53 protein-coding genes and 2 tRNA genes (2 of these 55 cut by a window edge) are annotated in these 57,671 nt (G+C 38.4%); 33 read left to right on the forward strand and 22 right to left on the reverse strand.

All coding sequences use genetic code 11. The features are described 5' to 3' along the window. The 11 genes from NF867_RS05165 to NF867_RS05215 form a co-directional block, all read right to left on the reverse strand. Window positions 1–458, reverse strand: the start of a protein-coding gene (locus NF867_RS05165) for a M20/M25/M40 family metallo-hydrolase (RefSeq protein ID WP_252586534.1). It extends 1,051 nt beyond the left edge of the window; only the first 458 of its 1,509 coding nucleotides appear in the window; the start codon lies at window positions 456–458; its stop codon lies beyond the left edge, outside the window. 219 nt (window positions 459–677) lie between these two features. After that, the gene (locus NF867_RS05170) at window positions 678–1,433 is read right to left on the reverse strand and encodes a helix-turn-helix domain-containing protein (protein ID WP_252586535.1); all 756 of its coding nucleotides are present in this window, start codon (window positions 1,431–1,433) and stop codon (window positions 678–680) included. Between the two features lie 131 nt (window positions 1,434–1,564). Continuing rightward, window positions 1,565–2,650, reverse strand: a complete 1,086-nt coding sequence (locus NF867_RS05175) for an acyltransferase family protein (RefSeq protein WP_252586536.1) — start codon at window positions 2,648–2,650, stop codon at window positions 1,565–1,567. A 788-nt stretch (window positions 2,651–3,438) separates the two neighbouring features. After that, the gene (locus NF867_RS05180; protein ID WP_252586537.1) at window positions 3,439–4,524 is read right to left on the reverse strand and encodes a serine hydrolase domain-containing protein; all 1,086 of its coding nucleotides are present in this window, start codon (window positions 4,522–4,524) and stop codon (window positions 3,439–3,441) included. A gap of 309 nt (window positions 4,525–4,833) precedes the next feature. Then, window positions 4,834–5,673 (reverse strand): DUF4846 domain-containing protein, encoded by an 840-nt coding sequence (locus tag NF867_RS05185; protein WP_252586538.1) that lies wholly within the window; start codon window positions 5,671–5,673, stop codon window positions 4,834–4,836. A gap of 179 nt (window positions 5,674–5,852) precedes the next feature. Then, window positions 5,853–6,365 carry a hypothetical protein gene (locus NF867_RS05190; RefSeq protein ID WP_252586539.1) on the reverse strand — a complete coding sequence of 171 codons (513 nt, stop codon included), beginning with the start codon at window positions 6,363–6,365 and terminating at the stop codon, window positions 5,853–5,855. After that, window positions 6,355–7,140 (reverse strand): DUF695 domain-containing protein, encoded by a 786-nt coding sequence (locus NF867_RS05195; protein WP_252586540.1) that lies wholly within the window; start codon window positions 7,138–7,140, stop codon window positions 6,355–6,357. The genes NF867_RS05190 and NF867_RS05195 overlap by 11 nt, the downstream gene beginning before the upstream one ends. A 233-nt stretch (window positions 7,141–7,373) precedes the next feature. Further along, the gene (locus NF867_RS05200; protein ID WP_252586541.1) at window positions 7,374–7,883 is read right to left on the reverse strand and encodes a hypothetical protein; all 510 of its coding nucleotides are present in this window, start codon (window positions 7,881–7,883) and stop codon (window positions 7,374–7,376) included. A 114-nt stretch (window positions 7,884–7,997) separates the two neighbouring features. Then, window positions 7,998–8,375: a hypothetical protein gene (locus tag NF867_RS05205; protein ID WP_252586542.1), complete on the reverse strand. Its 378-nt coding sequence runs from the start codon at window positions 8,373–8,375 to the stop codon at window positions 7,998–8,000. Between the two features lie 321 nt (window positions 8,376–8,696). Beyond that, window positions 8,697–10,808 carry a DNA topoisomerase 3 gene (locus NF867_RS05210; RefSeq protein WP_252586543.1) on the reverse strand — a complete coding sequence of 704 codons (2,112 nt, stop codon included), beginning with the start codon at window positions 10,806–10,808 and terminating at the stop codon, window positions 8,697–8,699. 500 nt (window positions 10,809–11,308) lie between these two features. Next, window positions 11,309–13,771, reverse strand: coding sequence for a DUF5723 family protein (locus tag NF867_RS05215; protein ID WP_252586544.1), 2,463 nt, complete (start codon window positions 13,769–13,771; stop codon window positions 11,309–11,311). Between the two features lie 290 nt (window positions 13,772–14,061). Here NF867_RS05215 and NF867_RS05220 point away from each other — a divergent pair, with 290 nt between their 5' ends. From NF867_RS05220 to NF867_RS05245, 6 genes are all read left to right on the forward strand, one after another. Further along, on the forward strand, window positions 14,062–14,814 hold the full coding sequence (locus tag NF867_RS05220) for a hypothetical protein (RefSeq protein WP_252586545.1): 753 nt from the start codon (window positions 14,062–14,064) through the stop codon (window positions 14,812–14,814). 156 nt (window positions 14,815–14,970) lie between these two features. Next, complete coding sequence (gene scpB / locus NF867_RS05225; protein WP_341870028.1) at window positions 14,971–15,531, forward strand: SMC-Scp complex subunit ScpB; 561 nt, start codon at window positions 14,971–14,973, stop codon at window positions 15,529–15,531. A gap of 145 nt (window positions 15,532–15,676) precedes the next feature. Continuing rightward, entirely contained in the window at window positions 15,677–15,889 is a 213-nt protein-coding gene (locus tag NF867_RS05230; protein WP_252586546.1) for a hypothetical protein, read from the forward strand. Between the two features lie 236 nt (window positions 15,890–16,125). Next, complete coding sequence (locus NF867_RS05235) at window positions 16,126–18,015, forward strand: hypothetical protein (protein WP_252586547.1); 1,890 nt, start codon at window positions 16,126–16,128, stop codon at window positions 18,013–18,015. 189 nt (window positions 18,016–18,204) lie between these two features. Then, window positions 18,205–20,088, forward strand: coding sequence for a hypothetical protein (locus tag NF867_RS05240; RefSeq protein ID WP_252586548.1), 1,884 nt, complete (start codon window positions 18,205–18,207; stop codon window positions 20,086–20,088). 185 nt (window positions 20,089–20,273) lie between these two features. Beyond that, entirely contained in the window at window positions 20,274–21,968 is a 1,695-nt protein-coding gene (locus NF867_RS05245; RefSeq protein WP_252586549.1) for a lipocalin-like domain-containing protein, read from the forward strand. A 490-nt stretch (window positions 21,969–22,458) separates the two neighbouring features. Here the strand turns inward: NF867_RS05245 and NF867_RS05255 are convergent. The 3 genes from NF867_RS05255 to NF867_RS05265 form a co-directional block, all read right to left on the reverse strand. After that, window positions 22,459–22,531 (reverse strand) — tRNA-Lys (locus NF867_RS05255). 40 nt (window positions 22,532–22,571) lie between these two features. Further along, window positions 22,572–22,644: transfer RNA gene (locus NF867_RS05260), tRNA-Lys, on the reverse strand. Window positions 22,645–22,760: 116 nt separating this feature from the next. Further along, window positions 22,761–23,882, reverse strand: coding sequence for a GNAT family N-acetyltransferase (locus tag NF867_RS05265; protein WP_252586550.1), 1,122 nt, complete (start codon window positions 23,880–23,882; stop codon window positions 22,761–22,763). Window positions 23,883–23,970: 88 nt separating this feature from the next. On the opposite strand from NF867_RS05265, the gene NF867_RS05270 reads away from it, so the two are divergent. Then, the gene (locus NF867_RS05270) at window positions 23,971–24,492 is read left to right on the forward strand and encodes a redoxin domain-containing protein (protein ID WP_252586551.1); all 522 of its coding nucleotides are present in this window, start codon (window positions 23,971–23,973) and stop codon (window positions 24,490–24,492) included. A 144-nt stretch (window positions 24,493–24,636) separates the two neighbouring features. Here NF867_RS05270 and NF867_RS05275 read toward each other — a convergent pair whose 3' ends face one another. Then, complete coding sequence (locus tag NF867_RS05275) at window positions 24,637–25,173, reverse strand: GNAT family N-acetyltransferase (RefSeq protein WP_252586553.1); 537 nt, start codon at window positions 25,171–25,173, stop codon at window positions 24,637–24,639. A 153-nt stretch (window positions 25,174–25,326) separates the two neighbouring features. On the opposite strand from NF867_RS05275, the gene NF867_RS05280 reads away from it, so the two are divergent. Beyond that, entirely contained in the window at window positions 25,327–26,904 is a 1,578-nt protein-coding gene (locus NF867_RS05280) for a Na+/H+ antiporter (protein ID WP_252586555.1), read from the forward strand. A gap of 78 nt (window positions 26,905–26,982) precedes the next feature. After that, entirely contained in the window at window positions 26,983–27,777 is a 795-nt protein-coding gene (gene xth, locus NF867_RS05285) for an exodeoxyribonuclease III (RefSeq protein WP_252586557.1), read from the forward strand. 31 nt (window positions 27,778–27,808) lie between these two features. Here the strand turns inward: xth and NF867_RS05290 are convergent, their stop codons facing one another. Beyond that, entirely contained in the window at window positions 27,809–30,025 is a 2,217-nt protein-coding gene (locus NF867_RS05290; protein ID WP_252586559.1) for a helix-turn-helix domain-containing protein, read from the reverse strand. A 190-nt stretch (window positions 30,026–30,215) separates the two neighbouring features. On the opposite strand from NF867_RS05290, the gene NF867_RS05295 reads away from it, so the two are divergent. From NF867_RS05295 to NF867_RS05305, 3 genes are all read left to right on the forward strand, one after another. Next, entirely contained in the window at window positions 30,216–30,788 is a 573-nt protein-coding gene (locus tag NF867_RS05295) for a hypothetical protein (RefSeq protein ID WP_252586561.1), read from the forward strand. 375 nt (window positions 30,789–31,163) lie between these two features. Then, the gene (locus NF867_RS05300) at window positions 31,164–31,652 is read left to right on the forward strand and encodes an Lrp/AsnC family transcriptional regulator (protein WP_252586563.1); all 489 of its coding nucleotides are present in this window, start codon (window positions 31,164–31,166) and stop codon (window positions 31,650–31,652) included. Beyond that, on the forward strand, window positions 31,630–32,652 hold the full coding sequence (locus tag NF867_RS05305; RefSeq protein WP_252586565.1) for an EamA family transporter: 1,023 nt from the start codon (window positions 31,630–31,632) through the stop codon (window positions 32,650–32,652). The genes NF867_RS05300 and NF867_RS05305 overlap by 23 nt, the downstream gene beginning before the upstream one ends. Window positions 32,653–32,691: 39 nt before the next feature. Here NF867_RS05305 and NF867_RS05310 read toward each other — a convergent pair whose 3' ends face one another. After that, window positions 32,692–34,608, reverse strand: a complete 1,917-nt coding sequence (locus NF867_RS05310) for a M1 family metallopeptidase (protein WP_252586566.1) — start codon at window positions 34,606–34,608, stop codon at window positions 32,692–32,694. Window positions 34,609–34,770: 162 nt separating this feature from the next. Between NF867_RS05310 and NF867_RS05315 the strand changes: the two genes are divergently transcribed. The 18 genes from NF867_RS05315 to NF867_RS05400 all read left to right on the forward strand — a co-directional run bounded on the left by NF867_RS05315 (window position 34,771) and on the right by NF867_RS05400 (window position 53,041). Then, window positions 34,771–35,346, forward strand: coding sequence for an AraC family transcriptional regulator (locus NF867_RS05315; protein WP_252586568.1), 576 nt, complete (start codon window positions 34,771–34,773; stop codon window positions 35,344–35,346). Window positions 35,347–35,615: 269 nt separating this feature from the next. Beyond that, entirely contained in the window at window positions 35,616–37,844 is a 2,229-nt protein-coding gene (locus NF867_RS05320; protein WP_252586570.1) for a heavy metal translocating P-type ATPase, read from the forward strand. A gap of 103 nt (window positions 37,845–37,947) precedes the next feature. After that, a complete protein-coding gene (locus tag NF867_RS05325; protein ID WP_252586572.1) occupies window positions 37,948–38,157 on the forward strand; it encodes a heavy-metal-associated domain-containing protein in 210 nt (69 codons plus the stop codon). Window positions 38,158–38,246: 89 nt separating this feature from the next. Further along, the gene (locus NF867_RS05330) at window positions 38,247–38,633 is read left to right on the forward strand and encodes an HYC_CC_PP family protein (RefSeq protein ID WP_252586574.1); all 387 of its coding nucleotides are present in this window, start codon (window positions 38,247–38,249) and stop codon (window positions 38,631–38,633) included. A gap of 107 nt (window positions 38,634–38,740) precedes the next feature. Continuing rightward, entirely contained in the window at window positions 38,741–40,015 is a 1,275-nt protein-coding gene (locus tag NF867_RS05335; protein WP_252586576.1) for an efflux RND transporter permease subunit, read from the forward strand. Next, a complete protein-coding gene (locus tag NF867_RS05340; RefSeq protein ID WP_252587119.1) occupies window positions 40,002–41,900 on the forward strand; it encodes an efflux RND transporter permease subunit in 1,899 nt (632 codons plus the stop codon). The genes NF867_RS05335 and NF867_RS05340 overlap by 14 nt, the downstream gene beginning before the upstream one ends. Further along, window positions 41,890–43,194, forward strand: coding sequence for a TolC family protein (locus NF867_RS05345; RefSeq protein WP_252586578.1), 1,305 nt, complete (start codon window positions 41,890–41,892; stop codon window positions 43,192–43,194). Before NF867_RS05340 ends, NF867_RS05345 begins: the two co-directional genes overlap by 11 nt. Continuing rightward, window positions 43,172–44,515, forward strand: a complete 1,344-nt coding sequence (locus tag NF867_RS05350; RefSeq protein WP_252586579.1) for a heavy metal-binding domain-containing protein — start codon at window positions 43,172–43,174, stop codon at window positions 44,513–44,515. The genes NF867_RS05345 and NF867_RS05350 overlap by 23 nt, the downstream gene beginning before the upstream one ends. 41 nt (window positions 44,516–44,556) lie before the next feature. Next, on the forward strand, window positions 44,557–45,798 hold the full coding sequence (locus NF867_RS05355) for an efflux RND transporter periplasmic adaptor subunit (protein WP_256471361.1): 1,242 nt from the start codon (window positions 44,557–44,559) through the stop codon (window positions 45,796–45,798). A 20-nt stretch (window positions 45,799–45,818) separates the two neighbouring features. Next, window positions 45,819–46,373 carry a DUF3347 domain-containing protein gene (locus NF867_RS05360; protein WP_252586582.1) on the forward strand — a complete coding sequence of 185 codons (555 nt, stop codon included), beginning with the start codon at window positions 45,819–45,821 and terminating at the stop codon, window positions 46,371–46,373. Window positions 46,374–46,483: 110 nt separating this feature from the next. Beyond that, window positions 46,484–46,789: a type II toxin-antitoxin system HigB family toxin gene (locus NF867_RS05365; RefSeq protein WP_252586584.1), complete on the forward strand. Its 306-nt coding sequence runs from the start codon at window positions 46,484–46,486 to the stop codon at window positions 46,787–46,789. A 1-nt stretch (window position 46,790) separates the two neighbouring features. After that, entirely contained in the window at window positions 46,791–47,150 is a 360-nt protein-coding gene (locus NF867_RS05370) for a helix-turn-helix domain-containing protein (RefSeq protein WP_252586586.1), read from the forward strand. A gap of 230 nt (window positions 47,151–47,380) precedes the next feature. After that, a complete protein-coding gene (locus NF867_RS05375) occupies window positions 47,381–48,025 on the forward strand; it encodes a TetR/AcrR family transcriptional regulator (RefSeq protein WP_252586587.1) in 645 nt (214 codons plus the stop codon). A gap of 17 nt (window positions 48,026–48,042) precedes the next feature. After that, entirely contained in the window at window positions 48,043–48,978 is a 936-nt protein-coding gene (locus tag NF867_RS05380) for an HlyD family secretion protein (protein ID WP_252586588.1), read from the forward strand. Window positions 48,979–49,058: 80 nt separating this feature from the next. Next, window positions 49,059–49,979, forward strand: a complete 921-nt coding sequence (locus NF867_RS05385) for an ABC transporter ATP-binding protein (protein WP_252586589.1) — start codon at window positions 49,059–49,061, stop codon at window positions 49,977–49,979. A 10-nt stretch (window positions 49,980–49,989) separates the two neighbouring features. Continuing rightward, a complete protein-coding gene (locus NF867_RS05390) occupies window positions 49,990–50,727 on the forward strand; it encodes an ABC transporter ATP-binding protein (RefSeq protein ID WP_252586591.1) in 738 nt (245 codons plus the stop codon). 92 nt (window positions 50,728–50,819) lie between these two features. Then, window positions 50,820–51,926 (forward strand): ABC transporter permease, encoded by a 1,107-nt coding sequence (locus NF867_RS05395; protein ID WP_252586593.1) that lies wholly within the window; start codon window positions 50,820–50,822, stop codon window positions 51,924–51,926. Further along, complete coding sequence (locus tag NF867_RS05400) at window positions 51,923–53,041, forward strand: ABC transporter permease (RefSeq protein ID WP_252586595.1); 1,119 nt, start codon at window positions 51,923–51,925, stop codon at window positions 53,039–53,041. Before NF867_RS05395 ends, NF867_RS05400 begins: the two co-directional genes overlap by 4 nt. A 29-nt stretch (window positions 53,042–53,070) precedes the next feature. On the opposite strand, the gene NF867_RS05405 is transcribed toward NF867_RS05400, so the two are convergent. The 4 genes from NF867_RS05405 to NF867_RS05420 form a co-directional block, all read right to left on the reverse strand. Next, entirely contained in the window at window positions 53,071–53,475 is a 405-nt protein-coding gene (locus tag NF867_RS05405; RefSeq protein ID WP_252586596.1) for a hypothetical protein, read from the reverse strand. 141 nt (window positions 53,476–53,616) lie between these two features. Next, window positions 53,617–54,633 carry a cyanophycinase gene (locus tag NF867_RS05410; RefSeq protein ID WP_252586598.1) on the reverse strand — a complete coding sequence of 339 codons (1,017 nt, stop codon included), beginning with the start codon at window positions 54,631–54,633 and terminating at the stop codon, window positions 53,617–53,619. A 409-nt stretch (window positions 54,634–55,042) separates the two neighbouring features. After that, window positions 55,043–55,471, reverse strand: coding sequence for a (4Fe-4S)-binding protein (locus NF867_RS05415; protein ID WP_252586600.1), 429 nt, complete (start codon window positions 55,469–55,471; stop codon window positions 55,043–55,045). Further along, on the reverse strand, window positions 55,458–55,895 hold the full coding sequence (locus NF867_RS05420) for an OsmC family protein (RefSeq protein WP_252586602.1): 438 nt from the start codon (window positions 55,893–55,895) through the stop codon (window positions 55,458–55,460). Before NF867_RS05420 ends, NF867_RS05415 begins: the two co-directional genes overlap by 14 nt. Window positions 55,896–56,007: 112 nt before the next feature. On the opposite strand from NF867_RS05420, the gene NF867_RS05425 reads away from it, so the two are divergent. The 3 genes from NF867_RS05425 (at window position 56,008) to NF867_RS05435 (ending at window position 57,308) form a co-directional block, all read left to right on the forward strand. Continuing rightward, window positions 56,008–56,193, forward strand: a complete 186-nt coding sequence (locus NF867_RS05425; RefSeq protein ID WP_252586604.1) for a GNAT family N-acetyltransferase — start codon at window positions 56,008–56,010, stop codon at window positions 56,191–56,193. Between the two features lie 24 nt (window positions 56,194–56,217). Further along, window positions 56,218–56,439 (forward strand): GNAT family N-acetyltransferase, encoded by a 222-nt coding sequence (locus NF867_RS05430; protein ID WP_252586606.1) that lies wholly within the window; start codon window positions 56,218–56,220, stop codon window positions 56,437–56,439. A gap of 167 nt (window positions 56,440–56,606) precedes the next feature. Beyond that, the gene (locus NF867_RS05435; RefSeq protein ID WP_252586608.1) at window positions 56,607–57,308 is read left to right on the forward strand and encodes a type 1 glutamine amidotransferase; all 702 of its coding nucleotides are present in this window, start codon (window positions 56,607–56,609) and stop codon (window positions 57,306–57,308) included. Window positions 57,309–57,381: 73 nt separating this feature from the next. Here the strand turns inward: NF867_RS05435 and NF867_RS05440 are convergent, their stop codons facing one another. After that, window positions 57,382–57,671: the 3' portion of a DUF5686 and carboxypeptidase-like regulatory domain-containing protein gene (locus tag NF867_RS05440; protein WP_252586610.1), read on the reverse strand. It continues 2,278 nt past the right edge of the window; the window shows 290 of its 2,568 coding nt (coding positions 2,279–2,568); the start codon falls outside the window, past its right edge; the stop codon is at window positions 57,382–57,384.

Consider the following 57,671-nt stretch of genomic DNA (forward strand, 5'->3'; position numbering starts at 1 on the left):
ACTATTTTACCATCTGTTACTTTTGGTGCAAAGGGCGGATTATCCCATTCCGATTCCTTTACAGGTTGCACATCGTAATGAGCATAAATTAGCACAGTGGGTTTACCTGGCGCTTTATCCCAACAGCCATATACAATAGGACTCCCATCTGTCGGTATTGTTTGCGCCCTTGTCATTCCAATAGCCTTTAATTTATTTACGATCCATGCAGCTGCCTTGTCAATATCTAATTTATTTGCAGGAAGAGAAGATATGCTTGGAATAGCTATCAGCTCCATAAATTCTTTTAAGTGTACGTCATTATTGTCGTCAATGTATTTTTCATAAGACGTCAGGGAGCCTTTTACTTGGTTCTTTTTTGAGGTTTTAGAATTAGTAGTCTGAGCTATCAAATTCGTGCTCGCTAAAAGATTCAAGCTAACAATGATCGACAAGGCTAAAGATTTTGAAATTGTCATTATGATTATTTTTTAGGCGCAAAGTTTAACTATTAAATCTCCTCGACGTTTTTGGTTTGCAGCTAACTGTAATGGTTGTTGATGTTGCGTACTCCGTTGAAGGCCCAGCACGACATAAATGAATATAAACAAAAAGTGCGGCACTTAAAACGCCGCACTATAGAAATGAATATTGATCTATTATAAATTTCACTTAACCTAATATAAGATCAGTAGTTCTTAGGAAGGAAGCTTTTTTATTGCAGTGATATTTACGAACCTTTCGTCTTTGTTTTTGCTCAACACTTTTGGTGTTACACCTGCATACTTTTTGATTTCTTTAATAAAATGATTTTGGTCGGTGAAACTTTGTTCAGGATAAAGTTTGCCTTCGCTGAGGCCTTTAAATGATTCGCCAATACGAAGAATGCTGCAATAGGTTTTGAGAGAAATTCCAAATTGCTGATTGAAGTACCGATTGATCTGTCTACTGCTCCAATATACTTTTTCAGAAAGCTCTTTTACTGTAATTGCGCCGTGAAAAGAATAGAGAAGGTCAAATAATTTTCTCTTTCTGCTATCAATACCGGTGGTAGTAACTGACACTATTTTTTGTGATGCTTTGCAACAAAATTTTTCCAGGCTATCAAAATCATTTTCGTAGAATTGCCAAAAGTCATTTGAAATAGCTCTGCCTTCATTCAATACGTCTTTGATCGAATCACCCAACAAATATTCCACCGCCAAAAGTTTCAATCCGATGGAAAACATTTGTGTTCCATCTTCAATTTTCACTTGCGATGGCTCTGTGTCAATTCCCCGGACCATTAATTCCCAGTTCGATGAATTTATTTTCAGGGCAATCAAATCAACCATTCCGTTTGGCAATACCGTTGAAGAAACGTCTTTCCCTGTATTGTTTTCCAGCATCCAAAAACTGTGAACAAAATGCGAAATGTTTTTGTCGGGTAATATTGATTTGATAATAAGGTTCATTTTTTATTCCGCAACTAATTTAAACAACCATTCAAACTATTTCTTTTGCTACTTGCCTCTGGCCCATCAAGAGTAAAGTGAGGCTATGCTAAACACTTCCAATAACACAGTTGCCTTAATTCTTAGCGAAATCAGACGTTTCTATTCCGAGCAATCCTGGTTAAGTATTTCCTAACAGGTATATCATAAACCACCATAACCACGTAGGCTATCAAAATTAATAAAATGGTTCCGCTTATGATGATAAGAGGCAAGTCGGCCATTGGAGGCTTTTTACTCGTGCAATAATTCCCAAATACCCATATAGCTGCATAATGGGTCATATATAAGGGATAGGAAATTTTTCCCGAAAACTCACAAACCTTTTCGATGCGGGGAGATAAAAAGGTTCCGGCTCCGATTGAAACCAGCAATGGGAAATAAAAAAGCACAACTATTCCTTCTGATAACCAATTCCATTTAAACGAGGGCATCAGGAAGGCCATCGATAATAAAATGGCCAAACCCGTAAAGCCAATTTTGTTTTTAATAATCCATTGTGATCGGTAAATCAAAAGTCCGGCTAAAAAGGAGTAGGCAACACGAACACCGCCATCCCAAAAGCTATCTCTTCCCCATCCTCCCATCAGGTTACCTGAACGATAACTGATAAAGCAAATACCCAGACCTGCCACTATTGTTAAGGCAAGTAATGAACGACGACCGATTTTGTATAAAACAAAGGCATAAAAAATATTGGCAACATATTCCCAAAATAATGACCATGCAGGTGCATTGAAAGAGAACAGGTTAAAAAACCGCTCTTCCATAATTGGAAGCGGAATAAGAAAAACAGAGCAAAGAATCAGCAAAATAAGCTTGCCGAAACCGTATGCAGGATAAGCTGCAAAAGGGTCGAAAAAGAATCCAATCACACCCAATACTGTACCCAAAATAACAAGGGGATGTAGTCGAATAAACCTCGATTTGAAGAATTCCTTAACTCCCATTTTCTCCAGGCGATCATCATAAGCGTAGGCAATTACAAACCCGGATAAGCAGAAGAAAAAATCAACAGCTAAAAAACCATGACCGATGAAATTTTTAGTGTAGTCGGTGAACACCCATTCCATAAAATGGAAAATCACCACAGCCAAAGCTGCGACACCTCTTAATCCGTCAAGAATTTTAAAATGCTGTTTAGTTTTTACAGGAGGGTTTAATACTACTTCGCTCATTGATTACCGTAAAATTGGGCCCAATGATAGAAAATATATTTGGGTTAGGTAAGGGCTTAAGTGTAATAATGTTATTTCGGATGATTGGGTTTCAGGAGCTATCTGAAGTCTTAGCGAAGCGGAGTTGTTTCTTTTCCTATTTATCCCAGTGTAATCCTGATAGCTATCGATGTAGAGATTCATGACACAATTTACAAACAGAAACAAGCCATTTGATTGGCTCATTTCCAATTTTATTTTTGGCGTATCGCTTGTGATGCACTTGTGTTGCGCGTGCGCCACAATAAACACAACTCCAATGATCTCGCTGAAGTACCACATACCTCTTTCGTCTCCATTCCTCAGATTTAAGATATACATTTCGGTAATAATCACGACGACGTCTTCGTTTAATCTCGAAGATCAAACGTTTAACTCCCCATATAACAAATACAAAGATTAGAAAGAGTAAAATCTGAAAATTCATGATATTCACGCCAACAGTTAATCAATTGATTGAATTCAGTGGTTGCGAAAGTACAACAACAATATTTAAAAAAACCTTGACATAAATCAATTAACAAACTGACAATTAATCGAATAAAAAAATGTATAATGATAGATTTCGTATTGACTTCAAGCAAAAGTGCCAAAGCTACTTTTTAGAAACTTTGGCACTTTTACTTTTTATACCGGTCTTTAAGACCTCTATATCATTTGCAGTCGTAAGTCTCGCTTCGCTAAGACTTACGACAACGCGGGGATTGGGCTATCGAGAACATGAATTTATAAGACAATTCACCTAATCTTTAATAACTGCCGTAATTTTCTTTCAGCTTTCTCATTAGAACTTTAACGCCTTGTTGTGTATCCTGATTAAAAGAATTGGTGAAAATAATATAAGCCTTCTCTTTAATTCTGTCAATTTGAACAAGTGTGTAGTAAGTTCCTACTGTTCCACCGTGAGTCGAAAACTCTTTATTGCCTTCGTAAATATTATACCATCCTAAAGCATAGTTTTTAATCCCTTTGAGGATAAATTGATAAGTTTCGGCTTTTAGGTAATTATTCTGACCGTTAAGTCCTTGTAAATTGAGTTGAATAAATTTGATATAATTTTTCAGTTGAATGTTCAAATCCCCTGCGGGTTCGGTATAATCTAAGTGAAAATCAATTGTAGAGGGAACAGGAATAAGCGTTCCATTTTCAAAACGATGTCCCCAGGTATCTTTGTGTTGTTGATTTTCAGGCCAGGAAAATTGTACCGCCAATTTCAAATCTTTATTAAAAACCTGATCAACCAACTCCTCCCAACTTTTACCACTTATTTTTTCCAACATCAGGGCAGCCAAAGTATAACCTGCATTTGAATAAATAAACGGATGTTGGTCGTCGAGTTGGACAGGTGCTAATGTCAATACAAACTGTCCAAATAGTTTTCTTCTTTCCTGGGGTGTTCCTTTAAAAGCTGGAATTTCGGGATCTCCTTCTTCCCCTTGGAGTGGTGCTATTCTGGCTTTGTGAGAAAGCAGGTCTTGCAAGGTAATAGTTGCATAGCCGGAATCGCTTTTTCCTTTCCAATCAGGAAAAAGGTCGAAGAACCGGGTTGTCCAACTCATTTTGCCGCTTTCTACATATTTAGCAATAATAAAAGCAGTCATTGCCTTGGTATTCGAACCAAGATGGAACCGATCATTTAAAGTAGCAGTATCAGGAAGACTGATGGAATGTTTCCCCAAGGCTGCAATTTCAAATGTCGATTTACTGTCAATTACCGCGTATGACAGTTCAGGAATGTGGTAGTAATTTCGAATAGAATCAGCAAAATGAACCGTAGTTTGCCCATAGCAGTGAGTTGAAATGGCAAAAAACAAAATGGTTAGCAAGCACTTCATTTTTGTTGATGAATTACAGCAGATAAGACCATTGATAGTTAACCCTTAGTGTGTAGAAAACTTCAATTCCACCTGCACGTTCTATAAAAATAACTAAAAAAAGTGCGACGAATAAAGCGCCCCAATAAAATTTGAGTTTCATGCTTCGTGGATTACAAACATAGATTGTGTGCCTTTTTAATTTTGAAACTTCAATTAGATCCCCAATCAATTTCACCAACTATAGAGTGGAGCCATTATATCTATTGAGGTTTATTTGCTGGGGGAAGAGACATTGCGCTAAGACTTACCACAACGGGTAATAATTTTCTATTCACTAGTAAATCTTCTAATATTGGTTTCTTTAAAAATATACCTTGCCGTAATTGTCGGGTTTTTAGTTGTACTCAATTTATACCATGGATCTAATTGGCTATCAAATGGATTTGTTATGATGTGTATAGATTGAGCGGGTGTATATCCTTCAGCTAATAAATAAACTTTTTCTCCCTTAGCGTTAATTGCACTTCCAACAATAATTACTGCGTGCCCAGGACTGCCGGGTGTAACTATTATATTTCCTGTTTTTATTTCCCTATCACTTTTAATCTTTTGGGTTTCTCTATTTAAGGAGATCGTTCCTGCATACGTAAAAAGTATATCAAGGTATTTTCTATAACTTACATAGCTATCATCCTCAGTGGCTGCCTGCCGAAAAAGTACCTTTTCATTTGATTTCACAATTGGTCTGATTCCATTTTTGTAGTCATTCCATTTAAATAAATCACCACTGGTAAAATGAAATTCTATTTGATCATGCTTTTTTTGTTCCCACAAATAGTCAGCGCGTAACCTTATAACGGCATCCGCACATTGCTGAAGATCCTTGCTTCCTATATCTTTTTTAATTACAGCAATATGTTCAAATTGGTTACTGATTGGTTTATTATTGTAATCTAAAATTTCAGCGCCGTATTGCTCCAGCTTCATGTTTCGAAGATATTCTCCAAAACTACCCTTCTCATCTATTACCCAGTTAAATCCCTTTGGTGGTTTAATTCTTTCCGAAACAGTTTTGCCCTTAATGGAGAACTTATCAGTCGGTTTATCTGGTTTACAACTGAAAAAAGTAAACATTGTCACGGTAGCTAATAAATACAAACGATACATAAGCGTCTTGATAAATTTCAATGAGGTATGATGTTTTTTGAGCTATGAAGCATTAGCACTAATGTTTCAGTTTGCCGAAGGCGCGATGAAAAACGCGCTTAATTGTCAGCCATGGTGCAAGATATTAATTTGGTTTTGGTTTCAAATTTGCCCTTGGTAAAGCAGGCGTTAGCGGTAGTTTACTTATTTTGCCATCTTCCATTTTCTGCCAATTTATAAGATAAAAGCTTTTCTCTACCAGTTCCGCAATCGAGGTTGTTTTCTATCCATTCCCGTATCAATATCCTTTTGGTATAAGAGTTATAAGCCGGACGAGAAATACAAACATAACCCTTGTTGAATTTCCGTCTCCAAAGGACAGAATACATAAAATCTTGTTCCTTAAGTGGCAATAGCTCTTTAAAATCTTCGTTTGAAACAACTCTTACATTTTTAAGCCTTTGGGAGTCCCATCGATAATTTGAATCTATAATAAGCGGTTCAAGATAATGTTTGACATTGCTTTTGATTCTTCTTGGAAAATCTGGTTTGTTAATTGGGTGAATGAAAAATTTTCGACCTGTTACTATCGTATCCAGTCTAGGAAGATAGTATTCATTAATAAATAGATAGGATTGTTTCTCATCAAGATATCTATATGTAACCCCAAGCTGGCATAAACATTTTGTTGGCGGTAGTTTTTCATTCCGCATCTTTCAGTTTACCAAGTATGTCGTTATACAAAGTCCAGTTTTTGTCAGTCAATATTTCGAAATCGAATTTTCTTTGATCTCCAGATGTTTTTAAGAACTCTAGAATGTTTGGAGCTTCGTCCTTGTCGTTAGTCACTAGGTAAAAATGTCTCAGGCCTTTATGTGTGTCCCTAAATACATAATAATTTCTTACTCCATTTTTTGTCAGATTATTTTCTATAAAGAACTCAAAGTCATTCATTTCATCAAGCTCTTTTTCACTTGGCAACAATGAATTTTCTTCGGCTTTGTATTGAGTTGTGATTTTTATGAAATGACAAAATTCCTCCTTGTGTGGAAATTGTTCAAAAGCTGCATTACCTATCAGTAAGAAAGGATGTCCATCCTGATCAAAGTCCGCAGTCTTAAACTCTTCCGGAACTGCATATGTGTCCCGGTCAATTGGTTTATTGGGGTCAGTGTTCCCAATATCAAATCCGTCATACGAGTCCAACTTATACTTCTCTGCTTGTTTATACAACTCCTCATTCAGTGCGAAAAGAGATTTAGGATTGTGCTTTTCAACTCTCTCCACATGAAGCCAGAATAGTTTGTCTTCGTCTTGATGAATGTCAACGAATTTGTAGTTCTCACCCTTCAACTGGTCCGCGAGTTTCTCAAGTTGGTCTGACGTTTGATTTGTGAAAAAATAACCATAAAGCATTTCGCTGTCCGTGTTAACACCATTGGATTTCATGTTATTAAATAACTCTTCAATCTTATCTAATCCAATCATGTTGTTCTTAGTTTTGACTTGTGAATCACAAGAGCTTGTTACAAGTACTATTAAGATAATTTTTATTAGTTGTCTCATCTTCATTGAAAAATTACCGCCAACGGATGGCGCTTGACGCAGGTGCGAAAAAAGTTCCGTTCCATTGTCCAGCGTGACGAAAGTAATTTAACGTATTGGGATTTGCAAGTTGCACATCGCCCGCAATTGCGTTCAATCGCTTATTATGAGCTGTATTACTCTTTTCCTGTCATGTACCACTCAATAATTTCCTGTCTTGATTTATTGAGATATTCCATAGCAAATGGTTCTCTTGCAAGTGTTTTTAATTGCTGTCTACCTGAAGATTCGTCACCGCTTAATATTAGGCAAAGTGCTTGATTAAGTTTTGTGAAATTATAATTCTTATTTGTCTGATTCAATGTGTCCAATATGGCATTAAAAAGTGTTAATGAGCGATTAAAATATTTTTTACTATTCAAAGAGTCACCAGTTCTTTCAAGCATTAATCCTTCGAACATTGGTAAGTCAGGATTTGTCGGCTTTATCCGTTGTAAATGCTCTAATGTCGGAATTGTCTCTTTGTACAGTCCTAAGCTATTTTTAATTGAAAACATGTTCCAATATGCAGCAAAGAAATTGCTATCAAGTCTAACGGCACTGTCTAAAAGCGATAGGGCTTTTAATGAGCTATCTCGATTAAGCGGTAGGATCGAAAGCGCTTTTTTATTTAATTCCTTTGCCATTGGATTTGTCGATTTTTTCTCTGTTGACCTGTCACAGGAAATGAAAATTAAAAGAAAGATAATTCGTAATGCTGTCCTCATAATATAGCGCATAATTAGTTTTCACATGCACTCCTAGTGCATATAAAGTTCATATACTTTTAAGTCAGTTAATGAGAAGGCTTTAGGTATATAATTGTAGTTGTTTTTTGTTTTTATGTAGACCTCTTTATTCTTTACATAGATTGAATCGACAATACTTGGGTTTATGTTTTTTATTAATGAGCTCACCATGCCTTTGTTTATCAATTCTCCATTTAAAAAATAAGAGGGGGATTTGTGTGTTGTATCAGCATACCAAACCACAGGAATAGAGTCATTCTTATATATTGGGGACGCAATTGTTACTCCTGCGATTGTCCCAGGCGATTGATTTGTTTTTGCATTCGTAGGGTTTTGTCCGAAAACACTAGCTGCTAATAATATTGAAGCAAAAAAAAGGAGTAGTTTCATATTTGCCTAAGATATCTATTCTCCCTTATTCTCCAAATCTTACTACTACTAAACCATCTTCATCCCAGTCCTGAAATGGTTCAAAGCAGTTCAGAACCAGTCTTCACTTGGTTATAAAGTCGGGAGTAAGTACTTCGGAACGAGGTAATTACTGGTTCTTAAGCAGGGGGAGGATGCTTAGGCAAGCCCCATCCCTCAGCTTATATAAAAGGGTAATTATATTTCCGAACCAAGTACTAGCTATTTCCGAAGCTGCTAGAAGTACTTTAAAGGCTCTTTTACCTACTTCACTAACTATGTATTATCCGGATCAAGATCGGGTTATTCCACTTTTACCTCAAACGTAGCATCCAACACCAACTTCCCTTCCACTTCTTTTCCATCCACACTAAACCCTTTTATTTTACCGGTTTTGCCTTTGCTGAGCAGGTCGGCTAGTTGTTTATCGCTTAGTTTTTTGCCAAATACTTCAAACGGAACTTTAAACCCGCATACTTTAAAATTGGCACATCCATAGGCGGTATTCCCTTTTTTAAGCACGTGCTCTTTGCATTTGGGACATTTCAGTTCTTCAATAGCAACGGCCTCTTTAGGAGCTTTGGGTTTCGCTTCTTTTTTAGGTTTTTCTTCAGTTTTAGGAGCTTCGTTTACAATAGTGATCACTTTGCCGATGTTGCTCTTCACTTCTTTAGTTAAGTCAACCACCATTTGAATGAGCTCCTGCTTAAAGGTATCAGATGCATATTCGCCTTTTTCAATCAGTCGGAGTTTGCGCTCCCAGGCACCGGTCAATTCGGCACTTTTCAGCAGCTCATTTTGGATGGTATCGATCAGATCCATGCCCGTTTGTGTGGCAAAAAGGTTCTTCTTCTTCTTTTCGATGTATTTACGCTTAAAAAGCGTTTCTATAATATTTGCTCGGGTTGATGGCCGCCCAATCCCGTTATCTTTCATCAATTCGCGCACTTCTTCGTCGTCCACCTGTTTACCGGCGGTTTCCATAGCACGGAGCAAAGTAGCCTCTGTATAAGGTTTAGGCGGTGAAGTTTTCCCCTGATGCACCCTTGGTTCATGCGGACCGCTCTCTCCTACCTCAAAAACCGGCATAATGCGTTCTTCTTCCTCGCCTTCTTTCTTCTCGGTTTTATCATTGGCGTAGAGTTCCTTCCAACCGGGCTCTAAAATCTGTTTTCCGGAAGCCTTAAATTCCACCTGTCCCACTTTACCTAATACCGTTGTATTTGAAACCTTACACTCGGGATAAAATGCAGCGATAAACCTGCGGGTAATTAAGTCGTATACCCGTTTTTCATCAGTACTCAAACCCACCGGCAATACCCCAGTAGGAATAATGGCGTGGTGATCGGTCACCTTTTTATCATCGAAAACAGTTTTAAGCTTAGGGATGGGTTTAGCCAATATAGGCGCCGTAAACTGACTGTAATACGTCAACTGCTCCATAATACCGGCTATTTTAGGGTGAAGGTCTTCCGAAAGGTAAGTGGTATCAACCCTTGGATAAGTCACAAACTTTTTCTCGTATAAATTCTGGATGTATTTCAGCGTTTCATCAGCCGAGTAGCCGTATTTTTTGTTGGCTTCCACCTGTAAGGAGGTTAAGTCGAACAAACGCGGATTACCTTCTTTTCCTTCTTTCTTCTCGAATGAAGTAATTTCAAACAAATGCTGTTTAAGGTACTCCAAGCCTTTTTCGGCTTTCTCTAATGACCGTAAACGGTCAATAGTAGCGGTAAATTCGGTATCGCGGTAAATGGTTTTTAGCTCAAAATATTCCTCCGAAACGAAAGCATTGATCTCTTTCTGTCGCTGAACGATCATAGCCAAGGTAGGTGTTTGCACCCTACCGATCGACAAAACCACTTTCCCCTGTCCAAACTTTTTGGTAAACAAACGCGTGGCATTCATGCCCAGCAGCCAATCGCCAATGGCGCGTGCACTGCCCGCAGCATATAAATTATTGAACTGCTCGCTTGCTTTTAACTGCTTAAAGCCATCTTTGATAGCTTCCTCGGTTAATGAAGAGATCCAGAGGCGTTTTACCGGTACATTACATTTGGCTTTTAGCAAAACCCATCGCTGAATCAGTTCTCCTTCCTGGCCCGCATCACCACAGTTGATCACTTCTTCACAACCGGCAACCAAATTTTCAATTACCTTAAACTGCTTCTGTACTCCACCATTATCAATCAGCTTGATGCCGAAACTTGGCGGGATCATTGGCAGGTCTTCCAAACGCCAGGCTTTCCAACGCTCGGTATAGTCATGAGGTTCTTTCAGCGTGCAAAAGTGACCGAACGTCCAGGTAACCTGGTATCCATTACCTTCATAGTAGCCATCCTTTCGTTGTTTGGCTCCTATTACTTCGGCAATATCTTTGGCAACACTGGGTTTTTCGGCTATGCAAACTTTCATATTCAATTATACTACACTCAGCTTAATTTTTAAAGGGCGACAAATATCGCTTAAAAGCGGTAAATAATCATTTTAATTAACAAGTTCTAAAAAGCATTGTGATATGCTGATTGTAGTCGGCCTTCGACTTCGCTCAGGCTGACGTTTCAACTCTGGTCTCGCTGAGCGCAGTCGAAGCGTTGTCTCAAATTCGGTCTAAGCCTTCGACTTCGCTCAGGCTGACGTTTCAACTCTGGTCTCGCTGAGCGCAGTCGAAGCGTTATCTCAAATTCGGCCTAAGCCTTCGACTTCGCTCAGGCTGACGATTCCACTCTGGTCTCGCTGAGCGCAGTCGAAGCGTTGTCTCAAATTCGGTCTAAGCCTTCGACTTCGCTCAGGCGGACCTTCTCTCTCTTGTCAGCCCGAGCGAAGTCGAGGGCCGAAGCGCAAAAAAACAAAGGCTCGCAAAAGAGTTTCCTCTAAGCGAGCCTTTTTATAATCAGATTGGAAGTCTTTCTTTTTTACTTGAAGATAACCGTCATTTCAACACGACGGTTTTGCTGACGACCTTCTGCTGTAGCATTATCAGCAATTGGTTTATCAGGACCGAAAGAGTTTACTTTAAATCGATTAGCCGCAACACCTTTTTTCACCAGGTAATTTTTAACCGCGTTTGCACGGTTTTTCGACAACAACATATTCGTTGCACGTTTACCTACGTTGTCGGTATGGCCTTCAATTTTCAGAATATACTCAGGGTTTTCTTTCATAATTGAGGCAAGGTCTGTCAACGAAGCGAAAGACACTTTCTTAATGATCGCATTACCGGTAGTGAACTCCAGGTTATCAAAGGCTTTTTCCAAAATCATTTTGGTTTCCTCTTTAATTACAGGGCAACCATGATTTGCAGGATCACCAGGAGTGATCGGGCATTGATCGTCTTTATCTAAAACGCCATCACCATCGGTATCAGGATAAGGACAACCTTTGTTTTCAACCGGACCAGCAACTGAAGGACATGCATCAACCTCGTCTTTTACTCCGTCACCATCAGCATCTCTTAATGGACAACCGTTTAATTCAGGTAAACCTTTTTCATTTGGACATTTATCCTGCGGATCAACGATTCCATCACCATCGGTATCAGGACAACCGCCTAATTCTTTTGGACCGGCTAAGTCAGGACATTTGTCTTCGCTATCGATAATACCGTCGTTATCAGTGTCTGGGCAACCGCCAAACTCTTTTTTACCTGCAATTTCAGGACATTTATCCTCACTATCAACAACACCATCATTATCAGTATCAGGACATCCACCGAACTCTGCTTTACCCGCTACCGTAGGACACTTATCTTCGCTATCCTGAATTCCATCATTATCGGTATCTGGACATCCACCAAATTCTGCTTTACCAGCAACCTCTGGGCATTTATCCTCTTTATCCTGAATTCCGTCTTTATCCGTATCAGGACATCCCCAGAACTGAACTTCACCAGGAACTTTCTTACACTTATCTTTTCTATCAGAGATCAAATCGTTATCACGGTCTCTAGGATGTTTCTTCAACACCGGAATACGAACTCCGAAATGAATATCAGCAGCTTTGATATCTTCTTTTCCAAAAACAGGCGCTATGGTATTGGTTCCGATCATGAAGGTTCCCATACGCAGCGTAAAGCCCATATTCAAATCCTGGTGGCCAGAATAAGTCACCGGCAAATAAACACCGAAATGACCGGTTTCAACACGTGGGGTAAAGCTGTACATATTCACATAATGCGCACTTACTTTACTCTTATCGTTCATCGGCACATAAGCATTAGCATTCAGATATATGCCTCTCCAAACGTGATAGTCGAAGTTGGCATTTAAAGCCGTTGGCAAACTAAACTTATAGTTTTTCTCTTTGACTCCTGAATTTCCGAAGTCTGCGTCCAAATAATCTGTAAATTCTTTTAAATCGGTAGGATCAGGCAAGCCTGACATATCATAATTATCCCGGTTAATTTTATAATCACGACTAAAATTTCCTTTTTCAAATTTCAGCGGACCACCAATATCGGTAACTGAAATGGCAGCCTTGAACATGTATTTGTTAACATCCTGACGAACCCGGTTTTTCACCTGATCCATCTCGTAATAGAAGTTTCTATACTTTGGACGGAATTCATAAACCAGGCCTAAGTCAAAGGCTGCAGATGCTGAACCTCCTATTTTATCACTTTGAAAATCGCCTGTATTCGGATCAAAGTTGTTGGAGTGCCCAATGCTTAAATCTGTAGTGATTTTAGCGATCCCGTTTTCAGGATCGTTAACTTGCATGGAAATCTGTTTACTGTTGATATAAGCTGAAGCGTATCCCCTAACATATTTAACAGAAACGGCACCTTTTAAAAAGTTTTTCTCTTTATTTAAAAGCACGCGACCGAAAGTTGCACCGATCTCGCCATAACCAATGGCTGATGTTTGGAAATTATTCAGTACAATCGGTTTACCTTGCAATGCATCATTTTTGAAATCATCCTGAGCCAGGGTTGAAAACTCACCACTTACTCCATCAACATTAACAAAAGCGTTTGCCTTGGTAAACAAACCGAAGCTATACTGACGTTTTTTGCCAAAAGTGAACATAAAAGAGGGTCCGAAAACAGTAGTGTTCCCTAATCCTGAACGCATTTTGTTATCATCAGCAAATGACAAGTAAGGATCTATCTCATCCTTAACATTCAGTTTCAGAAAACCCTTATCGAAGAAATAATTACGATTTAAGGTTCCGAAATCGTTGGTAAAGCTTCCAGAAAAGCTTACAAGGTTGAAATCGAACGTGTAACGACTGTCAACTATTTCGGCAGGATTATAATAAACATTATAAATACCTGCATAATTACTTCCACGTAAGCTTAAAAACTGCTGAGCCTTAGAAATAGAAATTGTTGAACAGAAAATTAAAAAGAATAAAAAAAGTGAGTAAAGTCTCCTCATTAATATTAGGTTAGGTTAATTAAAAATTTACTTCCATTACTGCTAATTCACTGATCAATAATTATTTAATTATTAATCAATTGTTTGGCAAATAAAGTAAAAATACTGCTGGAAAAGAAATATTTACAACAATTGCCTAATATCACAAAAATATAACTCTTAATTAATAAGGAATAGCCCGCTTTTTTAAAGAAAAAGCATTTAACTACCTAACTAACAATAAAATAGCTTTTATAAATTAACCGAGAAGTAGATTATAAATAGTAAATTTAGATAAACCCCTCATTGCTATGAAATACAAATACTACTTCTGTTTGCTATGCTTTTTATTAGCATTCGCTACCACGGGTTTCGGCCAGGCAACTGACTCACTGAAGCCCCAACTAAAAAACACCATTAAGTTCAATTTAAGCTCTCAGTTAATTTATGGTAAGGCGGCCTTATTCTCTTATGAACGTATTGTTGGCACTAACGAAGCATTTAATGTTCAGGTTGGTTATGTAGAATTACCCAAAATCCTAAAGGGAGGAAATGCTGAAATAGTTGAAAAACGGAGTAATTCGAGAAGTGGTTTTACCATTGGAGGAGACTATCGGTTTTATTTAGGTAGTGAAAACCGCCATAATGCCCCTCGAGGAGTATACGTGGGCCCTTATGCTTCGTACTACTCTTTTAAAAGCAATAAACTGGCTGCTGTACAAACAAATAGTGGAGGCACTACTGATGTAACCCTTGACACTAAGATCAACGTTCTTAATATTGGCGGTCTACTCGGCTATCAATTCATTATTAAACGTCGTATAGCACTCGACTTAATCCTTATCGGTCCTTCTATCTCTAACTATTCAGCCAGAGTGAAATTAGATGGTGATTTATCAGATGTTAATGTTGACGAAAAAACACAAGAATACATAAAGGCATTAGCCGAGCGTTTTCCGTTTTTAAAAGATTTGGCGAATGACAAAGAGTTCAAAGCGAATGACACAAACTCGTCATGGTCGGCCGGATTTAGGTATTCTTTAAGTATAGGCTACCGGTTTTAACGCTTACTAACTATTCATTCTCATATATAAATCCATCTGGATTAACATTACATTAATCCACTACAACAACTAAAGGTTTAAAAATCAAACAATTAGCAAAATTTAATATTTTTTTTTGCTGCCAAAAGAGATATTCTATTTTTGCGAATGATGGAAATGATTCAACAACATATTGAAGCCCTGATATTTGCTTCAGAACAAAGCATAACTACGGCCGAAATCATTGCTTGCTTAACCAGTGTGAGCGAACAAGAGGTTAGCGGTAGTCTGGTTGATGAGACCATTGAATCCATCAGCAAAAAATACGAAGGAGAAGAGCATTTTTTTGAATTAGTTGCGCTGAGTGGTGGTTATCAGTTTATGACCAAAAAAAGGTTCGCACCAACAGTAGGATCATTAATTCAACATCGAAATAAAAAGAAATTATCGGCAGCAGCAATGGAAACCTTGGCAATCATTGCTTATAAGCAGCCAATAACCAAATCAGAAATTGAACAAATCAGAGGTGTTAACTGTGACTATAGCGTTCATAAGCTTTTAGAAAAAGAACTTATAACCATTAGTGGTAAAAGTGATGCGCCTGGGCGGCCTTTGTTATACACCACAAGCAAATTATTTATGGATTACTTTAGCTTAAATTCATTGAATGACCTGCCTCAATTAAAAGATATTCAGACAACTAACGGAAATGAAATTGGAGAACAGGTTGAAAATTAATTTTTAACGTGCTTTTTAGAATTTAAAAACTTTTTAATTTTGCACAAAGAGAATTTAAAGAAATAAACGACTAGAAAAACAAGCTATAACTTAGTAAATCTAAACCGAGAATCTATTAGTAGAAAATTTAAATTTGAAGAGGTAAATGAAAACGCCAAAGAAACCAATTAAAAAAACCAGCGGCAAAAGTGCAACAGAGGATCCGAAGAAAAGTATGAAGCCTCTTAATCCTAAAGATGCCAAAAACGTAAAAAATCGTTTTTTAGATGACGACGATGATGATGACATGGGAATGCCGATGGATGACTTCGGATCATTTGATGATATCGATGAGTTTGATGACGACGACAGATTTTAGTACAACTAATTTATAAAGATCTAATCCCCGCCTAAAAACGGGGATTTTTCAATTTAAAAAATTGAAAAATGAACTTTCCTCTTCCTCCTTATACAAAGACACACACCTCTTTAATCACCCTCATTACATTTTGCTTACTTGAACACTTTACAATTTACCTAGTTACCGGTATTTCATAATTAAATATTTGTAAGCATTTTCGCCGTTCGATATACTTCATAAAGAAATCCGTTTATATGCAAAAAAACTTACTTTCATTTAAGCTCTGTTCTCTCATTATCATATTTATTATTTTCTTACCCATAGCCTGTAAAAAAGGGGATTCTGATCTGGAAATTCCTAAAGAAAATATTTTGGCTCTTAATAAAACCACTGTTACTCCAGGTGACCTGGTAACAGTAAACTATGAATTACCTAAAGATAAATCATCGTGGGAGATACTGATTGGAGCAAAAAAAGTGACCTTAACTAAAATTGATGATACCACATCTGCATTTTTAGTACCTAGCATTCCTTCAGGTCAGTTGAACTTAGACTTTTCTATTGTTGGAGCAAAAGATAAACCGACCCTTACCATTTCAACTTATTCACCTGTTATCAATGCCGAACAGGTTAAAGATTCTTATTTAGCTGAACTTGACAATGCTATTACCGATGTTTCAAGTACTGAAGATGCCAATACTTTAACCGTATTTAAAGAAACTTTTAAAGCTAAATATGCCACTTTAACCGAAACGGAAAAGCAGGAGCTGGCTTTTGTACTTCAAAAATTAAAGTTTGAGATGCCTGCTATTTCAGAACAGGCAATTCATACTAAAAGTACCAATGGCATAGGCATTGATGTGCCGTCAAAATTCGATACCGATCAGGAATATCGCGCAGGTGTAATTGGTTATGTAGGACTTGTAACCGAGTCGATAGCTCTTTTGACCGTTTCTGCTGAAGCTTTAGCTGCTCCTACAGGTTATACGCAAGTACTGGGTCTTGCAGGCTTAAGCGCTTCCTTTTATACATTCAAAAAAGCGCTCGATTATAAAAGGGTATTGTTTACATATAATGGTAAGAACAAAGAGGTAATTAATCTTAAAATCCTTTTAAGCGGCCAAAACAACAGTACAAAAGCTGTTGAAGCGGTTACTTCTGCAGAACCTGAAATTGTTTTTGAAACCGGTGTTCAACGTTCATTTAATGTCAGTTCAGCATATCAAGGTGTTTCAATTGCCGATGAAAAGAACACTAATGCTTTTTTTAGAAAAATTGTCTTGGTAACCAACAAAGCCACCTCCATCTATAATGGCGTAGTTAAAGTGGTAAACAAGGTTAAATCATGGTTTTCGCGTGATCCAAAATTAATTGAACTTGCAAGTGGAATACCGGCTACTCCAACTGAGGAAATTCGTAATAGCCCTGCCAATCTGATAAAAATCGAGAATGTCTCCAATTCAGCCATTAAATTAAGCTATACCGCAAATGGAGATGTTTTAACAATCACAGCCACAAGTAGCGTTAAAAAAAAGCAAACCTTTACTTTCGACGTGGTTTACAGCTACCCGGCAATGGGTATTAATAAAAGAAAAAAAATCACGGCTAAATATGAACCGGTTGATGGTTCGGGTTGGTATGTAGGTGATTATACGTTAGCAAAAGTTTCTTATAATGGAGCTCCAAATCCAGAAAATCTAGGAAAAAAGGGTGCCTTTTATCTTTATTATTATTATGATGCGAACAAACCATCGCAATATCAAGCTGTAATTTATGCTAAAAGCGTCCTTTCTGGTATACCAAGCATTATGGCTAAAACGACGATTTACAACCCAGGAGAGTATGTAACCATTCCTCAAGTACGATGGGGCAATGGCGTACAAGCCGATAGTAAAGGATTTATAATTGGACAATTAATATTGACCCCCAATGCAAAACTTGTAAGTAATATGAATGTCGATGCAGCTTATTCTGGGCAAATTCTGTGGCAAAAGTTAAATCCGGTAGATTTGATCTATTTATATGAACCTATTGTTAATGCCTCCTATCAAGGAAAAACAGCGCCAACATCGCTTACTGCCGCCGAGTTAAAAGCAATTAATGATTATATTGCCAGTGAAAATGAAGCCGCAATAACTTTTTAATAAATAGAGGTGAATTAATGATCTTAAACGAGCTTCAATCTATTTAATGATTGAAGCTCTTTTTATTACAGGCTGACTAAACAGTCCTATTTTGAACTCTTTATAATTTACCTAGTTATAGGTATTTCGCAATCAAATATTTGTATCCATTTTAGCCATTCGATATACTTAAAAAACAAACCTGTTGATATGCCCAAAAACTTACTTTCCTTTAAACACTATTCTCTCGTTACCATATTTATTCTTTTCTTTCCTCTGGCATGTAAAAAGGGAGATTCTGACCCTGCAATACCAAAAGAAAACATTTTAGTACTTGATAAAACCACCGTTACTCCGGGTGATCTGGTAAAAGTAACCTATGAACTACCTAAGGATAAATCATCATGGGAAATGTTGATTGGGGAGAAAAAAGTCACCTTAACTAAAATTGATGATACCACATCTGCATTTTTAGTACCCGCTATTCCTTCAGGTCAGTTGAATTTAGACTTTTCTATTGTTGGAGCTAAGGAGAAACCGACATTAATTATCTCGGCCTATTCACCTATTACAAATCCCGACCAGGTTAAAGATGCTTATTTGGCGCAACTTGATGATGCCATTACCGATGTTTCGAGCGCTGAAGATGCCAATACCTTAACGGTATTTAAAGAAACTTTTAAGGCTAAATATGCAGCTTTAACTGATACAGAAAAGAAGGAACTAGCTTTTGTTCTTCAAAAATTAAACTTTGACATGCCTGACATTTCAGAACAGGCTATTCACGCTAAAATCACTAATGGTTTAGGCATTGATGTGCCTGCAAAATTCAATAGTGACCAGGAATATCGTGCAGGGGTAATTGCTTACGTAGGGCTTACAACCGAATCTATGGCTCTTTTGGCCCTTTCTGCAGAGGCAATTGCTGCTCCTACGGGTTATACACAAGTACTGGGCCTGGCAGGCCTAGGAGCTTCTTTTTATACCTTCAAAAAAGCGCTGGATTATAAGAAAGTATTATTTGCTTACAATGGACAGAATAAGCAAGTAATCAATCTTAAAATCCTTTTAAGCGGCCAAAACAGCAACACAAAAACGGTTGAAGCGGTTACTACAACAGAACCTGATTTTGTTTTTCAAACAGGTGCGCAACGTTCTTTTAATGTGAGCTCTGCCTATCAAGGTGTTTCAACTGCTGATGAAAAGAGCGCTAATGCATTTTTTAGAAATATTGTGTTGGTTACCAATAAAGCCACATCCATCTATAATGGTGTAGTTAAAGCCGTAAACAGAATTAAATCATGGTTTTCGGGTGATCCAAAATTGATTGAACTTGCCAACGGTATAGCCACAACGCCAACTGAGGAAATTCGTAATAGCCCGGCCAATCTTATCAAAATTGAAAATGTTTCTGACCCTGAAATCAAAATAACTTATACCACAGTGGCAGATATCTTGAAAATTACAGCTACTGGTAACGTTAAAGATATTCGGACCTTCACCTTTGATGTTGTATACAGCTACCCGGCAATGGGTATCTCCAATCGAAAAAAAATTACGGCAAAATATGAACCCAGAGATGGCTTGGGTTGGTATGCCGGTGACTATACCTTGGCTGCACCAGCGAATGGTGCGTATGGTGGACCTGATTACGGCAAAAAGGGATCTTTCTATGTATATTTTTATTATAACGAGAAAACCCTTGGTTACAACTCCGTTTTTTATGCAAAGAGCATCTTTCCAGGAATACCCAATATAATTGGAAGCTTGTGGGTTGCAGACATACGAGAACCCCAACTTACTTTTGGAGGAGGAGGATGGCAATATATATTGAATAGTACCATTCTCAAAAAATTTGAATTTGGACCCTTAAATGTGGCTCGGAATGAAAAATTAGTAAGCATGGACCAAACAGAAACCAGTTATCCTGGATGGCTATCCGATTGCGACGGAGGTTGTAAATATGCCTATCAACCTCTTGTAAATGCTCCTTACCAAGGAAAAACAGCGCCATCAACACTTACAGCCGCAGAGTTAAAAGCCATTAATGACTTTATTGCGGCAGGTGGGGCCGGAAAAACAATAACTTTTTAATGGAAAATCAATAATCTAAAAAGAGCTTCAATCATTAAATAGATTGAAGCTCTTTTTATTACGGACTGACTAAACAGTCCTATTTTGAACTCTTTATAATTTACCTATTTATAGGTATTTCTTAATTAAATATTTGTAGGCACTTTCGTCCCTTGGATATACTTTTTATAAATCGATCTGTTAATATGACAAAAAACTTACTTTCATTTAAGCTCAGCTCTCTCGTTATCCTATTTATTTTTCTCTTACCTATAGCATGTAAAAAAGGCGATTCCGACCCGGAAATTTCCAAAGAAAACATTTTGGTTCTTGATAAAACCACCGTTACCCCGGGAGATCTGGTTACTGTAAAGTATGAACTACCAAAAGATAAATCATCGTGGGAGATATTGATTGGAGCAAAGAACGTCACCTTAACTAAAATTGACGATACAACATCTGCATTTTTAGTTCCCGTTATTCCTTCAGGTCAGTTGAATTTAGATTTTTCTATTGTAGGTGCAAAGGAGAAACCGACCTTAACTATTTCAGCTTATTCACCTATTGCCAATCCCGAACAGGTTAAAGATTCTTATTTAGCTGAACTTGACAATGCTATTACCGATGTTTCAAGCACTGAAGATGCCAATACCTTAACTGTATTTAGAGATACTTTTAAGGCTAAATATGCAGCTTTAACTGATACAGAAAAGAAGGAATTAGCTTTTGTACTTCAAAAATTAAAGTTTGAGATGCCTGCTATTGCAGAACAGGCAATTCATAGTAAAAGCACTAACGATTTAATTGATGTGCCTTCAAAAATCAATACTGATCAGGAGTATCGCGCAGGGGTAATTGGTTATGTAGCCCTTGTAACCGAGTCAATGGCTCTTTTGACCGTTTCTGCTGAAGCAATTGCTGCCCCTACAGGTTTTACACAGGCAATAGGCCTCGCAGGCTTAGCGGCTACTTTTTATACATTCAAAAAATCGCTGGATTATAAAAGAGTTCTATTTCTATATAATGGTCAAAACAAAGAGGTAATCAATCTTAAAACCCTTTTAAGTGGCCAAAACAACAGTACAAAAATGGTTGAAGCAGTTACTACTGCAGACCCTGAAATTGTTTTTGAAACCGGTGTTCAACGTTCATTTAACGTTAGTTCAACTTACCAAGGTGTTTCAATTGCTGATGAAAAGAGTACTAATGCTTTCTTTAGAAAAATAGTTTTAGTTACCAATAAAGCAACTTCCATCTATAATGGGGTGGTTAAAGTGGTAAACGGGATTAAATCATGGTTTTCGCGTGATCCAAAATTGATTGAACTTGCAAGTGGAATACCAGCTACTCCAAACAAGGAAATTCGTAATAGCCCGGCTAATCTGATTAAAATAGAGAACGTTTCCAATTCTGCCATTAAATTGAGTACAACAGCGAACGGAGACATTTTAACAATCACAGCCACAGGCACCATTAAAGAAGATCAAACCTTTACTTTTGACGTGGTTTACAACTACCCGGCAATAGGTATTAGCAAACGGAAAAAAATTACCGCCAAATTAAATAATCCTTCTTTGAATGGTACCTGGAAATTAATCGCTGAAGTTGATGAAAGCAATCAAACGGATATTAGCACTCCTTGCAGTGGTAATAATACGATAAGTTTCAATTCTTCAAAAAACACGTATGTTGGAAAGTCTTATAAGCCATTTAATGGAGCTTGTCAGCTCGAGTCGGAATATTCGGGAACTTATACCTTAAACAACGGAACGCTTAATTTATCGGCAGGAGTAATTGGAAGTCCCGAATCCGCCCAAATTGTTCTGATTTCAGGTACAACCTTAAAGTTGAGATTTACTGATAATCATGGTTCTTATTTAGAAACCTATACCAAGCAATAATTGATAGTACGCATCAATAATTGATAGTCGAAAAGAGGAGATGAAAAATCATCCCTCTAACAAAATAAAGAAGGGTGACCGGTCCAATAAAGTTCCGGTCACCCTTTTTCTTTTTCTTCATACTACCAACCATTAATTATGCCCCAAAGCCGGATCATACTCAAAGGTTGTGGAGTTAATGAACATTCTCAATTATTTTGACAACCAAAGCACCAATACTTCAGCTGAATCGTTCACTGCGAAAATTAAGGCCTTTAGAACCCAATACAGAGGAGTGGGAAATGTTATTTTTTCCTGTTCAAACTAGCTAAACCTTATGCTTAGTCCGCAACTTTTAATCCTGATCCCTGATCCCCAATGTTGTGCTTATAAAGTCTTCGATGTAAATCAATACAGACTCCAACATAGTATTTGTTAATTTTTTTGAGAATAGATGATGTAGATGTATGGCATAATAAAAAAGGTTGCCAGATGATTCTGACAACCTTTGTGATCCCGCTGGGATTCGAACCCAGGACCCATACATTAAAAGTGTATTGCTCTACCAGCTGAGCTACGGAATCGTTGTTACCTTTATTTGAAACTGTGCAACTTCAGTTTTTGTGATCCCGCTGGGATTCGAACCCAGGACCCATACATTAAAAGTGTATTGCTCTACCAGCTGAGCTACGGAATCTTTTCCCTGTTTAAACCACCTCTAGGGCGGTCTGTTTTGGGACTGCAAATATACAGGCTTTGATTTAGTTTGCAAACTAAATGTTCAGCTTTTTTTAATTAAAAATTAAGTGCCTGTTACTCAGGAAAAATAAATCGATACGTTGCATGGGTTTTAGATCGGGTTGCCCCTAATGCAGCATGAATAGCCTGCATTTTAGTGTTAAAATCACCCACCCACGATAGTTCCGCTTCAGTATAATGATTTTGTGGCAAAACATAGAACTGAAGTTTTCGAAATAATGCAGACTCCAGGCCATGTTTCTGATAAGCTTGTTTAGTTCCCATCACCACTACACGAATCCGATCCATTTTACCTCTCCATTTGTAATACACAAATTTTAGCTTACCCCAAAGGTTAAGTTTGCCGTTCAAATGCTTAATTATTTGGTTGGCATCTGGTAAACAAACAATGAATGAAGCTGGTTCGTTGTTAACATAGGCAAACCAAATTAACTGCTCATCCATTATGGGTTTCATTTTTTCAAAACTATCCAGCAAGATCTCTTTCGAAATCGGAACAAAGTTTTCAAAATCCTGCCAGGCATCGTTATAGATCTCTTCAAAATCGGCTGCAAACTTATCAAACTTGTTTACCGTTAAATACTCAAATGAATAGCCCGGCTTAGCAATTACCCAATCTGCAATTTTTTCTACCCGTGCAGGAAGAGCAATCGGAATAGTATTGGTGTATTGCTGATAAGCCTGCGTAAAACCGTATAACTCGAAAAATTTTTGATAGTAAGGTGGATTGTATTGCATACCAAATGAAGGATGTACAAATCCATCGATAAGTAAGCCCCAATAGGTATCGTTTTCGCCAAAGTTGATAGGGCCATCCATTGCTTTCATACCCCGTTCGGCTAACCATTTCTTACAGGTATCAAATAAAATAAAAGCAGCCTTTTTATCATCAATACATTCAAAGAAACCCATTCCTCCGGTAGGAACCTCAGATTGATATGCTTTTTTCTGATTAATAAACGCTGCAACACGACCTATAAGATTTCCATTATTATCTTTTAAAACCCACCTGGTAGCTTCTCCGAAAGCGTGAAAATTATTGCGTTTGGGGTCAAAAATAGATTCAATATCACTATCGAGTGGTCTAACCCAAACAGGATCTTTCTTGTTAATAATTACTGCAACTTCCAGAAATTCCTTTTTCGTTTTGGCGTCTTTAACCTCAATAATAGTCATATAAAAATTTTAGTGCCCAAAAATATAAAATTGCTTGTGCCTTAGTTAAAAAAACAGAGATTTGTCGAAATAACCATTCAATAATCTTATGATAATAGGCGACAAACTTCCGGCTTTTAACCTTAAGGGAGTAGACGGAGAAATGAGCAATCAGTATGCATATGCCGATAGATATGCATTGCTTGTAGTGTTTACCAACAACAGCTGCCCAGTGGCTGTAGCGTATCGCAATCGTATCAAGAACTTACTTAAGCGATATGAAGAAGATAATTTAGGAATCATTCGAATTAATTCTACTACCAAAAACAGTGAAGCTGAATCGTTGGAAGAGATGAAAAAAATGTATGATGATTTAAAATTGCCTCATTTGTATTTAATGGACGATGACCAAACGGTGGCTAAGGCATTTGGTGCTACTAAAGTTCCCGAAGCATTTTTATTTAACTCGAAAAGAGAATTGGTTTATAAAGGTGCGATAGATGATAGCTGGGAAAATGAAAATATGGTTACCAGGGTCTACCTGGAAGATGCCATTGAAGCAGCTTTGGACGGCATTGATGTGGATTATCCAGAAATTGATCCAATTGGTTGCGATATCGTATTGAAATAGTTGTACCTCTAATTTTAGCTACTTTATTTAAGCGCTAAGGTTCGAATCCCAGCGGGATCACAAAGGTTGTAAGAATCATCTGGCGACCTTTGTGGTTTTATCATACATCTACGGTATGCGCAAATTAAGTTACCAATGCACCTCTCATTTATTGCTAACAGCCTTCTCCTTTTCAATAACATAAATAAAGTTCAGTTTGGAAGGTTCTCCAAAATAAGCCACTTCCTGCCCGCCAACCTTTTGGGCTCCTATACGGGTTATAGCAATCTGCGACCGAATATTAGTAGCTCCAATATGAAAATAAACCTTATCAACAAATTGAAAGATATAGTCTAACATCATCCTCTTTACAGCCTGATTAACACCTTTTCCCCAAAATCTGGTTGAATAAAAGGTATAGCCAATCAGAATGCTATTATCTTGTTCATTAAAGTCATAAAACCTTGTACTACCTATAATTTCGCATGATTCTTTATCGATGATTTTGAATGCCCCTTCGCTCTTCATTGCACCTTCAAAAAATGTCCGAAAAACTTCTTTTTTCCAACGGTCTTTATTAGGATGTTGTTTCCAAATGTCAGGGTCTGAAGCTGCCTTGTAAAGGTCTTCAAAATCCTTTTCTTCTAATGGACTGATCAACACTTTATCGTTTTCTAAAATTGGTTGGACAGAAAATAACATATCATTACAATTATCCCTCTAATATAAAAAATCATGAATAGTACAATTGATAAATACCTCAATAGAATCAGCCAGCACTAAACTGCTGCCATAGGTTTATTAGGATTATGATGAATGTTTAATAAATTTATCCGACGAACATTTAAACCGTATATGCTCGAACATTTTCCTTTTTATCTGGCGCTGATTGTCCTTATTATTTTGTTGATAATGCTGGCTACTAAAATTAAAGTAGCCTACCCAGTTTTATTAGTGTTAGCAGGATTACTCATCAGCTTTGTACCCGGTATTCCTGTTCTTAAAATAGATCCAGAGCTCATCTTTATCATATTTCTTCCCCCCTTGTTATATGAAGCAGCTTGGGCCAACTCATGGAAAGAACTTTGGCATTGGCGCAGGATCATCGGAAGTTTTGCATTCGTGGTAGTTTTTTTCACCGCCATCTCAGTAGCCTTGATAGCTAATTATTTTATACCAGGCATTTCTTTAGCCTTAGGCTTTTTGCTGGGAGGAATTGTTTCCCCTCCTGATGCTGTAAGCGCGAGCGCGATTTTAAAATTTGTAAAGGTTCCCAAAAGAATGTCCTCTATTCTGGAAGGAGAAAGCCTTTTAAATGATGCTTCATCGCTTATTATTTTTCGCTTTGCGATGATTGCAGTAGCCACCGGTCAGTTTGTTTGGTACGAGGCAGCATTTAGTTTTGTATGGATGATTATTGGAGGTGTTTGCCTGGGCCTGGTGGTAGGTTTACTTTTCCTGAAACTTCACAAATGGCTTCCGACGGATGCAAATATGGATATCATACTTAGCCTTGTAACACCTTATGCCATGTATATTGCCGCTGAAGAAGTACATGCCTCAGGTGTATTGGCGGTGGTTAGCGGTGGATTGTTCTTATCGTACCATCGGCACCATTTTTTAAGTGGTTCCTCACGCTTACGAGGAGAAAATGTGTGGCAAAGTCTCGTTTTTCTATTAAACGGTTTAGTATTTCTATTAATTGGACTGGACCTGCCCGAAATCACATCTGGATTAAAAGCTGAAGGTAGCAATTTTTATCAGGCAACTAGTTACGGACTATTGATCACAATGGTTTTAATTATAGGCAGAATGCTTGCTGCATTCGGGGCATTGATCGTAACTAAAGTGGCCAGTCACTTCATTACCGTTGCCGACAGTAACCCTGGCATAAAAGGTCCGATTTTGCTCGGCTGGACAGGTATGCGAGGAGTTGTATCTCTGGCAGCTGCATTATCCATCCCTTTAGTACTTGAAAATGGCTCCCCTTTCCCCCATCGTAATTTGATTTTATACATCACATTCATCGTAATTTTAGTCACGTTGGTATTGCAAGGGCTTACCCTTCCAATTCTCATTAAAAAAGTAAGCCTGCCCAACTTTAACGATCATCTGCCAGAGGAAGAAACACAAAACCTGATCCGTGAAGAGTTGGCAAAAGAATCTTTAAACTATTTAACTCAATATCATCAAACCGAACTAACAACCAATTTTCATTTGCAGAAATTGGCCAATCAGTGGCAAAATCATTTAAAGGCGGATGAAACAGTAACTATTTCGGAGGAAGTAAAAACGATCTACATGAACATTCTCGATAAGCAGCGTCAATTGCTAATTCAAAAGAATAAAAGTGAAGAACGAATCGATGAAGAGATCATCAGAAGGTTTCTGCATCATATTGATTTGGAAGAAGAAAAATTAAGGTCGGTATAATATTCTCATTAAAACTTTAACAGTTGCTGCTTTCAACAGATATTTACTATCTTCTTTTTTATAAATTATCGGTAAACTATGTCACCTAATGCATCTTTAAAAATCGCCACTTATAATGTAAACGGCATCGGAAGTCGCTTACCTGTTTTACTTCGCTGGCTTGAAGAAACCAAGCCTGATATCGCTTGTTTGCAGGAATTAAAGGCTCCGCAAGAAAATTTTCCGGAAGCTGCGATCAAGGATGCGGGGTATAATGCAATATGGCATGGCCAAAAAAGCTGGAATGGTGTAGCCATTCTGGCCCGTGATCATGCAGAGATCAAAGAAGTTCGACGGGTGCTTCCGGGAGATGATGAAGATCTGCATAGTCGATACATTGAAGCTCATGTAGGAGATCTTCTTATTGGTTGTCTTTATTTGCCTAATGGCAATCCTGCTCCAGGGCCAAAGTTTGATTACAAACTAAGCTGGATGAAGCGCTTTATCACACATACAGATGAACTTCTTAAACAAAACATCCCGGTAGTGCTTACCGGCGATTTTAATATTATTCCAACCGAAGTTGATGTTTATAAACCTGAACGCTGGACAAATGACGCCTTATTCCGACCCGAATCAAGAGAAGTGTTTCATAGCCTGATTAACAAAGGCTGGACTGACGCTCTTCGTAAACTATACCCTGACGAAATCATTTATACTTATTGGGATTATTTCAGGGATGCTTATAGTCGAAACGCCGGCTTACGGATTGACCATTTTTTACTGAATAACGTAGTAACCGATAAGTTATTGAAAGCAGGAGTAGATCGTCATGTTCGTGGTTGGGAAAAATCAAGCGATCACGCCCCGGTATGGATTGAATTGTCGAAATAGGTATTTAATTGTTCGCTTTAGAACAAAAGTTCTATTTATTTAAGGCTTGTGTTGCCTGCCAATAAGCAACAGCTACCTTAATTTCAGTATAAGAGAAATTCGCGCCCAGATTTTCTTTTAAAACACCTAATGAAACTGAGCCACTGGCTTGAATGGCATCAAGGATAGGCTTAAGCTTTTCTTCGGAAATCAATTCTTCTACCTTAATTTCTCCGGTTGCAATAAACGATGCTAAATGACCTTCAATAGTACCCGAAGTCATATTCCGTTCAGTTGCAATATCAGCAATTGACTTACCTTCTTTAAACAATTGCAGACTGATAAATCTGGTTTCTCCTTTTTTGTTTTTTTCAGTTGGTGAATCAACCTCATCATTATTTCCTGGATTTTCAGATTTAACATTCATTTCTTCAAGCAGGATTGTAGAATCAATCCCTTTTGATAGCCCATGAGCAATTAATTGGGCCGCTTTAATCAATTCAACTTTTCTAAATATTAGTTTTCTTAACTGCTTTAAAGCTGCCAGGTATTTCACAACCCTTTTTTTCTTACGGGTTTGATTTATATGATCATCCAAGCTATCAAGCATTTCATTTATCGAAGTGAGAAAATATGCTGAAGCTTTGTCAATTCGTTCGTTAAGTTTTCCGTAATTATCACTTTGGGCTTCCGACAGTAGCTGGCCTAACTGTTTGGAAAAGGTTTCAGCTACCTTCAGTTGATCTTTAGTAGTTTTATACCATTTTTCTGCTAAAGTAGCCGCCTCACTCCTATCTGCAATTAATCCCCCAGCCAGATTATCATAATGCTGTTCGAGATAAAATACAAGTTTATTCCAGTTGAATGTTTGCAGCAAAAGTGAATTGATATAACTAGTTCTATCGCGTTCCAATTGATTAACAAGGATGTCCGGATCGAATTCACGCTTACAAAACTCAATTACCCTGGTATTATTTAAAACGGCTGCCGGGGTGATTTTAGACAATAAAACTAAGCCATTCATATTGGTCAATCGGCTTAACGCTACATAAACCTGACCGGCAGCAAATGAAGCTCCTGCATCGACAATGGCTTTTTCAAAAGTCAAACCCTGACTTTTGTGAATAGTAACAGCCCAAGCCAACCGAATGGGATATTGTTTAAATTCACCTAATACAACTTCATCAATATTGTCGTTATCGCTATTAAACTGAAATTTGACATTTTTCCATGATTCTTTTTCGAGTTCAATTTCGTTCCCATTATTAAAAACAACTGTAATACTATCTTCTCTGATACTTTTGACCGTTGCAATTTTGCCGTTATAATACCTCCTGCTTTCACCTTTATCATTTTTAATAAACATGATCTGCGCATTTTCCTTCAGCTCCAGAATTGCATCTGCAGGATAAGCCTTATCATTGAAATCGCCGGTAACTTCAGCATTAAACCGGTATGATTTTGACGGCAAGGAATTCAATTCTCGCAAATTAATATTATCCGCTTTTGCTGTATGGGTGGTAAGTGTTATATAGTTTTCCTCTTTTGGAGGCTGAAAATCGGGGTGATAATGCCGATGTAACACTTCTAAATCTTGCGGCAACACTACATTATTGCGAATATTATTCAGTATATCAATAAAAACCGTGTCCTTTTGGCGGTAAATTTTGGTAAGCTCAAGGTATAACAACTCCGATTGTTTTATAACATGTGCATCAAAAAAGAAAGGACTTTCATAATAGTTTTTAAGCACTTCCCACTCATCATTTTTAACCACAGGAGGCAATTGAAACAAATCGCCAATATATACCACCTGTACGCCACCAAATGGCTCTGGTCGTTTTCTTACAAATCGCAACACATGGTCGATTGTATCGAGTAAATCAGCCCTTACCATGCTCACTTCATCAATAACCAATAACTCAATTTCTTGCATTAACTCCCTTCGTTCCTTGCTGATCTTAAGGTTTTTCAAGAAGGAATAAATGGTATTAAACTGCCCTTGATTTTTATTCCATTGAGGCTGATTGATCGGTAAAAAAGCTTCAAAGGGAAGCTGAAAAAAAGAATGTATAGTTACCCCTCCTGCATTAATGGCTGCTACTCCTGTTGGTGCAACAATCACCATTTTTTTAGGAGAGTTTTGATAAATGTATTTCAGAAAAGTAGTTTTACCTGTTCCTGCCTTGCCTGTAATAAATAAATGCCTGTTTGTTTGATTAACAAACTGAACTGCGTACTTAAAGGCTGAATTTGATGAATCGAACATTTAAAAGATAACCTGGATTAAAAGGCTAAAAATAAATGCTTATTCTCTGGATTAATTAGTTTTTTAAATATTATTCGATGTACCTATTAAATTTTAGTTCTTTCAAGTTTGATTTTTTTAGCTTAAATTAAAATGAAGCACTCTAAATCAGCCTGTTATACTATTAATCAATCTAAAACAATCTGCTATTATGAAAAAACTACTCACAATTGCATTTACATTAAGTTTGTTTTCAAGCCAGTTAAAAGCTCAAAAGAATGAAGTTTATATTGGATATGGGTTAGGTTCAGTACAAGAAGCCAGCGAAACCTTTTCAGACGCATTCGTGGGCATATTTACCGGAGAATCAACCGAAACTTCTGTAAAGTTCGGACCAATAATGCTGGGTTATAACCATTATCTAAACCCAAAATGGACTATAGGTGCTCTATATTCCAACACTTCATTAGAAGGAAAAACCACAAGCAATTCCTCTTCTATTGATCTTTCTTACACCAGTACATACAATATACTAATGGCGAGAAGTGATTATCGTTACGTTAACAAAGAAAAGTTTCAACTATATTCCGGATTAGCTGCTGGTATTGCTTTTGTCAAAGCTAAACCCATAAATGACTCAGATATTGAAACTTCATCTAATACGGAATTTGCCTTTCAGCTGAATGCCATAGGTTTACGCTACGGAAAAACGTTTGGAGTATTTGGAGAACTTGGAGTTGGGAATAATGGTATTTTTTGCTTCGGCATATCAGCAAAGTTCTGATTTATAACCATATATTTATTTACCTCTATTTGCCAAATTAAATTCTATTACATCCTAAAAAACAAGTCATTAATTACAAAAAATACCCTGCATTCAAGGAGTTATTTGTTTTGAAAAAAAACTTAAAAAAAATTTTTAAAAATATTTGCATAGTGTAAGTAATACACTATCTTTGCTTCATATTCATAATACATAAATTGGTTGTAAGGAACTTCGCATCTCCCCGGTCGAGGTTCCTTGTTTTTTATACCTACCCCACTTCCTTCTTTCATAATTTCTCGCTCTCTCTTAATTTATTTAATTCGAAATTTTATATTTTTTATTGAATTTTATTCTGAAATATTTTAAATTTATTGAATAATATTCTACTTAAAAATGATTGAATTAGATAATATCGACTTAAGGATCTTGTCACTCAAGCAAGACAATGCCTGTATTTCTAACTCCGAACTTGCAAAAGAGTTAGGCATGGCACCATCGGCTATGCTTGAACGAGTACGTAAACTGGAAAAAAAAGGCATTATCGAGTCGTACAACACGCGTATAAATCCTATCGCCTTAAATCAAAAATTACTGGCATTTATCTTTGTAAAATCCTCAACAGCCCCTAACAGTTGTTGGCAGGACAATTCAATAAAGGATTTACCCGGAATACAAGAAGTACATCATATTGCGGGAGACGATTGTTTTCTGATCAAGATCAGAACGGAAGATTCTCAATCATTAGTTAAATGGATGCGGGAAGAATTAAGTAAAATTCAGGGCATCATCTCAACCCGCACCACCATTGTACTCGAAACCTTAAAAGAAACCACAAACTTAACTATACCTCTTACACAAAATGAAAACGCTCAACAACACTAATGAACCTTCAAAAAGCCTTGTTATTGCCGCGTTTGCGGCTATTTATCTTATTTGGGGATCAACCTATTTAGGCATTTCGGTCGCCATTCAAAGTATTCCACCGATGATAATGGGTGGCCTTCGTTTTTTAATTGCCGGAGTTTTATTACTGGGATGGTGTTTTTATAACAAACAAAGGCTCCCTTCAAAAACAGCTATATTAAAAAGCTGTATTACCGGTTTATTATTACTTCTTTGGGGAAATGGGGCCGTAATTTGGGCCGAGCAATATTTACCTAGCAGCTTAACGGCCATTGTGGTTGCAGGAGCTCCTTTATGGATGGCTTTGCTTGATAAACGCGAATGGAAACGATCGTTTACCAGTTTACCCATTGTAGCCGGTTTATTGATAGGATTTTCGGGTGTTATAATACTTGTTACAAGTGGCAATGAATCGACCCATTTTAGCTTACAAGATCATAAGCAACTGCTTGGACTTTTAGTGCTCTTAAGTGGCTCAATAGCATGGGTTGGAGGTTCTTTATTTACTAAATATTCCCCTTCTGATGGCTCTACTTTAATGAAGGTAAGCATTCAAATGCTGGTGGCCAGTTTAGCTTTTTTCACAGTTGCTGCCATAAGAGGAGAATATCAAAGCTATGATATCAGCCAAACAACCACTAAATCATGGCTGGCATTAACCTACCTGGTAACATTCGGGTCGTTAATTGGTTATTTGTCGTATGTGTGGTTACTTTCAGTGCGTTCACCTTCACAAGTGGGCACTTATGCCTATGTCAATCCTCCCGTTGCTGTATTATTAGGCTGGTTGATTTTAAGTGAACCTATTTCAGGCATTCAAACCATTTCACTCGCAATTATTTTAATTGGAGTAATGTTGGTGAATAAAGGCAATAGTAAAAAGGCTAAAGCCTTAAAAAACGAAGCTCCAAAAAAAGAAATTGAAGTCACCAACGATGACAACGAAGCAAAACTAGTTTTAGCTGAGGATAAAGGGTAAAACAAAAGGGCGTTAAAAACAAATTTAACGCCCTTTCAATTATTTTAGACTGCCTTGCTTTGTAACCTGACCAGCTTCCCACTTATTATTATCTCTAATCTTATCGGGAGTAAACTCATCTCCAATTGTTACGCTTTTAACTTTCGCATCGAAAAATCCTTTGGCTACAAATTCCGTATTTCCTGTTGCCCATGATTCAGCGGTAAAGTGTTTTACAACTTCCTTCCCATTTTCGAGTTTAATTACCAAGTGAATTGGAACCGGTAAACCGCCTTTGTTTTCGATAACTATTGAAGTTTGTCCTTTGGTATCAACCGAAACATTTTGAACGGCTAGATCAGGGTAAACCCATTCGAAGAACCATGGTTTCCAGAACCAGTTAAGATTTTTACCGGTTGTATTATTAATGCTGTTAAAATAGTCGTATGGGGTTGGATGCTTACCATTCCAATCGTTCATGTATTGATGCAGCGCCTTAAAGAATAGTTTATCACCCAACATATCTCTAAGAACATGATAGCTTAGCGCACCTTTGCCATATGAATTGGTAACATAAGCAAAGCCGTCATAATTTTTAGTATTAGTAATCAACGGTACATCTAAATCAGTACCTGATACCTTTTCATAGCGGGTTTTACTATAAATTCCTTCGTCTTCAGGTTCACCTAACAATGCAGATAACACTGTTTCACCAATTGAGGCCCAACCTTCGTCCATCCAGGCATATTGCGTTTCATTAATCCCCATGTAAAATGGAAAATAACTATGGAATATTTCATGAGTAGTTAACTGAACCGCGTATTTACGATTAGGCGAAGGATTATCGTTTACCATCATAGGGTACTCCATCTGATCGGTTCCGTCAACAACAGTAATTTGAGGAAACGGGAATGGAACAGCCGGATACACATGGCTCATCAACTCAACCGACTTGTTTGCAATATCCTGTACCTCAAAATAATCATGGTGAATTTTATTATAGGTGGTATTCACCATCACCCGGCGTTTGGTAACCGAGTCTGCCAATACACTGCTTGCATCCCATAAGTAATGATCGCTTAAGGCAAAAGCAAAGTCACTCACATTAGTTGCTTTGAATTTCCAGCTACCTGTAGGATTAGCCGAGAACACATTATTCTTTTTGTAATCGGTAGAATCAATAACATGAACCGTTTTATTGGTTGTTGCCGCTAATTTTAAACGCTCAGTAACAGTAGTGCTTAAGTTTTCATATCCGTTTTGTAGTTCACCTGTTGCCCAAACAATAAAGTTCTTAGGAGCTGTAACTTCCACCTCATAGTTTCCGAAATCATTATAAAACTCCTGAGTGCCTTTATAGCTCCATGTATCCCATCCATTTATATCGTCATAAACGGATAAACGCGGAAACGAATAAGCAATAAAGTAAGAGGTTGCATCAATAGCTCCGGTTCGCTGCTGAGAACCAGTATTTACGGTATAGTGCCATTTAATAACAAGTGTATTTTCACTTTTAGCTGCAACTGCCGTTGCCGGAGTCACCATTAAATTAGTCCCGTAACGAGCCGCTTTCTTATTATTTTGAAGATCACTAATCTGCTCTTCATTGATTTTCAGGAAATCAATCACAACACCTTCATTCTCATCTTTTGGGTCGATTTGAGTGTTACGTTCAATACCTTTCTTATAAAAATCAGGATACAAACGAATGATCAGTCGGCTTAATGCATCCGGACTGTTATTAAAATAGGTAATGGTTTCTTCTCCGCTAAGCACTTTTGTTTGCGGATCGAAATTCATTTTAATCTTATAATCGGCCTTGTTTTGCCAATAATTAGCCCCTGGTTTGCCATTTACAGCACGTGTACCTTTTTCAAAAGCCGATTTAATAATAGCCGTTTGATAAAGTGCTTGTGAATTGGCGTTGAGGGCTGCAAAAGCAAGTATACCCGATAAACAAACTTTGTATAACTTCATAAATGGTTAAGTTAATAATTGGGTGAAATTAAAATATAATGCTCATTGTTGTTCATCTTAACCAAAACTTTTACATTTTAGATGAGCGAGTTAATGCGGTAATGCATCAAAACCATATCAGTACTTTCGTCGTTTACCTAAAACATACATTATTTCAAAAGCATGCTACTTCAAATAAAAAATATGGTTTGCAACCGCTGTATAAAGGTGGTTAAAGATGAATTAGAAAAAATTGGTCAAACTGTTAATTCAATAAAACTCGGAGAAGTTGAACTGGAAGGAACGTTAAGCAACCATCAGTTAGAACGGGTAAAATCAGTTTTAGAAGATAACGGATTTGAACTATTGGAAGACAAACAAAGTAAGCTAATTGAACTTACTAAAAACCTGATCATTGAACTGGTTCACAGTAAAGACCCCATTAAACTGCATATCAATCTCTCTGACCACTTGTCCGCTTTTCTTAATGTCGACTATAGCTATTTAAGCAATTTGTTCTCATCATTTGAGGGAATTACCATTGAAAAATATCTCATCTTACAGCGCATTGAAAAAGCCAAAGAGTTAATTTTCTATGATGAATTAACATTGAGCGAAATTGCCTACCAGCTTGGCTATAGCAGCGTTGCCCACCTTTCCTCTCAATTCAAAAAAACAACCGGATTAACTCCGAGTGAATTCAAAAAACTAAGAGATTCCAGTAGAAAAGCATTGGATAAAGTCGGCGGTCAGCAGTAGGCAGTCAGCAGTAGGCAGTCCACAATCGGCAGTCAGCAGTACTCAGTTGCCAATCGACAACCACCAGTATGTAGTGAGACCCCCCCCCGACTTAGAACTGTAGACTACTGACTGTATTGATTTGGTACTGTAGACCGGAAACTGCGGACTGCCGACTGAGTACTGAAGACTGGAAACTGTTCCAAAATCATATAAACTTCTCCCAAAATTGTATAAAGCTTTGCATGAGGTTGTGAGGTAGCTTTGTTCTATCACAAACTACATAGCTTATGCAAATCGATAATAGATCAAACGAACTTCTCAAAAAGGTATTTCCGGTTGAAGGAATGAGTTGCGCTTCCTGTGCCGTGAGCGTAGAAAGTATGCTTAACAATACTCCTGGAGTAGTAAAAGCTGAAGTAAATTTTGCTGCAAATTCGGTAGCTGTTGAATACAATGCTCATTTAATTTCCCCAGAGGTACTCAAGAAATCAGTACAATCAATCGGTTATGATCTTTTTATTGAAGACAATGCCAAAGAAGAGCAGGCAGAACTGCAGCATTTGAAATATCAACAACTTAAAAAGAATACCATTTGGGCAGGCGTATTAACATTACCGGTTGTTGTAATCGGAATGTTCTTTATGCATTGGCCTCCGGGAAACTGGATTATGATGGTTTTAACCGGAATTATTTTGTTTGTTTTTGGAAAGCAATTCTTTATCAATGCTTTTAAACAGGCCAAACACGGCAGTGCTAACATGGATACACTGGTAGCTTTAAGCAGTGGAATCGCCTTTATTTTCAGTGCTATCAATACATTTTTCCCTCATTTAATGCACCGTCCCGGCCAGCATACTCCGATTTATTTCGAGTCGGCAGCAGTGGTGGTTACTTTCATTCTATTGGGCCGATTGTTGGAAGAACGCTCAAAGTCCAAAACTTCATCAGCAATAAAAAAGTTGATGGGACTCCAATCCAAAACCGTTACCATAGACGATAACGGAACAGAGCGCGTGGTCGACATTGAAAACGTTCATCCCAATCAGATCATCATTGTTAAACCGGGCGAAAAAATTGCCGTTGACGGAACGGTTATAGCCGGCGCCTCTTATGTGAACGAAAGCACCATTACAGGTGAATCTGTGCCTGTTAGCAAAAACTTGGGTGATAAAGTTTTTGCCGGAACCATAAACCAACAGGGAAGTTTCAAGTTTAAAGCCGAAAAAATAGGTAAGGAAACATTGCTCGGACAAATCATCAAACATGTTGAAGATACCATGGGCAGTAAAGCACCGGTACAAAAATTGGTCGATAAAATCGCTGGCATTTTTGTTCCAATTGTGCTACTTATTGCCATTACTTCATTTACCGTCTGGATGTTTTTAGGCACCAACGATCAATGGTACCATGCAATTACAGCATTAGTTGCGGTATTGGCCATAGCTTGTCCTTGTGCCTTAGGGTTAGCCACTCCAACGGCGTTAATGGTTGGCGTTGGAAAGGGAGCCGAAAACGGCATTTTAGTAAAAGATGCCGAAAGCCTGGAGATCGCCCGAAAGGTTAATGCCGTTGTCCTCGATAAAACCGGAACGATTACGCAAGGAACTCCGACGGTGATCGATTTTATTTGGATGGAAAAGGATTTTGAAAAATATGCCCCCCTAATTCTTGGAATGGAACAGCGATCGGAACACCCGCTTGGACAATCGATCGTTAGCTATCTCAAATCTCAACAAATCATAGGTTCTGAACCTAATGAGTTTGAAAACATTTCGGGTAAAGGGTTGAAGGCAAAGTTTGACAGCAAAGTAATATTGGCTGGAAATAGGGCTTTACTACAGGCATTCCATGTTCTGATTTCAGAAGATATTGCTCATCAAGCACATCAGTTACAACAACAGGCTAAAACAGTTTCATTTATCGCTGTTGACCAGGAATTGATCGCTATTATTGCCATTGCTGATAAAGTAAAAGCCGGATCAAAAGAAGCCATTAATGAATTACAATCAGCAGGTATAGAAGTTTATATGTTAACGGGAGATACTTTTGAAACCGCTCAGGCTGTAGCACAACAAACCGGAATTAATCATATACATGCAGGATTATTGCCCGCCGATAAAGCTGCTTTTGTAAAACAGCTACAAAAAGAAGGCAAAGTGGTAGCAATGTCAGGAGATGGGATTAACGACTCGCCAGCTTTAGCTCAAGCCGATTTAAGTATAGCTATGGGCAAAGGATCAGATATTGCCATGGATGTAGCCAAAATGACCCTGACCTCTTCCGACTTAAGACAGATCCCTAAGGCTTTACGTTTGTCGAGCTTTACCGTAAAAACTATTCGGCAGAACCTGTTTTGGGCATTTATATACAATCTTATAGGGATACCCCTTGCCGCGGGTCTGTTCTACCCAATTTTCGGATGGCAGCTAAATCCAATGTTTGCCGGAGCCGCCATGGCGCTAAGCTCGGTTTCGGTGGTAACAAACAGCTTAAGGTTACAACGAAAAAAAATATAACGATTTAAGATCTTAAATTTAGGATTTACGATTTTTCATCGATCATTCGTAAATCTAAAATCATCAATCTAAAATTAATTAGTTCACAATTAACAATTCAATTATGTTACTGAAATTCAAAACAAACATCAAATGCACCGGATGCATAGCTACCATAACACCTGAGTTAAATGGATTAAAAGAAGTTAAACATTGGGAAGTAGATTTAGCTAGCGCCGATAAAGTGCTTACAGTGGAAGGAGAAGATCTTCAACCTTCGCAAGTGAAAGATGCCTTGAAAGGTGTTGGCTATACTGCCGAACAGATCAGCTAACCTAAATAATAAATACTTATCGCACTAATTGCTGCAGCGCGATAAGTATCTTACATTTATTTAAAATAGAAAATTATATTTTTGTGATAATGACAAAACGTTTGCTCATAGTGTGTTTTACATTTTTCTTCCTGCTGATGAATGCAGGAGTGCCAGTGTATGCACATTACTGTGGCAAAGTGTTAACCTCTACAGATTTTCATTTACCAAAAAAATGCAGTTGCACCAAGTCGGGTGAAGAACCTATGAAAGATTGCTGTAAAGACGAAGCCAAAGTAATAAAGGTTCAGGATGACTTTTTAAAGTCACAGCATCAACTTAAAATCCCTGTTTTAAGCATTCATTTTGCACTTTCCTACGTAGCGGTTTTTCTGCATGCTCCTATTGAGATCGAAAAAGCATCGTTAAGCGCAGATACTTCTCCCCCTGATTTACCCGTCGAACGGTTTATCTTACATCATAATTTCAGAATTTAGTTCTGTTTCCACGTAGAAGCAATTAGTTCTTAATTGCTCGATGACTTTCATAAATTGCATAGAAAGTCTATCAAATTTTCAATTTCTCAAATTTTCAAATTGATCACATGATCTCAAACCTTATTTCCTGGTCGCTCAGGAATCGGTTCATTGTAATTGTTGGAGTAATTGCCATAAGTATTTGGGGATTTTACTCGATGCAGCAAACACCGATCGATGCTATACCCGATTTATCGGAAAACCAGGTAATCGTTTATACGGAGTGGATGGGCAGAAGTCCTCAAATTATGGAAGACCAGGTAACATTTCCACTGGTTACCAACCTACAGGGCCTACCAAAAGTTAAAGACGTTAGGGCTACTTCCATGTTTGGCATGAGCTTTATCTATGTCATTTTTGAAGACAACGTAGATATCTACTGGGCACGAACCCGTGTAATGGAACGGCTTAACTCTGCACAACGTTCATTGCCTGAAGGCGTAACGCCTACACTTGGCCCCGATGGAACCGGTGTTGGTCATATTTTTTGGTATACCCTGGATGCTCCCGGATATGACCTTGGCGAGCTTAGGGCTTTGCAAGATTGGTATGTAAAATTTGCCCTTCAAAATGTTCAGGGAGTAAGTGAAGTGGCATCTTTTGGAGGCTTTCAAAAGCAATATCAAATTTCCTTCGATCCAAATAGGATCAACTATTACCAATTGAGTTTAATGGATGTTTTAAACACCGTTAAGAATAACAATAATGATGTGGGCGGACGGATTTTCGAAATGAACGGAACGGGTTATATCGTGCGTGGCTTGGGTTACATTCGATCAATAGCCGACATCGAAAACATGACCATTGCCACTAAAAACTCGATTCCTATTCGAGTTAAAGATATCGCCACTGTTCAAATGGGTGGTGAAGCTCGCTTGGGCATTACCGAAGAAAATGGGAATGGAGAAGTAGTTGGAGGTATTGTGGTGATGCGTTACGGAGAAAACGCCGATGCGGTGATTAAAAATGTGAAAGAGAAAATGAAGGAGGTCGAAAAAGGTCTCCCAAAGGGCGTAAAGTTTAAGGTAGCTTACGACAGAAGCGAGCTAATTGAATCGGCAATTAACAGCTTGAAAAACACCATGACCGAGGAGATCATCCTGGTATGTATTATCATCATTATTTTCCTGTTCCATTTCAGCAGCTCATTGGTGGTGATGCTTAACATACCGATAGCCATCTTATTAGGTTTTATCGCCGTTAAAAATTTCGGCATTACATCCAACATTATGTCCTTAAGCGGAATCGCCATCGCTATAGGGGTAATTGTTGACGATGGAATTGTAATGGTTGAAAATGCTTACCGCCATTTAACAGAGGAAGGAGATGATGACCATGCGTGATCCACGAAAACTTACCAATGAGCAGCGGATCGCTATCATTGAAAAATCCGCCAAACAGGTTGGTAAACCCGTTGTTTATTCAACCTTCATTATCATAATTTCATTTCTGCCGGTATTCTTATTGACCGGCCAGGAAGGTAAGTTATTCCATCCACTGGCCTGGACCAAAACATTGGTGATGCTAGCGTCGGTTATTTTGGCCATCACGTTTGTACCGGTAATGATGTCGTTTTTCCTAAAAGGAAAAATGCGTCCTGAAAGTCAAAACCCTATCAGCAATTTCTTCAACCGCATTTATGAGCCCGTTTTAAAATGGTGTCTTGAATGGAAGAAAACGGTTTTGGGAATTAACATACTGGCTCTGATCATTTCAATCCCTATGATAATGGGCTTGGGCCGTGAGTTTATGCCACCATTAGACGAGGGCTCCCTCCTATTTATGCCTGTAACATTGCCTGATGTTTCCAATGCAGAAGCAAAGCGAATTTTACAGATCCAGGATAAGATCATTCTATCGGTACCTGAAGTAAAACACGTATTGGGCAAGGCCGGAAGAGCCAGCACAGCCACCGACAATGCGCCAATGAGCATGATCGAAAGTATCATTCTGCTAAAACCTCAAAGCGAGTGGCGCAAGGGAAAAACTAAAGATGATATTATCGCTGAACTGAACGCAAAACTGCAAATACCTGGGGTTACCAATGGCTGGACACAACCGATCATTAACCGCATCAACATGCTTTCAACAGGCATCAGAACCGATGTTGGAGTTAAAGTGTATGGACAAAATCTCGATACGATTTACAGCATTTCCAGGGAAATTGAAAAAACGCTGAAAGACATTGACGGAATCACAGATCTGTATCCCGAACAGGTAACAGGCGGAAAATTCCTCGATATAAAGATCAAAAAAGAAGAGTTGGGCCGCTTTGGATTGAGCATTAACGATGTAAACATGATCGTTGAAAGTGCTCTGGGCGGCATGAACCTCACCAATACCGTAGAAGGTCGCGAACGTTTCAGTGTTAGTGTTCGTCTTGCGCAGGATTTCCGCAGCAGCATCAATGATATAAAACGTACGCTTATACAAACGCCAAACGGACCAGTGCCTTTATCATCAGTAGCAGATATTATGATTAAAGACGGTCCGGCAATGATCAACTCGGAGAATGCCATGCTTCGCGGAACGGTTCTTTTCAATGTTCGGGGCAGAGATCTTGGCAACACGGTAAACGATGCCATCAGTCGCTTGAACGAGACATTAACCTTGCCAAAAGGCTATTATATTGATTGGAGTGGACAATGGGAAAATCAGCTCAGGGCTACTAAAACGCTTTCCATTATCGTTCCGATAGTACTGGTGATCATCTTCTTTATTCTCTACATGACCTACAACCAGGTTAAGGAGGCGATTATCACCATGATGAGTGTACCATTTGCTTTAATTGGAGGAGTGTTCCTGGTGTATTTCTGGGGAATAAACATTTCGGTTGCCGTAGCTGTAGGATTCATCGCCTTATTTGGAGTAGCAGTAGAAACCGGTATGCTGATGGTGGTTTATCTCGATGAAGCCATGAAACGTATGGTGAGAGAAAAAGGCGCTGCGGTATCAATTGCCGACTTGCGTCATTATGTAATTGAGGGATCGGCCAAACGCCTTCGCCCTAAATTAATGACAGTTTCGGTAACCTTGTTCGGTTTGGTTCCGATTCTCTGGAGCCATGGAACAGGCATCGACCTTATGCTGCCAATTGCCTTGCCAATGATTGGTGGAATGATCACTTCAACCATACACGTATTGTTGGTAACACCTATCATTTTTGAAATGACTAAAGAATATGAATTGAAGAAGCATGGTAAAGTGGAGGTACTAAATGGAAACTAGAACTAAAGTTAGAAGTACGAAGTTAGAAGTACGAAGTAAAAAATCGGAAATTTTCAATTTGATGCTGATCTGTTTGACGCTTTTCCTCCTTCCTGCTATCGCAAAAGCACAAACAACAATGTCGTTAAAGGCTGTTTTAGATAGCATTACAGCCAACAACGCCGGGTTACAGAAATTTGGCTATACCACCAAGGCTAACATCGAAATGGGTAACATGTCGAAGGCTTGGGATGCCCCTACTGTTTCCTTGGGAATGGAAGAATTTCCATATTCCAATCAAATGCAAATGGACAATGGAGCCCGTAAGATGTTGATGCTGAATGTTGATCAGATGCTTCCTAACTTTGCTAATCAAAAAGCGAAAGCTGAATATTATCAATCATTCAAAAATCAAAACATGAATGATTATTTCACGCTTAAGAACAAACTTTTTGCCCAGGCAAAGTCGGCTTATTTTACTGAACTCATCGGCACAAAACGTTTAACTGTTTTAGCTGAGCAGGGTAAAATGCTCGAGTTGCTGATAAAAATTGCAGAAGCCCGATTACAGTACTCGCAAGCTGACCTTCCAACCATTTACAATGCAAGAGCCAAACTTGGCAGCCTTGAATCGATGAAGATCAAGGAAGAAAGCATGATTCGTCAGGCCCGTTCAACATTAAATTATTTAATGAGTAAGCCTTTAAACTCCGATTTACAGATCGATACTTCAATGAGTCTATCAAGGTACAAAGAGCAAATCACTCAATATGACACATCCTTTGTATTGCAAAACCGAAGTGATATTCAACGAATGACCAATGAGATCGCCAGCATGCGACTCAATCAAAAGGTTGCCCAAACCATGTCGAAACCAATGTTTGGCGTTGGGTTCAAAAACATGCGTATGGCCGACGGAACTTACATGTACAGTGCGATGGCCAGCATGAAGCTTCCACTGGTGCCTTGGTCATCGAAAGGATACAAATCTGAAGTTAAGGCTATCAGTTACGAGATCATGGCCATGGAGAAAGAGCGCAAAAACATGGTGAATGAAACAACCAGCATGATCAAAAACACAATGCTCGATTTACAAGCTCAATACAAAGGACTTGATATTTATGAGCAGCGCATCCTCCCCGACTATAAAAAAACATTTGAGGTAAACCTGAATGCTTTTGGAGAGAACAAAGGCGACATTTTCAGAACACTAATGGCTTGGGATGACCTTTTAATGAAACGAATGGATTATCTGAATGTCTTGGACCAAACCTATAAAATGGAGGTAATGTATGAAGAAGCGATTCAAAAGTAGAAGTACGATTTTAGAAGTACGATGTACGAACCGGAACTACGTAAATACACTGCGTCTTTGTGCCTCTGCGGTATTCATTCTTCTGATTATTGCTTTTAGTGCCTGTCAAAAGAAAAGACAAACTGAATCAGAAGCTACCTATACTTGCCCAATGCATCCACAGGTAGTTCAGGATCATCCGGGGACCTGCCCAATTTGTGGGATGGATTTAGAAAAAAAGGTAACCGCGAGTGATGTAAACGAAAAGGAAAAGCAGGAACTAGGCGAACTGGCAAAAGAGGTAAATGGTACAGTTGTAGGTAATTTTAAAACCGTTTATCCCAGAGGAAGAAATGCTAACGATACGGTAATGCTCAACGGTTATTTTGGTTTAGATAATCGGGCGAAGAACAGCGTATCATCGCGGGTAAGTGGCCGTATTGAAAAGTTATACGTTAAGTACGAAAACCAGTTAGTGAGTAAAGGACAAAAGCTGTTCGACATTTACAGTCCTGAATTGCTTGCTGCTCAGCGTGATTTATTGTTTGTAATTAAGAATAACGATCTGGAGCTCGTTTCGGGTTTAAAAAACAAATTGTTCAACTTAGGAATGACGCAGTCGGAAGTAAACCAACTAATTAAAACTGGAAAACCTTTGCAACTGGTCAGTATTTACAGTCCTTATACTGGAGTTTCTCATGCGCTTGCATCTGCCAGCACAGGACAAAAACCTTCCGCTGGTGGTGACGGAATGGGAATGAATAATGCTGCAACCACTGCCAAGGGTAGTACTTCGGCTTTGGGTTCCATTCGTGAAGGCATGTATATATCCAAAGGACAAACCTTGTTTGAACTGATGAGCCATGGACAAGCGTGGGCTTTACTTTCGGCTTATGAAAAGGATCTTCCGTTAATTCGAACGGGAGATGAAGTGCTGATCACTGTTCCATCAGAAAAAGGTCACCTGATTACCGGGAAAGTCGATTTTATACAACCTTATTACGACAACGATAAGCAAACCGCTACCATAAGGGTTTATATCCCAAATCATCACGAACTAAAAATTGGTAATTTTATTCAGGGAATGATCGTTCATAAAAATATAAGTGAAGGCTTTTTTGTTCCTAAAACGGCTGTTTATGATTTGGGTAAAACTAAAATTGTTTGGGTAGCTGATAAAGCCGACAAAACCTTCACTGCCCGCACGGTAACCACTGGATCATCAAGTGGCGATTGGATACAAATAAAATCGGGCCTGAACGATGATGAAAAGGTGGCGGTTAATGCATCCTATTTAGTTGACAGCGATTCATTTATTGAAACGGAAGGAGGGGAAAAATGAGTAATAAGTTATTAGTAATTAGTTTTGAGTTCCTCATCACGATGCATAATTCAGTAAAACGAAAAATATATAGCTCAACTCTGCGCCTCTGCTCCTTTGCGGTTACGCTTCTAATTTTTTCATGCTCAAATGAAAAAGCAAAAGAAAATGCACATGAGCATCAGGAAGTCCAAAAATCAAGCGAAGTTTACTCATGCTCCATGCATCCGAATGTACGATCGGATAAACCTGGCAATTGTCCTATTTGCGGTATGCCATTAACCAAAATTGAAGGCTCGAAAGTAAAAGAAGAACATACGCTACACTTGGCTCCTGTGCAATTGATAACGGCCAACATTAAAACGGATACAATAAGAACAGGCGACCTGAACGGAACTCTTACACTCTCGGCCAAAACCAATTATAACCGTCAGGCTCAGGAAGTAATAAGCGCTAAAGTTTCGGGACGAATAGAGCAAATGTTTGTTCGTAATCCGGGTGAACAAATCTCTGCGGGACAAAAACTGTATTCGCTTTATAGTGAAGAATTACAATCAACACAACAGGAGTACCTGATCAGTTTAAAACAGCAAAAGGCGTTTGAAGCGGTATCAGTTGATATGAGCAATGCCATTGCCGCTTTAGAGCGTAAGCTGGAATTATGGGGAATGAACAAGTCGCAAATCAAGCAATTAGCTAATTCCGGAAAGGCAAATCCACGGATTACAATTTTCAGCAAACAGGCCGGAACGGTTACCGAAATACTTAAAAATGAAGGCGAGTATTTAAATGAAGGCGATGCTGTTCTAAATCTATCTTCGTTGAATGATATTTGGATTGAGGCTGAAGTTTTTGATAATGAATTAACCATTTTGGCTAAAAACCCGAAGATCACTGTCGAGCTGGAAGCTTATCCCGGAGAAATATTTCCGGCGGAAGTAGTTTATCAGAACCCGCATATGCAGGGTGTATCGAACATTAATCTACTCACCTTAAAAATTAAGAATAATGTAAATCTGAAACCCGGCATGCTGGCTTATGTGCATTTAACCACCGGTATTGGTAATGAGCTAATTGTTCCAAAAAGTGCTGTTATTTATGGTGAAAAAATGAATATTGCATGGATTAAACGACCAGATGGTAGTTTCGAGCGCCGCATGGTGGAACTCGGAAAAGAAAATAAGCAGAACGTGCAAATTTTAGAGGGACTGCACAACGGGGAAGTAATTGTAACCTCCGGAGTTTTTCTCTTAAACAGTGAATACATTCTAAAATTCGGAACCGGTATGACTCATAATCATTAACCAATAATAATTTAAAGAATATGAAAATTAAATTCTATATCGCCACAGCTCTTGTAGCAGGAGTATTGGCAGCATGTAACGGACAAGGAAAAAAGACGGAAGCTCACGATCAATCTTCGCACGAAGGACATGATCACGAAGCCGAAGCAGCCCAAGCCAGTACGGCAAACCCTATTCTGAACAACGAAGCGTTGAACAATGTGTATGCTCACTATATTCATTTAAAAAACAATTTAGTAGCATCAAATGAAGCGGAGGCCAAAACTGCAGCCCAAGCTGTTAAAACTGCACTAGATGCGGTGAAAGATGCTGAAGCAACCAAAGCTGCAGAAGCATCAGCTAGTGCTGCCGACTTAAAAACCCTAAGGGCTTCATTTGATGGATTAACCAAACAAGTTGAGCGCCTGATCAAAAAAACCGGCGTAAAATCAGGCGAAATTTATGTCGAGTTTTGTCCGATGGCTAACAACGACAAAGGAGGCTACTGGCTTTCAAACAATAAAGAAATTCAAAATCCATATTATGGCGATCAAATGATGAAATGTGGCTCAGTGAAAGAAACGTTGAAGCAATAGAACACGAATTAATTCGAATTAAAAGAATTTCACGAATGAGAATGGCTGCCATTGTGTAGCCATTTTTTGTTAAAAGTTTTCTAACAGCAAACTTTTACCTACCTTTAGAAATGTTTAACATCATCACCCGAAAAACACTTTTATATTATTGCAAACAATATCCTGATGCGGAAAGGAGTTTGAACGATTGGTATAAAACGATAGTAAAATCGGACTTTAAAAACTTTAGTGAATTAAAAGAATTATACAGATCAGCAAGCATTGTTTCCGATAATAGAGTTGTTTTCAATATTATGGGGAACAATTATCGTTTAGTAGTTCGATTTTCGTTTGAATTTAAAACAATTCACCTCAAATGGTTTGGAACTCATACTGAATATAATTCAATTGATGTAACAACAGTTAACAATAAATAAGATGGAATTGAGACCAATTAGAACCGACGAAGAACTTGATTATTGGGCTGAATGGCTTGAATTGTCCTTAGACAAAAAACCTGAAAAGGGTTCTGAACTGGGTGATAAAATTGAAATGGTTATTTTATTGATCAAAGATTACGAGGATAAACATTACCCTATACCTGATCTTGACCTCATTGAAACCATCAAGTACAAGCAAACTGAAATAGGCTTAAATCAAAGTGAATTAGCCGAATTATTAGGAATAGGTAAAAGTTACCTTTCGGCAATTTTAAGTGGTAAAAAACCATTAACACTTACTGTTGCTAAGCAGCTGCATAAAAAACTCGGCATTTCAGCAGATGCGCTATTGGTTTAACACGAATTAATTCTTCTAATTAACCGAATTTCACGAACTACTGACAAGCAAGTCTCTCCTAGGAAAGCGACTTGCTTGTTTTACTTTTAATTAGGTCAATCTCACTAATTTCTCTTTAGTGAAATTAGTTCAATTCGGTCAATTTGTGTGCAAACTTTAATCACTTGTTTAAATCTTTTGATTAATTACTGATTTATTTCAACCTTTGCTTTGCAAAACCTTTGGCATTGATGGCTAAAAAAGAAGTAAAGGCAATTGACAGTTCTACAGAGGAGCGTATAAAACTAGCGGCGCATAAACTTTTCGCTCAAAAGGGCTATGCTGGTACTAAAACCCGTGATATAGCCTCTGAAGCAGGTATCAACCTCGCCTTACTCAACTATTATTTCCGCAGTAAAGAGAAACTTTTTGAACTGATCATGCGTGAGCATATTCAACAGTTTTTCCAGGGGATGTTCCAGGTTTTGAATGATGAGAACACCTCTATTCAGCAAAAAATTGAAACGTTGGTTGGTCGTTATGTGGATACGTTAATGCTGCAACCCGATATTCCCATTTTTGTATTAAGTGAATTGCGAAACAGTCCGATGAACCTGGCCGATAACATCCAAAAGAATATGCAGATCAAAAATTCGTATTTCATGAAGCAGATCAAAGAGGGTATTGCAAACGGTACTATCGACAATATTCATCCGGTTCAGCTAATGTCAAACCTGATCTCTCTTACGGTTTTTCCATTCATTGCTAACCCTATCTTAAAAACCATACATGGCATTGATCAGGAACAGTTCAATACATTCATGCTCGAGCGGAAAAAACTGATCCCCCTTTGGATCGCCGAAATAATCAAACCTAAAACAACATTTAACAAATAGATAATTCATCAATATAAATGAAAACCTCATCAATTATACTGGCAGCCACAATCATCCTGTTAGGGGGCTGTAAAAAAGGAGACAATGATTTTGATGCTTCAGGAACATTTGAAGCTATTGAAACTGTGATCTCGGCTGAAGCCAATGGTACTTTAAAGCAATTTAATGTAGAAGAAGGCCAGCAATTGAAAACCAATGAGCAGGTGGGTTATATCGACAGCGTACAGTTATACCTTCGCAAAAAACAACTGGAAAGCCAGAAAGCCGGGCTCAGCTCACGTATGCCTGATATTTCGGCACAAACAGCTGCTTTTAAACAACAGTTGGTCGTAACTGAAAGCCAATTGAAAACTCAGTATCGCGAGCGTCAACGTATCCAAAACCTGGTAAACGCCGATGCTGTTCCTACCAAACAATTGGATGATGTGAACGCCCAAATTGATGTATTGGAAAAGCAATTGAAAGTGATCAAAGAGCAGGATGCTGCACAACAATCGGTGCTGAACACTCAAACCAAAGGCTTACAAAGTGACAAAAACCCTATTCAGGCTCAGATAGAGCAATTGGAAGATCAGCTTGCAAAATGCAAGATTATTAACCCTGTGAACGGAACTGTTTTGGTTAAATATGTTGAACCTAACGAGATGGTAATGCAGGGCAAAGCACTTTATAAAATTGCGGATATGAGTTATTTGAACCTTCGGGCTTACATTACCGGCGATCAGCTTTCGAAAGTTAAAATTGATCAAAAAGTGAAGGTATTAACCGATGATGGAGCCGACAAATATAAAGAGCAGGAAGGTGTGATCACCTGGATCAACGATAAAGCAGAGTTTACTCCAAAAACTATCCAAACTAAAGAAGAACGTGCTAACCTGGTTTATGCTATTAAAGTAAGGGTTAAGAACGACGGATATTTAAAAATTGGCATGTACGGAGAGGTGAAATTTTAATTAATTACGAGTTGCGAACTACTTAATTACGGGTTAAAGCCAACTCGTAACCCGCAACCCGAAATTCGTAATAAACAATAATGGTTACACTCGATAAGCTCAGTAAAACCTATAATAAAGGTAGTGTTCTTGCCGTCGACAAGGTTTCTTTTGAGGTTAACAAAGGAGAGCTTTTCGGATTAATTGGCCCTGATGGTGCCGGCAAAACCAGTATTTTCAGAATGCTTACCACACTTTTGCTTCCTGATGAAGGCTCTGCAACGGTTGATGGTTTTGATATTGTAAAAGACTATAAAAGCATAAGAAACACCGTTGGCTATATGCCGGGTCGTTTTTCGCTTTACCAAGATCTTTCTGTCGAAGAAAACCTTAATTTCTTTGCCACCATTTTCAACACAACAATTGAGGAGAACTACGACCTTATTAAAGATATTTATGTTCAGATAGAACCTTTTAAAGATCGGAAGGCAGGAAAACTCTCAGGCGGTATGAAACAAAAGCTGGCATTGAGCTGCGCGCTCATTCACCGGCCCACTATATTGTTTTTAGATGAGCCCACCACAGGCGTTGATGCTGTTTCGCGTAAGGAATTTTGGGAAATGTTAAAGCGATTGAAAACGCAGGGAATTACGATTTTGGTTTCAACACCGTATATGGATGAAGCCACCCTTTGTGATCGTATTGCCCTTATCCAATCGGGGAAAATACTTTCAATAGACACCCCTCAAAACATTGTCGATGCGTACCCTGATAAGTTGTTCGCCATTAAAGCTGAGTCAATTTATTATTTATTGAATGATTTACGGGCTTATACCAAAGTTAAAGGCTGTTTTACTTTTGGAGAGTTTGTGCATATCTCGTTTAAAGATAAAAGCGCTACAAATGAGCCGGAGCTTTTGGCTTATTTAAAAGAAAAAGGGCACAAAAACATAGAGATAAAGGCCGTTACCCCCGGTATTGAAGATTGCTTCATCCGATTAATGACCGAAGAAACCAATTAACAAATCAAAAATGCAAGCGGTAATAAAAGCAGATAAACTAAGTAAGCATTTCGGGCATTTCACAGCGGTAAATAAAATTTCGTTTGAAGTGGCTCCAGGGGAGATCTTTGGCTTTTTGGGCGCTAACGGCGCTGGAAAAACCACGGCTATGCGTATGTTATGTGGTTTATCGATCCCCACCTCGGGCACCGCCACTGTTGCCGGCTTTGATGTTTATAAGCAAACCGAAGAAATTAAAAGGAACATTGGTTACATGAGTCAGAAGTTTTCGCTGTATGAAGATCTGACTGTGTTAGAAAATATAAGGTTTTACGGTGGAATTTATGGTCTTTCTGACCGGGACCTGCAACAAAAGAGCGAGGCCTTAATAACCCGACTGAACCTACAAAATGAAGCTAAGAAATTGGTTGGATCACTCCCATTGGGATGGAAACAGAAGCTTTCTTTTTCAGTAGCTGTTTTGCATGAACCCAAGATTGTATTTCTGGATGAACCTACCGGTGGTGTTGACCCGGTTACACGCAGGCAGTTTTGGGATTTGATCTATGAGGTGGCAGACCGAGGCATTACCGTTTTTGTAACCACACACTACATGGACGAAGCCGAATATTGTAATCGTGTATCGATTATGGTTGATGGCAGCATTGAAGCGCTGGATACCCCGCCAAAATTAAAGCAACAGTTTTCGGCGAATTCAATGGACGAAGTGTTTTATGAATTGGCCAGAGGAGCCAAAAGGAGTGAATAAACCCCTCCTAACCTCCCCTAAAGGGAAGGAATTAGACAGGAGTCAAATTATAAACTATAAAAGAATGTCCCCCTTTAGGGGATTTAGGGGTTATGAAACAGTTTTTCAGCTTTGTTAAAAAAGAATTTTACCACATATGGCGCGACAAAAGAACTATGTTCATTTTATTGGGTATGCCTGTGGTGCAAATTGTGATCTTCGGATTTGCGCTAACCAATGAGGTAAAAAACTCACAAATCGCCATTCTTGATAATGCCAAAGACGAGGTTAGCAGTACTATCATTACGCAATTAGATGCGAGCAAGTATTTCGAAATAAGGCAAAACCTACACTCCTACCCTGAAATTGAGAAAGCCTTTGAAGCCGGTAAAATAAAAATGGCTATCGTTTTTCCTCAGAATTTCAGCGAAGACCTGCATCACCTTAACAAAGCGCAGATTCAGCTGGTGGCCGACGCTTCGGATCCAAACGTTGCCAATATTTTAACCAATTATGCCACTGCTATTATTGGTGATTATCAGAGAAGGATAAACACAAACACTATGTTACCCTACACCATTGATACCGAAACCCGAATGTTGTATAACCCACAGTTGAAAGGAGCTTATAATTTTGTTCCAGGAGTGATGGCTATGGTATTGCTACTTGTTTGTACCATGATGACCGCTATTACCATTGTAAAGGAGAAAGAAATGGGTACCATGGAAATTATGTTGGTCTCGCCTATGAAACCCATTATGGTAATTATTGCCAAAGCTGTTCCTTATCTATTGCTCTCAATTATAAATATTGCCAGCATTTTACTGCTGAGTGTTTATGTGCTCGAAGTACCAATTAACGGCAGTATTGTACTATTGGTGTTCGAAAGCATCTTATTTACCTTAGTTTCACTTTCATTGGGTCTTCTGATTTCAAGTGGTGCCGAATCGCAACAAACGGCCATGTTTATATCATTAGTGGCCTTATTTTTACCAACGGTAATGCTTAGTGGCTTTATGTTTCCGGTGGAAAACATGCCGTTGCCACTTCGTATCATTTCTAATATTGTTCCCGCCAAATGGTATTACAGCATTGTAAAATCAGTAATGATCAAAGGCTTAGGGTTAAAGGTTATTTGGAAAGAAACCTTAATTCTCACCGGTATGATGCTGTTCTTTTTAACATTAGCCATCAGGAAATTTAAAATCCGATTAGCATGAGAACGTTAAAATTTCTGCTTCAAAAAGAATTTCGCCAGATATTTCGCGACCCTTCTATTTTACGGGTCATCTTCATCATGCCGGTTATCCAGCTTATGATCTTACCCTGGGCGGCTGACTATGAAATAAAAAACATAAAACTGAGTGTTGTAGACCACGACCACTCTGAGTATTCGCGTAAGCTAATCAATAAAATCACCGCTTCGGGTTATTTCGAACTGGCAGATTATTCAAACTCTTATAAACAGGCATTACATAAGGTTGAACACGATGAGGCCGACCTGATGCTGGAAATTCCAAGATCGTTTGAAAAAGACGTGGTTAAAGAAAATAAAGCTAAACTTTTTATGGCCCTAAATGCCATAAACGGTGTTAAAGCTAATTTGGGAGGCGCTTATTTACGTACTATTATACAGGATTATAACCAGGAAGTAAGGCTCGAATGGCTGCAAATGCCCCGCATGAATGTCGAACCCACTATTCAAATTACTTCCTCAAACTGGTATAACCCATTGCTGAACTATAAGTACTTCATGGTTCCGGGTATCCTGGTTATTTTGCTCACCATGATCGGTTCAAACTTAGCGGCCATCAATATTGTTAAAGAAAAAGAAATAGGTACCATTGAGCAGATCAATGTTACACCGGTAAAAAAATATCATTTTCTATTAGGCAAACTGGTGCCGTTTTGGATACTGGGCATGGTAGTATTAACCTTGGGATTATTTATTTCCTGGGCCGTATATGGCATTATTCCTTTAGGAAGTTACCTCACCATTTATGCTTTTGCCGCCGTTTACCTGTTAACCGTTTTAGGACTGGGCCTTTTAATTTCAACCTACGCCGGCACACAGCAACAAGCCATGTTAATTTCCTTCTTTTTAATGATGATATTCATTTTGATGGGTGGTTTATATACCTCAATTGACAGTATGCCACATTGGGCGCAAATGATCACCAAATTTAACCCTGTGTCGTATTTTATTGATGTAATGAGAATGGTGGTTTTAAAAGGCAGCGGCTTTTGGGATGTCCGTTACCACTTTATCATTATGTTTACGTTTGCGACAGTATTTAATGGCTGGGCGATTTGGCATTATAGAAAGACTTCGTAATTATTTACCGAGGCAGTTCCTTTGGGTGTTTAGTCACCACTGACTTTCTCCAGCACGTACTCATAGGAACTGCTTTCTCCTTGCTTTTTAAGCGTTAGTCTCTTGCCGTCAAACGAATAAGTATAAGTTCCTGAAAGAATCAGCCCCCAATCAAAGTCGGCTGTCCAAAAATTCTGATCGGTAAAAACAATTTTATCATTGCTGATAGTATAAACGCCTGACCCTCCTGCCGGAAATCTATTTTGGCCCGAAGTAGACGAAAATCTTGCATTCTCAAAAGTGAGTGATGTTTTTCCGCTATAAGATTCGGATCCATACTTAACGTTGAAAACCCCGGAATAGGTTCCTGCTTTCAAAGGTTCCACTTTATCACTTGTGCAACATCCCATGAATGTAATTGATGACAGAATAAAGACTGTACGTAGAAATTTCATAGCGTAAAGTTTTAATCGAGTTTAATTATTCTCAGCAATCAACAGTCGTTAATCAACAGCATACTTTGACTCTCTATCCATTTTTAAAAGATTCGCCTTTGCAATAATTACAAAGGCGAATAAACTTCATAAACAGTAAATTTAAGGATTTACTGCTCGGGTAAACTTTCCATCGAGAGCAAACCAGTATTCCGTCGGTTGTGCGGTAATTGCTCCAAGTTTTATAAATGAAGTTCCGGTGGTACTCCCTTTGGCGATATAAGCAGCCACCGCTTTTTGAGATGCGTTCCAGCTTAAGGGTTTAGCAGCTTGACATTGCTCAGGCAAATCGTTAACAGATTCGAGGTAAAAAGCATTGCCACTGCCATAAACACTCATGGTTCCATCAGTATCAAGACAGGCCGCGGTGTTTTCGTCAACACCCAAACCTTTAACAGCCGTTTTCTTTTCATTTACTAATCGGGCCAGCATGGTAAAATGACGGCCTTGTCTGTCGCGTTGCGAATAATGGGTATCGGTAATAAGGTTATCCAGCAGTGGGATATTTACAAAACGGCCTTCACTAAAGGTCATCGTATTCAAAAACGGATTACTTAAGGCTTCGCTTGAAATAATACTTCCATTTTCGCCGGTATAAATAAACTGCCCCAAAATAGCACAACCAGCACTGGTTCCCCCAACCGGCACTTTTTTTTCGTTAACCAGGTAATCTATAGCCTGCTGCACCGGTGTATTGGCCCAAAGCTTTAGGTATTGACTTTGGTCGCCCCCGGCAATAAATAAAGCCTCCGCATTTCTTATTGTAGTAGCCACCTTGGGGTCATTGGCAGCATTATTAGAACTGATCAGTAACGTTTCAACTGAGTTCACATTGCCCAAACCGTAAATGTAACTATTGTAGGCATTGCCACCTGAGGCACGAATAACAACCACATCACCTCCTCCACTTTTGGCTATCATCCATTTGATAGCCTCATCAACATCGGCTCCCCCACCCATTAATACAAAACCTCCCGTAGTTGCAGTAGTTTTATCACTGGCATCGCCGGTTAAACCTAATGAATAAGAACGTTCAACAGGAATTTCGGGATTTGAACTACTGCAAGAGAGATGCCCACAGAAAAGCAATGCAACAATTAAATATTGTTTTAATTTCATAGATAAACTAAAAGTTTACTGATTTGATAGCACAAAGTAGGCTAAAAAGCTTAAACCATAGCAAATGCTGATAACAATTGCTTACGATAACCAACAGATTTAACCTTCATACCTTTAGTCAGAATTTATGAGTTTAAACTTTTTAAACAGCAATTTAATTTCATTCGGCTCAGTTAATAATTGTATGCCCAATGCCTTATTTTTTTCTATAAACTTAGGTCTTTTTGCCGTATTACGAATGATTGGCTACATTTCGGCTATTGGCCTGCCCGGCCTTCAGGCCTGTTTTTATCCTTAGCATAGCAGGTTTATGCTCTTTTTTTTTACAAATGCGGAACAAAGAAAAGCAAAACAGTGAACGTGAATTGATGATGTAAAAGAGTTAAGAAAGATGAATTCTTCAATCGAATTATCCTTCAAAACCGTTTTTTAAATGAGAACCATCGCAGTAAGGTTTGTTATGTGAGCCTCCACAGCGGCAAAACGCGGTGGTTTTATTTTTGATCGATTCATTGCCCTCACGGTCGCGGACCTTTAATGTTCCATAAATGATCAACGGACCGTTTGGCCGCACTTCCACAACAGTTTCCATCGTCTCCGCTTCCTGATTAGAAGCATCATTCATATAATAACTCAAAGCACCTGAGGGGCACTTTTTCACCTGATCAATAATTTCCTGAGTAGTGGCCCCATGAATTGAGATCCAAGGCCGATGAGATGGATCAAATACCGAGGGCAGCCCTGTAAAGCATACTCGTGAGTGAATACATTTGCCATTCTGCCAAACTACCGTCACCTCTCCATTTGTATATTCTTTCTTTAGATTAGTCTTGTCCATATAATTGAATCGTTGTGTGAATATCAATGGGGTTAGTTAACAGATTATGAATAGGACAGGCATTAGCGATATCGAGCAGACGCTGCATTTTCTCCTCATCTAATTGCTGACTTACGGATACAATCCGTGTAAAAACCGAACTTAAATGCCCATTTTCATTTTTATGCTCAAAACAAACCTGAACCTTAATTTCTCCAGTTACCCATTGCTTTCGATCAACATACATTTTAAGGGTGATAGCTGTACAAGCAGCCAAGCTACTCATTAGAAAGTCTGAAGGGCCCGGCCCCAGGTTCTTCCCCCCTATTTGCTCAGGCTCATCGGCAAGCAACTGATGATGTTGGGTTTGAAGCGTAGTTTTATAATTCTCCGCTCCAATTGTTGCGGTAACTGTTTTTATTGCTTTGGCAATGTTCTTCTCCATATGTTTAGCCCTTATTAAATTTAGGTGTTATATATTATTTTTTTGTAAGCTTTTTATTATCAAGTCAAAACGCCGGTTGAAATGGTATATTTGAAGTAAATCAAGCATTTCTATGAATACCATCTTCCAGTTTCCGCCTATTCTTGAAAACGAACGTATAAAACTCAAACCCTTAGAACTAAAACATATTGATGATCTGTTAGAAATAGCCCTGCTTCCAGAGCTATGGACAGTAGGTGTCCGAAATATTACTTCAAAAGATGATTTAACTAAGTATATTTCTACTGCAATAACCTAAAGAGTGAATTAAAAAAGCCTTCCTTTGGCCATCTACGACAAATTCACACAACAATATGCTGGTTGTACTCATTTTGTAGAGATGGTTTTGGCGCATAAGCGTACAGAGATTGGCTGGACTTGGATAAGACCTGAATTTCAAAGTACCGGCTTAAACAAAGCCGTTAAATTTGAGTTATTACAATATGCTTTTGATGTATTAAATTTAAATCGAATTCAGATTAAAACCGACGAATTAAATGTTTAATCACAAAACGCGATCAAAAGTATTGGCGCGATTTATGAAGGCACATTTCGACAACACGTTATTACCTGGTCTGGAAGAATTAAAAACTCTGTTTATTTCAGTATAATAAAAGAGGATTGGCCTGCAGTGAAAACGACATTACAAACTAAACTTAACGCTTTACAATTATGAAAATTCACTATTTTCAGCACGTACCATTTGAGGGATTGGGCTATATTGAAACCTGGATTAACGAGAAAGGATTTGAATTAAGTGCAACCCGTTTTTATGAGAACGATAAATTGCCCGACATTCAACAGATCGACTGGTTAATTGTAATGGGTGGCCCAATGGGGGTTGATGACGAGGATCAATATCCATGGTTAAAAGCTGAAAAAGAATTTATCAAAAAAGCGATAGATGCCAACAAAACTGTTTTAGGCATTTGTTTAGGGGCGCAATTGATTGCTGACACGTTAGGAGCAGCTATTTATCAAAGTAAATTCAAAGAAATCGGTTGGTTTCCGGTTGAAGTTTTTGAAGCAACACATAAATTTAACTTTCCGCAAAATAAGATCACCGTTTTCCATTGGCATGGCGATACTTTCGACCTTCCAGAAGATGCTACGCTGGCAGCAAGTTCAAGAGCTTGTATCAACCAGGCATTTCGTTTTAAGCAAAATGTAGTGGGTTTACAGTTCCATTTGGAAGCCACAATCGAATCGATTGAAGCTATGATCGAGAATTGTGGTGATGAATTAATGCCAAACGCTTTTATTCAGTCGGCGGATCAGATTAGAAATTATGCACCTAATTATTTTGAAGAAAATCACGAAGCCATGCAATTGATTCTGGAACACCTGGAATCATTAACAAGTGTTGCTGTATAGCTTGAATAACGATTGTTTATATCATACAAAAGCATCCCAACTCTTCGGGATGCTTTTTTTATTATTTCGACTTCTAAAAATCGAAAACATAAGCCGCTCTTATACCGAAACTCGCTACATCAGGATTATCCAGATAAGTAAGACGTTTTATAAAATCAACCCTAAATAGTTTAAAGATGTTGCCAATACCGGCCCCTAATTCAACATATGGAGTTTTGCTAAGTGCGTAGGTATAAGGCACCCCATCTTGATTAACCGGAAACTGATAAAGTTCAGAATGTAATGCAGGATCATTTTCTGATCGCAGTCCACCCAACGCCATTTTCATCGATATAAACTCACGAAGTTTTAGTTTTTTAAGCA

It is taken from the genome of Solitalea agri (assembly GCF_023914155.1).
GTDB lineage: Bacteria > Bacteroidota > Bacteroidia > Sphingobacteriales > Sphingobacteriaceae > Solitalea > Solitalea agri.

Bases quoted from the DNA above. Each gene is read 5' to 3' on its own strand.
- NF867_RS05195 (WP_252586540.1), bottom strand. From the start codon at position 7,140: ATGATTGGATTAGATAAGATTGAAGAGTTATTTAATAACATGAAATCC.
- NF867_RS05200 (WP_252586541.1), bottom strand. From the start codon at position 7,883: ATGGCAAAGGAATTAAATAAAAAAGCGCTTTCGATCCTACCGCTTAAT.
- NF867_RS05395 (WP_252586593.1), top strand. From the start codon at position 50,820: ATGAAACAGTTTTTCAGCTTTGTTAAAAAAGAATTTTACCACATATGG.
- NF867_RS05350 (WP_252586579.1), top strand. From the start codon at position 43,172: ATGAAGAAGCGATTCAAAAGTAGAAGTACGATTTTAGAAGTACGATGT.
- NF867_RS05355 (WP_256471361.1), top strand. From the start codon at position 44,557: ATGCATAATTCAGTAAAACGAAAAATATATAGCTCAACTCTGCGCCTC.
- scpB (WP_341870028.1), top strand. From the start codon at position 14,971: ATGATTCAACAACATATTGAAGCCCTGATATTTGCTTCAGAACAAAGC.
- NF867_RS05220 (WP_252586545.1), top strand. From the start codon at position 14,062: ATGAAATACAAATACTACTTCTGTTTGCTATGCTTTTTATTAGCATTC.
- xth (WP_252586557.1), top strand. From the start codon at position 26,983: ATGTCACCTAATGCATCTTTAAAAATCGCCACTTATAATGTAAACGGC.
- NF867_RS05400 (WP_252586595.1), top strand. From the start codon at position 51,923: ATGAGAACGTTAAAATTTCTGCTTCAAAAAGAATTTCGCCAGATATTT.
- NF867_RS05170 (WP_252586535.1), bottom strand. From the start codon at position 1,433: ATGAACCTTATTATCAAATCAATATTACCCGACAAAAACATTTCGCAT.
- NF867_RS05205 (WP_252586542.1), bottom strand. From the start codon at position 8,375: ATGAAACTACTCCTTTTTTTTGCTTCAATATTATTAGCAGCTAGTGTT.
- NF867_RS05425 (WP_252586604.1), top strand. From the start codon at position 56,008: ATGAATACCATCTTCCAGTTTCCGCCTATTCTTGAAAACGAACGTATA.
- NF867_RS05420 (WP_252586602.1), bottom strand. From the start codon at position 55,895: ATGGAGAAGAACATTGCCAAAGCAATAAAAACAGTTACCGCAACAATT.
- NF867_RS05345 (WP_252586578.1), top strand. From the start codon at position 41,890: ATGGAAACTAGAACTAAAGTTAGAAGTACGAAGTTAGAAGTACGAAGT.
- NF867_RS05175 (WP_252586536.1), bottom strand. From the start codon at position 2,650: ATGAGCGAAGTAGTATTAAACCCTCCTGTAAAAACTAAACAGCATTTT.
- NF867_RS05435 (WP_252586608.1), top strand. From the start codon at position 56,607: ATGAAAATTCACTATTTTCAGCACGTACCATTTGAGGGATTGGGCTAT.
- NF867_RS05340 (WP_252587119.1), top strand. From the start codon at position 40,002: ATGACCATGCGTGATCCACGAAAACTTACCAATGAGCAGCGGATCGCT.
- NF867_RS05385 (WP_252586589.1), top strand. From the start codon at position 49,059: ATGGTTACACTCGATAAGCTCAGTAAAACCTATAATAAAGGTAGTGTT.
- NF867_RS05295 (WP_252586561.1), top strand. From the start codon at position 30,216: ATGAAAAAACTACTCACAATTGCATTTACATTAAGTTTGTTTTCAAGC.
- NF867_RS05190 (WP_252586539.1), bottom strand. From the start codon at position 6,365: ATGCGGAATGAAAAACTACCGCCAACAAAATGTTTATGCCAGCTTGGG.
- NF867_RS05330 (WP_252586574.1), top strand. From the start codon at position 38,247: ATGACAAAACGTTTGCTCATAGTGTGTTTTACATTTTTCTTCCTGCTG.
- NF867_RS05310 (WP_252586566.1), bottom strand. From the start codon at position 34,608: ATGAAGTTATACAAAGTTTGTTTATCGGGTATACTTGCTTTTGCAGCC.
- NF867_RS05180 (WP_252586537.1), bottom strand. From the start codon at position 4,524: ATGAAGTGCTTGCTAACCATTTTGTTTTTTGCCATTTCAACTCACTGC.
- NF867_RS05240 (WP_252586548.1), top strand. From the start codon at position 18,205: ATGCCCAAAAACTTACTTTCCTTTAAACACTATTCTCTCGTTACCATA.
- NF867_RS05365 (WP_252586584.1), top strand. From the start codon at position 46,484: ATGTTTAACATCATCACCCGAAAAACACTTTTATATTATTGCAAACAA.
- NF867_RS05270 (WP_252586551.1), top strand. From the start codon at position 23,971: ATGATAATAGGCGACAAACTTCCGGCTTTTAACCTTAAGGGAGTAGAC.
- NF867_RS05300 (WP_252586563.1), top strand. From the start codon at position 31,164: ATGATTGAATTAGATAATATCGACTTAAGGATCTTGTCACTCAAGCAA.
- NF867_RS05265 (WP_252586550.1), bottom strand. From the start codon at position 23,882: ATGACTATTATTGAGGTTAAAGACGCCAAAACGAAAAAGGAATTTCTG.
- NF867_RS05305 (WP_252586565.1), top strand. From the start codon at position 31,630: ATGAAAACGCTCAACAACACTAATGAACCTTCAAAAAGCCTTGTTATT.
- NF867_RS05380 (WP_252586588.1), top strand. From the start codon at position 48,043: ATGAAAACCTCATCAATTATACTGGCAGCCACAATCATCCTGTTAGGG.
- NF867_RS05275 (WP_252586553.1), bottom strand. From the start codon at position 25,173: ATGTTATTTTCTGTCCAACCAATTTTAGAAAACGATAAAGTGTTGATC.
- NF867_RS05405 (WP_252586596.1), bottom strand. From the start codon at position 53,475: ATGAAATTTCTACGTACAGTCTTTATTCTGTCATCAATTACATTCATG.
- NF867_RS05415 (WP_252586600.1), bottom strand. From the start codon at position 55,471: ATGGACAAGACTAATCTAAAGAAAGAATATACAAATGGAGAGGTGACG.
- NF867_RS05335 (WP_252586576.1), top strand. From the start codon at position 38,741: ATGATCTCAAACCTTATTTCCTGGTCGCTCAGGAATCGGTTCATTGTA.
- NF867_RS05230 (WP_252586546.1), top strand. From the start codon at position 15,677: ATGAAAACGCCAAAGAAACCAATTAAAAAAACCAGCGGCAAAAGTGCA.
- NF867_RS05360 (WP_252586582.1), top strand. From the start codon at position 45,819: ATGAAAATTAAATTCTATATCGCCACAGCTCTTGTAGCAGGAGTATTG.
- NF867_RS05280 (WP_252586555.1), top strand. From the start codon at position 25,327: ATGCTCGAACATTTTCCTTTTTATCTGGCGCTGATTGTCCTTATTATT.
- NF867_RS05375 (WP_252586587.1), top strand. From the start codon at position 47,381: ATGGCTAAAAAAGAAGTAAAGGCAATTGACAGTTCTACAGAGGAGCGT.
- NF867_RS05185 (WP_252586538.1), bottom strand. From the start codon at position 5,673: ATGTATCGTTTGTATTTATTAGCTACCGTGACAATGTTTACTTTTTTC.
- NF867_RS05235 (WP_252586547.1), top strand. From the start codon at position 16,126: ATGCAAAAAAACTTACTTTCATTTAAGCTCTGTTCTCTCATTATCATA.
- NF867_RS05315 (WP_252586568.1), top strand. From the start codon at position 34,771: ATGCTACTTCAAATAAAAAATATGGTTTGCAACCGCTGTATAAAGGTG.
- NF867_RS05210 (WP_252586543.1), bottom strand. From the start codon at position 10,808: ATGAAAGTTTGCATAGCCGAAAAACCCAGTGTTGCCAAAGATATTGCC.
- NF867_RS05245 (WP_252586549.1), top strand. From the start codon at position 20,274: ATGACAAAAAACTTACTTTCATTTAAGCTCAGCTCTCTCGTTATCCTA.
- NF867_RS05390 (WP_252586591.1), top strand. From the start codon at position 49,990: ATGCAAGCGGTAATAAAAGCAGATAAACTAAGTAAGCATTTCGGGCAT.
- NF867_RS05410 (WP_252586598.1), bottom strand. From the start codon at position 54,633: ATGAAATTAAAACAATATTTAATTGTTGCATTGCTTTTCTGTGGGCAT.
- NF867_RS05325 (WP_252586572.1), top strand. From the start codon at position 37,948: ATGTTACTGAAATTCAAAACAAACATCAAATGCACCGGATGCATAGCT.
- NF867_RS05370 (WP_252586586.1), top strand. From the start codon at position 46,791: ATGGAATTGAGACCAATTAGAACCGACGAAGAACTTGATTATTGGGCT.
- NF867_RS05320 (WP_252586570.1), top strand. From the start codon at position 35,616: ATGCAAATCGATAATAGATCAAACGAACTTCTCAAAAAGGTATTTCCG.
- NF867_RS05215 (WP_252586544.1), bottom strand. From the start codon at position 13,771: ATGAGGAGACTTTACTCACTTTTTTTATTCTTTTTAATTTTCTGTTCA.
- NF867_RS05290 (WP_252586559.1), bottom strand. From the start codon at position 30,025: ATGTTCGATTCATCAAATTCAGCCTTTAAGTACGCAGTTCAGTTTGTT.